Origin of the sequence: Phocaeicola acetigenes, assembly GCF_027529745.1 — a bacterium.
GTDB lineage: Bacteria > Bacteroidota > Bacteroidia > Bacteroidales > Bacteroidaceae > Phocaeicola > Phocaeicola acetigenes.
Genome location: NZ_JAPZVM010000002.1, coordinates 57,672 through 115,342, shown reverse-complemented (window position 1 = coordinate 115,342; position 57,671 = coordinate 57,672). Strand labels below are relative to the sequence as shown.

Below are 57,671 nucleotides of genomic sequence, written 5' to 3'. Positions count from 1 at the left end.
CGGCTACATACGATATGTAGTAGTGGGAGATGCCCCAATTTAGGTGAATGCTGGGGAAAAGGAACTGCCACCTTTATGATTGGAGGAGCAATATGTACCCGTGCATGCAAATTCTGCAATACTCAAAGCGGAAAGCCGCTTCCACTCGACGCAGAAGAGCCTATGCGAGTCGCCGAATCCATCCGCTTGATGAAACTCAATCATGCAGTAATCACTTCTGTAGACCGGGACGACCTGGAAGATCTGGGTGCTTCACACTGGGCTGCTACTATACGGGCAATCCGTGAGTTAAACCCTCAAACAACACTGGAAACACTGATTCCTGATTTCCAAGGAAGAGGAGAACTTATCCAGATGGTTACTGATACTCATCCGGACATCATTTCACACAATATGGAAACTGTCAGACGAATTACTCCACTGGTACGTAGCGCAGCTACTTACGACAGAAGTCTGTCTGTGATCCGACAGATAGCGGATAGTGGTATCACGGCCAAATCGGGTATTATGGTGGGATTGGGAGAGACACCCGAAGAAGTGGAACAGACAATGGATGATTTACTGCAGCATGGATGTAGTATACTGACCATCGGACAGTATCTTCAACCTACCCGCAAACACTTTCCGGTAGCAGCATACATTACACCGGAACAATTTACATACTATAAAATTATTGGAGAAAAAAAGGGATTTACAACGGTGGAAAGCGGACCATTGGTACGTTCTTCTTATCATGCCGAAAAGCATCTGCCTAACCATTGAACAAATTGGGTTTTTCCGTTGTTGAAAAAATAAAACCCCTATAAGATGAAGCTATTGTTGAAATATAAAGATCAAATTGTATCGCTCGGATTATTACCTCTCATTGCAACACTGATTGCACTTCATTTTCTGCCTTCTGTTGCTGTATTAGGAGGAGGATTATTGCTAAGCCTCATCGTCTTGTTCTATTACATCATCCGACTGAAAGAATTGAACTTCTTTCTTTTGCTCGGAACCATCGGCATAAGTACGTGCTATATAGTACGCCAATTTACCGATTATCAACTTCTTCCCAAAGGAGGAATTACTCCTACGCTTGAATTTATTTTACTTATTTTCGCCTTTATCCACATTACGGCTCCTGAAATTTACAAAAGTTTCCAACGGTGGCTGAAATTGAAAGGTTGTTTTTCCTACCTGCTTGAAGCCAAAACAATTGTCATTCTATCCAGCCTCCATCTGCTGATTTTAGGCATTACTGTTTATTATAACAAATCTTTATCGGATGAAACCTATTTCTTCCTTGTCAATATCATACCGGTATCCATTTATATCATTTGCCTGATTATTAATATCGTAGGGATATGTATTGCATTACAGGACAATTTCCGTTATACAATTATACGAATTGCTCCTCTCTGTCACAATAAAATTTACCTGACCAAGCGAAAATATACGGGTTGCTGTTCTTCTACTTCTACAGTTCTCTGGGATTTACCGGTAGAAAATAATTTCGAAGGATCAACTAACCGAAACGACAAATATGCCCGTAAGATAGCAAAGAAATATTGGAACATAAAAGAAACTCCTCGGGCTATTTTACATTATAAATCCAGTTTAAACTGTTCGTGTGAACAATATATTCATCTTTATATTCTTCCGATTGACAACGAGACCAAGATACATTCTTCGGAAGGCAGATTCTTTTCCTTTGAAGAAATTGAGGCGAACAAAGATAAGTTCAGTCCAACCCTTCTGCATGAGTTTTCCCATTTGCAATTGGCAGCACATATGTGGAATGAATATTTTGACGATTAAATAAAAGAAACAACACAATATGATACGAAAAGTACAGACAGAAGATGCTGAAGCTATTGCAGCAATTTATAATCATTACATCGCACAAACTACTATTACATTTGAAACGGAACCGGTTTCTACAGAAGAAATGAAAAGGCGTATTCTATCTATCAATCGTAATTATCCGTATTGGATATACGAAGAGAAAGGAGAAATAGCCGGATATTGTTATGCTCACCAATGGAAAGAAAAAGAAGCTTACCAATGTACTGCAGAAACTACGATATATATTAAACCGGAATATACTGGTAAAGGAATAGGAAAAAAAATGATGCTACATCTGATAAACTCTTGCCGGGAACGAAACCTGCATACGCTTATAGCTTGTATTACTTATCCTAATGAAGCCAGTATGCACTTGCATGAGCAATTAGGTTTCCAACTGGTTTCACATTTTCACGAAGTAGGTAGAAAATTTGACCAATGGCTGGATGTATGCGATTATGAACTGCATCTATAACACCTCTTTTATATTATAAAGAGCTAAAATAAAAATTAAGGCTTTCAGACAACACTGTTATCGTCTGAAAGCCTTAATCAATTTCAATTCTATATAGTATTATTACTTATAAATCAGAAAAATACAAGGTATTTTAGCCAAATCGGGTAATTTTCCCTTCCACTCTTTAATAGTCTTTGTGTGAATATATTCCCCTTCACAAGTGATATTTGCAGCAATACACATCTTTGTCTGCGGGCGGCAGGCTTTTAAAATATCCTCCATCATTTTATTGTTACGATAAGGAGTTTCTATAAAGAGCTGTGTCTGGTTTTCAGTATAAATACGTTGCTCCAATTCTTTGATACGCTTCATCCGTTCGGAAGGCTCAATCGGCAAATAACCATGAAAAGCAAAACTTTGTCCATTAAAACCAGATCCCATCACCGAAAGAATAATAGAAGAAGGACCTACCAAAGGTACGACTTTCATATTGCGACGCTGGGCAATCGCCACCACGTCGGCTCCCGGATCGGCTACAGCCGGACATCCGGCCTCTGATATAACTCCCATAGCCTGTCCTTCTGCCAACGGTTTAAGATATCCGGAAATATCTTCCGGAGAAGTATGTTTATTCAATGGATAGAATGTCAATTCATCAATATTGATACCGGAATCTACTTTCTTCAGGAAACGACGGGCAGAACGTACATCTTCCACAATAAAATGCTTGATTCCTAAAATTATTTCTTTGTTATATGATGGCAAAACCTTTTCGATAGCCGTATCACCTAATGTGACAGGCAATAAATATAAAGCAATATCCATGATTTGAACACTCGTTATAATCAGAATTTCACATTTCTAATATCTCTGAAATCAATGCGTGACAATAACTCTTCGATTGTCAAGTTGGGATGCTGTTGCATATACAAATCCGTCAACTCCATTCCCATCCAAACTCCTATAAGAGGAGGAATCTTCTCTCCTTTAAACACCATACTGGGATCCGGATGTGTATAAGCTCGAATAATCATAGGATCTTTACTCCATAAATGTCCCTGATTGACCATCCAATCCCACAGTATTTTTTTATTTTTCCTGCACCAAAGTATTTCCTCTTTAGTATATCCCAAGAAGGACTCGTACGACTTACTTTTCTTAAGTAAACGACTTACAACCCAATGAATTTTTCCTCTATACATAATCACATCAAACAGGGTGCGATATTCCGTAAGCCATGGAAAAGGATACAAACTATACAGATAAGAAGTAAGACAATCAGGAAGAATACGGTCGGGATTCATTGTACGACGCTGGTAAGAATAATAGTAACGTTCATACAGCGGATAATCTTCACCAAGATACTTATCGATACTAAACCCCAACAAGCTATCCCCGACTACAACCGACTGATTTAACGCAGAAACCTGTGAATAAACAACCGGAATAGGGAAAGAAGGTATTTCCTTTTTCAATGTTTTAAATGCCTCGGTTAACCCCTGTTCTATAGGCTCCATATCCTTGAATTTACTCTCTGCATCTGCCATCAACTGCAATAAAATTGTATCAGAATAATAGGCACACAAACGTTCATTGATATCCGGCTCGGATACATTACCTATCATCAATACATCTTCTATCAGCAGTCTGGTAGCCTGCGGATACTCTAAATTCATTTTCTGTAAAGCCGAAAAGCTGTTCAAAGCCGAAGCTTCGTATTGTAAACGGTCGTAACGGACTACTTTAATATCCTTATCAAACAAAGTATCGCCCTTCTGCTTGTCGGACTGACAAGCAGAAAAGGCGATTATACTTAACAATAATATGGATACTATTCTTATCATCCGCAAAAGGGGATGGGATTATCCGTAAATAATATGACCGTTTTCGTCTTTGTATTCGTCAAGACCTTTTTCATATGTAGCCATTGCACGCAAACTCATACCGACGCTTGAGAAACCTCCATCGTGGAATAAGTTCTGCATAGTTACTTTACGAGTCAAGTCTGAGAACATTACGATACAATAGTCAGCACATTCGTCTGCAGAAGCATTTCCCAGAGGAGACATACGGTTGGCAAAATCGAAAAGTTTATCCATACCTTTCACGCCAGAACCGGCAGTAGTCATTGTAGGCGACTGAGAAATAGTGTTGATACGAACATTGTGTTCACGTCCATAAATATAACCAAAGCTACGTGCAATAGATTCCAACAATGCTTTAGCATCCGCCATGTCATTGTAACCATAGAATGTACGCTGTGCTGCTACATAGCTCAAAGCCAAAATTGAACCGTATTCATTGATAGCATCCAACTTCTTGGCAGACTGAATCATTTTATGGAAAGAAACAGCTGAAATATCCAATGTTTTATTCAACATATCATAATCCAAGTCATCATAAGTACGTTTCTTACGTACGTTTGGTGACATACCGATAGAATGCAATACAAAGTCGATCTTACCGCCCAATACTTCCATAGAACGTTTGAATACATTTTCCAAATCTTCTACGCTTGTAGCATCTGCTGGGATTATTTCACAGTTCAATTTTTCAGCCAATGCTGAAACTTCTCCCATACGTACAGCTACCGGAGTATTGGATAAAGTGATTATCGCTCCTTCTTCTACAGCCTTTTCTGCAACTTTCCATGCGATAGACTGTTCATTCAGAGCACCGAAAATAATACCTCTTTTTCCTTTCAGTAAATTATAACTCATACCTTTTTTATTATAAATTCAGTGCAAAGGTACAAATTAATCTGTAACTAATTGAAAAAGTAACATTTATTTTTGTTTGCATACACTATAGTGAGGTTATATTCTTACTGTTTACAAGGTGTTTATTTATTTTTATTCAATAAAAAAGGTTCCGCAAGTCTTCGCTTCAAAGACTGCGGAACCTTTCACTTATCTGATATTATTCTACTGTTTTTCTCTTACTTTTCCGTACGAATATAGGCCTATTTGAAAAGTTTCTCCAAATCGTCTTCCTTCAGTACTGACAGAACAGTCTTGCCGTCCGGGGTATAGTTTGGAGTGGATACAGCAAACAATCCGTCTACCAAACTATTCATTTCTTCATTTGTCAGTACCTGACCTGCCACTATAGCTGCAGCCTTAGCCAACGATAAAGCCAACATACTCTGCACTTCTTCTTTTACTTTACAGCCTTTCTCTATAGCAGTCTGCACCATATTGGTAACAAGTGTTTCCGGATTTAACCCTTCAATTCCTGCAGGTACTCCATTAATAGCATACGAACCACCGCCCAAGCTACTCAAATCGAATCCTAAAGCATGAAGATCGTCCATTATTTCTTCGAGCACTGGTACTTCTGCCGGTGAAAAATGAACCATATCGGGGAATAACATTCGCTGTGAAGCATGTTGACATTTCTCCATCTGTTCCATATATTGATCGTATAAAATACGTACATGAGCCCGATGCTGATCAATAATCATCAGCCCCGATTTTACAGAGGTCAAAATATAACTTCCTTTATACTGATAATGTTGAGCTGCTTTTTCTGTAATTGCTTCTTCTGGCTGTTCATCATACAAAGATGGAGCCTGAGGTTCTTCGACTGGTACTGCCGGCATTTCTTCTTCTGGGAAAGCAGAATATTGCCAGTCAGCTGAACCCGAACTCTTTTTATCAAGTCCCTGATAGAACGGCTCCCACCCTCCCTGCTGCTTAGGAGTATACGAAGCCGAAGAATAGGATGAAGGAGATACCGGTGAAGGGGTATTAAAGGGATTGTATGAAGGGTCATACGATGTTCTCGGAGGCTCTACCCCACTATACGGCAATGAATCGAACGCTGGAATATCTGGCTTTCCTTCCGTATCGAAATCAATAGAAGGAACTGCATTAAAACGTCCTAATGTTTCTTTCACTGCAGCCGAAAGTATCTGCCAAATCGCTTGTTCATTCTCGAACTTAATTTCAGTCTTTGTAGGATGAATATTCACATCGATATTGGCAGGATCTACCTCGAAGTAAATAAAATAAGAAATTTGCTCTCCTGTAGGTATAAGGTTTTCATATGCCTCGGCTACTGCTTTGTGGAAATAAGGGTGACGCATGTAACGACCGTTTACAAAAAAGAACTGACGTGCCCCTTTCTTACGTGCAGTTTCGGGTTTTCCAACAAAACCATGTATCTTCACCATCGTCGTATTGATATCAAGAGAGAGTAAATCTTGATTCAACTTTTTCCCAAAAACACCCATTATACGCTGACGGAGTTGAATAGCCGGAAGATTCAGAATTTCCGTATCATTATGGTGTAAAGTAAACGATACATCAGGATTTACCAATGCAATACGTTCGAACTCGGTAAGAATATTACTAAGTTCTGTTTGATTCGACTTCAGGAATTTACGGCGTGCAGGTATATTGAAAAAGAGATTCTTCACACTGAAGTTACTGCCTTTAGCACATGCCACAGCTTCCTGACTCTCTACTTTAGAACCGGAAATAATGATAGAAGTCCCCAATTGTTCTCCCTCTTGACAAGTACGTAATTCAACTTGTGCAACAGCTGCAATTGAAGCCAAGGCTTCACCTCGGAACCCCATAGTACGCAAAGAAAACAAATCGGCAGCCTCCCGAATCTTGGATGTAGCATGACGTTCAAATGCCAATCGGGCATCTGTTTCAGACATACCTTTTCCATCGTCTATCACCTGAATGCATGTCTTGCCGGCATCTGTCACTAACACATCAATGTGGTGTGCACCGGCATCTATCGCATTTTCGACTAACTCCTTTACAACAGAAGCCGGACGCTGTATCACCTCGCCCGCCGCAATCTGATTAGCTACGGAGTCGGGCAGTAAACGAATCACATCGCTCATAACAATCTTTTTAGAAAGAAAATTCTCCCGTCACCAAATAATGCAAAATATACAATAACACCGCAATAGCGATGAACAAAGCTCCATAAGTCAGCGGTTTTCGTCCACTTTCCTTACGGCGTTTCAGATACGTAGTACCTTCTATAAACTTACCCCGGATGTCTTCTGGAGAAAATTCTTTCGGAGGCACCATACCTAAATCGCGCTTGGCATTCTCTTCTATTTTCTGCAATTTTTCTTTTCGCTCATCCACGTATATATATTCATGATGATATGCACGTGGTTTTCTCATCGTAAACATTCCCATAGCTACTGTTTCTTTTTGGAGTCAAACAAATGCTGATTTGGTAATTCAACCGGTTCTCTCGTATTCTTCTTCAACTGATCGCTAACTTTTTTAGCCCTCCAGTTGAATATATCCTCCTTATTCAACGGACGAATATAATCAAACCATACGAAATTCTCCAAACGGTCCGTACCTGGAGGTATCTGATTCATTGGATAAAGCGTACCATTTGATTTCGGACTCATCACCATTTTATCCAACTGCTGATTTACCAAATATATATCCAGTTTACTAGTCTCTGATACATTCATTCCAATCAATGTACTGTCTGAATCCATCGGATAATAAACAACACGCACAGAGCCTATCACTTCTGTTTTGTACATCTGACGATTCTTGAAATATGCCTTCATTTCTTTTCCAGTCACTTGATTGTAACGGGCAGAATCAAGTGCTTCTACCGAAAGTGCCTGATTGACGATATGAGCCCAGTCTATTGTACTATCGTTCATATACATCAACACCTTTTCCCCCAACAACTGCTGATTATTATTCCAAAGGATTGGGTCCTTATACATAGTCAAGCAACTGTCTTTCGAAGAAAAGACCAAAGAATCGGCTACACCTTGCAAATCAACACGATAAAAACGGACTTTATGAAAAGCTCTCATTTCCCGATACATCGAATCTGTATCGAGTGCAAAAGTTTCCATCAATAAAGTATCAGCATGCAAGAATAAGCTATCACGCTGTGAATAATCAATTGCTACAGCACGTTTCGTAGCAAAAGCATATTTGGTCTTCTCATTGTAATAACCATAGTCACCCGTCATCATGTTTTTATTGATCGTATCCTTCAACTCCATGTTCCAGAAAGCCTCTCCCAATCCGTTATTACGGTCATAATATAAGGTATCTCCTGTCAACTGCTTTCCATCATTCATCAAAATAGAACGATCGAGCAATAACGCTTTTCCGGTAAAAGTATTATAAGTTCCTTTTTCCGAATAAATATGATTATTATCACTCCAAATATCCGAAGGTCCTACAATATTGGCCACTTTGGTAGCTGTATTATATTGCAATGTATCCGAAGTCAAGGTAAACTGTGCATTTACCAATTCCACATCATAATTAAACACCGACTGTTTTGTCGAAGGGTTATATTGTCCCCAGTCAGAAGTCAGTACATTCTGCTCATCCATCAATGTACCTCCATTGAAATAATAGCCTAAATTAAATACCCTGTCATAATTCAAGCTATCTGTAAGCAACGTTGTGGTACGGTTCTCCATACGCACATTCATACGCATCTCTGCAATCTGAGAGTTTCCATCATAATACAGATGATCTCCGTAAAGGAACAAAGTATCTCCCTGTTCCATACGCACATTGCTGAAAGCTTCAAATGAACTTATTTTATCATAATAATAAGCACTGTCGCAATACATATACACACTATCGTGGCGGAAAACTACATTTCCCACCACAACCTGTGCATCCGGATGTCGGGCATCCTTACGCAACAAATCCGAATGTATCAAATAAACCTTACTCTTAGGCTGTTTCTTTTTCTGAGTCGCAACTTGAGGTTCTTCTTTTTGCTGCACCGGTTGCTGTGCCAAAAGACAAAAGCCGAACAGGCACAGGATACTTAATAAAAGTACCCTATGCCCGCTCCAAATATATTTTCTATTTTTCTTTTCAAGCATATGGTATTATAAACATGCTGATTTATCACTTCTTAATCCATCCCGGATATTTAAAATCACAATTTCTCCAATTAGGATTAATGCGTACATATGTACTCTTCTGTTTATCTACAATCCACTTTTGGAGTTTTTCTTCGCTTCTTTTTGCAGTCACAATGCTCTTCAGACGCTGATAGTCTTCTGTAATAGTCGCTTTATGACCATCAATACGATTCTTCAGTTTCACAATAGCACAGACCTGCTTTCCGTTTTTTGCATTAATCATAGTAAAAGGTTTTGAGATTTCACCAATCTGCATACCTTCTACCACCTTTGCCAAATCTTGTGAAACCAAGCCTGCCAATTGCTGCATTTCAAAACGAGATGTACTGGTCTGAGGATTTGCCAACAAACCATGGTTGTTTCTTGTATCTTTATCTTGAGAAATCCAAGTAGCAGCATCATCAAAAGAGAACTTCTCTTTACGAATATCATCTGCAATCGAATCCAAACGGCTCAAAGCAGCATTAATATCTTTCTCGTCTACTTTTGGTTTTATCAGAATATGACGGAAACTTACACGGTCACCACGCTTCTCTATCAACTGAGCAATGTGGTAGCCATATTCAGATTCGAACACCTTCGAAATCTTCTTATTATCTGTCATATTAAAAATCACATTCGCAAATGCAGGATCCAACTCTCCACGTCCGGTAAATCCAAATTCACCTCCACGACGTGCCGAGCCCGGATCTTCTGAATAGAAACGTGCCAAAGTAGAGAAAGTTGTTTCTCCTTTATTTATACGTTCAGTAAATTCACGCAACTGGGCTTTCACTCGTTCTATTTCTTCTTCCGGTATTTTAGGCTCCTGCGTGATGATCTGCACTTCTACCTGAGTGGGGACAAAAGGGATACTATCTTGTGGCAACTTACTAAAATAGTTTCTCACTTCAGCCGGAGTCAGTTTAATATCACCAACAATTTTCTGCTGCATTTGCTGCACGGTAAGTCCATCGCGGATATTCTCACGAAGCATTTCACGAATCTGGGTAGAAGTCTTGTTATAGTACTCCTCCATTTTTTCTTTCGATCCAATCTGATCAATCAGCCACGCTGTACGTGCTTCCACCTGCTGAAGGACTTCCTGATCTGAAACGACCACACTGTCAATTTCAGCCTGGTGCAAAAACAATTTCTGCACAGCCAACTCTTCAGGTATCACACAATAAGGATCTCCTTCGAAACGACGATTTTCATATTGGGCATTCAAACGTTCGTTTTCTACATCCGATTTCAGGATAGCCTCATCTCCTACCACCCACACTACTTCGTCTATCACATTATCCTGTCCGTAAGCAGAAACACCTACACACAACAGGAGCAGACACACACAGGTTCTGACAAACTTACATTTATTCATTTTGGATTCTAATAATAAATTACATCGTTATTTTCCAAAGCGTCCTGATACAAATCGTTTTTCATCCGATTAATAAAGGCAACTCGCTTCAAATTAATTAATATCTCTTTTATTTCACCTTTGGCATACTCCAACGGCAATTGCTGACCTTGCGGTAAGAATTTTTCCACATGCAAGAAATAACAAAAAGCAGAATCTTTCAATTCTATGTTTCGGTTACGATCCAAATACTCCAAGTCTGTATCCAACTGCTTCAAAGGCAATTTTACAGACAGTTCAGCTACAGGTTTCCAGGCATCATAAAAGTAATCATAACTAACAGCATGCCCAATACTGAATTTTTCCAGTTTATCTATCGCATCTGCCGAACTACTTTTATACCATAAACGTACCCTATTTAACTGAGGGGTATTAACCGGGACTTTCAAGAATAGGCCCTGAACATAAGGCTGATCTGCACGAAACATACCCACATTCTGCTGGTAATACTTTTCGATTTCCTCTTCTGTAATTTCTGTACCAAGCTGCTGATTCACCAATTCCTCCTGGTAAGTATGCATAATCAAAGCTTTCCGATAGGAAGCAACCTGTTCATCAATTTTCCGGCTATTAGGTATATTCCCTTCTGCTTTTTGGAAAAGAAGAGTTTCTTCTACCCAATTATGTATATATTTCTTAGCAAAAGAAGTACTGTCTTCCCCTCTTAACCCCACAGGTATTACTGCCTCCAAGTCCTCCTTATAAAGGAAGTCCTTCCCGATACCCACCAATGGAGTTTTTCCATTGTGGTCTACCGCCTGGCTACACCCTGCCAATGTGATTAATCCGGCTACGACTATACTTAATTTTGTCATTTATTTCAATTACCTATAAATTAGTGAACGAAGATACATTATTCTTCATTATTTCTGTCACAATTAACTGTTTTTAAAACGTCTTGCTTTATTTCTACATGAAAACGCTGCATCAGATTTTCCAAAAAGACTGTTTCTTTTTCTTTCCGAAAATCTTTAACAACCTCATCGTATACATCCCGATAACTGTCCGGCCCCTTCTTCAACCGTTTTCCCATAACAAATGAATAAGCATAACGAGGATGTACAGGATACTCTCCACACTTAAAAGAGAGTTTATCGACATATGCATTCGTTCCTATCTGAAATAATCCCACTTCTATCTCCGAGCGGAAAATAGAGTCAGACTTTCCCCAACGTGACAGTTCATCCGCCCATTGCTCCATAGGAAGTTTCTTTAAACGCTTCTTTATCTTCGAAGCAACCTTTTTATTGGAACAATGTACAACAGCTCCCTTAAAATGAGGAAATTCCCATTCATACTTTTTGCGGTTCCGGTAAAAGTAATCCTCCAATTCCTGCTGAGGAAGTTCATCGGGCAAAACCTTTACTCGCCTGTCCCAATACGAAGCCAATAAACCATCGTATATTTCTTTCCAATATAGAGTTTCTTCCTCTTCTGTCTGAGGATATTTTACCGGAGTAACAACATTTCCTTCCTTACGTCCCAAGAAGCGAATAATATGAAGCCCCATCGGAGAGAAAAAAGGAGAAGAAAAATTTCCTACCTGAAGTACAGACAACTGCTCTTTAAACTCATTCAGCAAACAGACCTCAGACTCCCATACCTCTTTCCTGTAATCTATCCGCTCTGCCCATCGAGCAGCAATATCATCGAAAGAACCTCCCTGACGTAAAAAAGCATATACAGAATCCATACATGCACAAGCTTTTGCCTCTTCCTGTTTACTCCCCCGTTGTGGTAGCGGTAAAGTCAGACACGAAAAGCCTATTTTTTCTTCCAGTTCCACACTCTTCTGATACTTGCTATTCTGTTTCAACAAGTCCTCCCGAAGAGCCATATACTGGCGTTTAAAGTCAGGCAATGTATCCCATCGATGCATTAATGCATCTGTTACTTTCAATTTGAAAAGGACAAAATCACTCAGATAATCCTGTGGTTTCACACGATGATGATAAGCCGCATATTTTTTCAAGTAACGGCCAAACTCATTTGTTGTCACATTTTCTCCGTTGACACGTAACAAGACCTCATTGTTTTCTCCATAAGCCAAACATGCCATGAACAATAACAATATTCCACATGATAAAGTCCGTTTCCACATAATCAGTCTAATATTCCTCTATGAACAAGCCATCCTGAACAAAACGGACGCCTTTATTCAAACAATAAAGGTCACGCTTTATTCAGGATGACAAATATATAAAACTATAATATAATTCTATCCTTATTGCGGACGGCTATAGTTAGGAGCCTCGCTAGTAATAGCTACATCGTGAGGATGGCTTTCCAATACACCTGCATTAGTGATACGAGTAAACTTCGCATTATGAAGTTCTGTAATATTATGAGCACCACAATATCCCATACCGGCACGCAAACCACCCACCAACTGGTAGATTACTTCGTACAAACTTCCCTTATAAGGAACACGAGCAGCAATACCTTCCGGAACCAATTTCTTCACATCAGTAGTACCCCCCTGGAAGTAACGGTCTTTTGAACCATTTTCCATTGCTTCCAGCGATCCCATACCACGATAAGACTTAAACTTACGTCCGTTGAAGATAATTGTATCACCCGGTGATTCTTCTGTTCCAGCTACCAGTGAACCAATCATAACAGAGTAACCTCCGGCAGCCAATGCTTTCACCACATCACCAGAATAACGCAATCCACCATCAGCAATCAAAGGAACACCTGTACCTTCCAAAGCCTTAGCAACATCGTATACAGCAGTCAACTGAGGAACACCTACACCTGCTACCACACGAGTTGTACAGATAGATCCCGGGCCGATACCCACTTTCACTGCATCTGCACCAGCCTCAACCAAGGCTTTAGCAGCTTCTCCAGTAGCAATGTTACCTACTACAATATCAATATCCGGGAAACGTTTCTTTGCTTCTTTCAATTTTTCAATTACAGACAAAGAATGACCATGTGCTGTATCAATTACAATAGCATCTGCTCCGGCATTTACCAAAGCTTCCATACGTTGCAATGTATCGGCAGTTACACCTACACCGGCAGCTACACGCAAACGTCCTTTATCGTCCTTGCAGGCCATCGGTTTATCTTTTGCCTTTGTAATATCTTTATAAGTAATCAAACCTACCAATTTACCATCTTTATCTACAACCGGCAGTTTTTCAATCTTATTTTCCTGCAGAATCTTTGAGGCAGTCTCCATATCGGTAGCCTGATCGGTAGTTACAATGTTTTCTTTTGTCATTACCTCATCGATACGCTTTGTCATATCCTGCTCAAAACGAAGGTCACGATTAGTTACGATACCAACCAAATAGTTTTCATCATCTACTACCGGAATACCTCCAATCTTATATTCAGCCATGATATCCAATGCGTCCTTTACAGTAGAGCCTCTCTTTATGGTAACCGGATCGTAAATCATACCGTTTTCGGCACGTTTTACAATTGCTACCTGACGAGCCTGTTCTTCTATAGACATGTTCTTGTGGATTACACCGATACCTCCTTCACGAGCAATGGCAATAGCCATCTGTGCCTCGGTAACAGTATCCATGGCAGCGGTTACAAACGGAATTTTCAAATCAATGTTGCGTGAAAACTTTGTCGAGAGTTCGACAGCTTTAGGTAATACTTCAGAATAGGCAGGGATTAACAATACGTCATCGTAAGTCAATCCATCCATTACAACTTTATCTGCAATAAATGACATAGGGCTTTATGCTTTAGATTTTATTGCGTGCAAATATACATATTTTCTCCGATTTATAAAAATGCAGAAAAACTTTTTTATGTTATTTAAACTACAGGTTTGCATCGTAAATTATAGAATAATGACTGACATTTCTATATCCAAGCAATACTATTTCTTTATTAAACAACAAAATATCTTGTGTCAGCGTACGAGGAGCAAAAACACGTTTTATCCATGCTGCACAACTGCTAACAGATTCCCGAAAAACATTCTTTCTATATCTATTGGTAAAAATAAAGACTGCTGTGTGGATATATAATATTTCCACACAGCAGTCTTCTTTAAAAAGACAAGCACTTATCGCACTGTGAAACTCATTAACGCATCCTTATCAGGCCGCTCTTCCATCACAAAATACAATTCACCTCCATCCATAATTTCCTTGTACGTAATAAAAGGCCTATCCAACAATTTATCATTCAAATAAATCTCTTTCACAAATATACAATCGGAAGATGTCTTTTTTACCTTTACTGTAAAGTACCGCTCCCCCCTTACACGGATAGAAGCTCCATCAAGTTGTGGTGCTCCTAAAATAAATTGCCCACTTACAGGATCGAGCGGATAAAAGCCTAAAGAAGCAAACATATACCATGCCGACATCTGCCCACAATCATCATTTCCTTTTAATCCATCGGGAGCATTTTTATAAAACTCCGTCGTCAGATAATTTAATATGGCATCAGCTTTATATCCCTCATCCGTAAATTTATATAAATAAGGAATATGATGGCAAGGTTCATTTCCATGCCAATACTGTCCCAAAGTACCCAAGATCTTCCACTGCAACGTTTTCACTTCCGGACTCTGCGCTGCGTAAAACATGGAATCCAATTTTTCTGCAAAATGTACCTCTCCTCCCATCAGATTAATCATACCTGGAACATCATGCAATACATGAAACAAATAATGCCAAGAATTTCCCTCAGTATAAGATGATTGAGACAACCATTCTCCCACCACTTCTGTTGGGTCTTCCGTTTTAAACTCTCCTTCCGCATTTCGACCACACATAAAACCCGTTTTCGGATTATATACATTCTTATAATAATCCGCTCTTTGAGCCATATGACGCACTACAGTATCTTCTTTCAAGTCCTGAGCCATTATCCCAACACAATAATCATCATAAATACCTTCTAATAATCGTGATACCGTTTCACGTCCATCATCAAACGACGAAAGTTGTACATCGTAAGGTATATAACCATACTTATCTATTAACTTCGTATGATTTCGGTAATGTGGTTTTGATACAGAAGTATAAATTGCCTGAAAAATATCATACAATGAATATGTGTCAGGAAGCAATCCTTTGCAATAAGCTTCCACAAGAACAGGTACCGCATGATTGGCTATCATTGTATTTGTTTCTCTACCCCATAATCCCCATCGAGGAAGATATTTGTTAACTTCTGTCTCACAGGAAGAATCTACCGGCTTATGACTATAAGCTTCCATAAGTGAATTGACAAATCCTTTCACAGAATCGGGTATCAAGATAGTATACATTGGATGGACAGCCCTGAATGTATCCCAAAGCGAAAACGTAGAATAGAATTTTTTATCACGAGAACAATATATCGAATCATTTTCCGCCCGATAAGTACCATCCACATCCGCAATATTATTAGGCTGGATATACAGATGATACAATGAAGTATAAAACGAAACCATTTGCTCTTCGGTGCCCTGTATATCTACTCCAGCCAACAGCGTATTCCATTTCTCCTTTGCTGCATTTCTAACTTCTGTGAAGCAATCCCAATTGGGAACTTCTGTGTCCATATTTTTCTTAGCACCTTCGATTCCGGTAGTAGATAAAGCTACTTTAGCCTGCAAAATCGAATCAGTCCCCATATCAAACGATAGAACAAAACGCTTTGCTTTCTCTCCGTTTTTTGCTTCTAGCAATTTCTTATTTACAATTCGTTTATCAAATTTAATTGTATAATAAATTTTTCGGGTTGTCCAGTCATTCACTTGTCGGTATCCGGACAAAGTAAAATCATCATCAAACTGTTCTGAGGATTCTAACACTAACCGATTTAATTCATTTACGTTCCAGTTTACTCCATATTGTAAATCCACCAATACATGCGCAACAGGCGTCCCAAAACAATATTGATGATAAGCTACATGCGGAGAAGCTGTCAATTCAACCTTTACATCATTCTTCCACAAATGAACTGCATAATAACCAGGAGCTGCCACTTCGGAATTTTTATCATAATCCGAATAATAAGCTTCCGGTGAATCACTGCCATTCACATTACGTGAAAAAGGCATCAATAATATATCTGACATTGCCGGGCAGCCGACTCCATTCAAATGAGTTTGGGTAAACCCTTTCAAAAGTGAATCAGTATACTGATACCCGACAACATGATCCATCTCATAACCGTTATAATATGTTGTATGTGATTCTGGACCAGGTTGCACCATCCCCATCGGCACCGTAGCTCCAGGAGAGCAATGCCCCTCATGCAATGTACCGATAAAAGGATTTACCCAAATTGTATAATCCCTTTTTTCCTCATCAGACCGACAAGAATAAACACTCAGATTCAACAGCAGGATAGAACATCCCACCAGAATTGTCCTGTTCTTTTTAAATACCATATTTGTCCTCTTTTTAGTTTCCATACTGGTCTTTTGGCTCACTACCCATCTCTACCCTTAAAGTGCCTCCTTCGGTTACTTTACGGAAAGGTATGTATAAAGAAGAAAGCGGTTCACCATTCCACATATACTTTTGAGCATATTTGTTAGTCTGGCTGTTATTCACCGTTTCAATGACAAACTCTTTTCCCTTATAATAAGTAGAATCAAGTTGAATAGTAACCTTATCGAACTTCGGGCTACCCAAAGCAAACTGAGGATTGATATTACCCAAACCGGCCACATCAAAGATTCCCAGCGAAGAAATTACATACCAGGCTCCCAACTGTCCTTGGTCTTCATCCTGTCCATATCCATAACCATGAATACCGTCGGTTCCATAAAATTCATCCAAGATAGCACGTACCCACTTCTGAGTCAAAGACGGACGTCCAGCCTCATTGAACAGCCATGAGATATGCAAACAAGGCTCATTTCCCTGATTGTAATACGTCTGCAAACCAGAGAAAGCATCAACAGTCGTACCTCCACTGAACAGTTTATCCTGAGACCATGTAAAAATACTGTCCAAACGGGCTGTAAACTCCTCTGCACCCATCTTGGCAATCAAACCTTTTGGATTGTGAGGTACATAGAATGTATACTGATATGCATTTCCCTCCTGAAATCCTCTCCAGACCTGCATCGGGTCGAAATCACCGATAAACTCTCCATTTTCCCAACGCGGACGGATCAGATTCAATTCCGAATCATATATTTTCTCCCAACCTTTGGACAATTCCATTAAACGTTCATAATCTTTCTGCTTACCCATATCTTTAGCCATTTGTGCCACAGCATAGGCACCAAACGAATACTCCAATGTATGAGAAGCAGAGAACATCCACGATTCATCGGGCCATGGACCTTTATCCAAATGAGGTACATATCCGTATTTCAAGAATTTATCGGTATCCAGTTTTCCGGCTCCCATCGGACGGTTTGTTCCATCCAGTTCATTCTTTCGCGCTGCCTGATAAGCTGCCTCTACATCAAAATCACGAATACCGCACAAATAAGCAGCCGCAATCACATTACCCAACTGATTGGTTCCCACTCCCGATACATAACGGCTATTGGCAATACCATCGCCCATCCAGCCTGCATCCTTATACACCTGCACATGCGTACTCACATAATCCGAAAGATAGTCAGGATAAGCCAAAGCCCATACCTGTACCAGTCCCCACTGGCCGCCCCATATACCATCGGTATTGTAGAACGAGAACGCAGGTTTCCCATCTTTCATCGGAAGTTGTCCTATCGTACCGTCATTCTTCGGATAAGCTCCATTTACATCACTGGCCAATCCTCGTCCCAAAATTGCATGATACAAGCCTGTGTAAAATTTCACTTTATCTTCTTTCGAGCTGGTTTCTACACGAATACGTCCTAAATAGTCCTCCCAAGTCCGATTAGACAATTCTTTCACATCATCGAAAGATAATTTTCCCCGTTCGGTTTCCACCTCTCTGTTCATTCTTGCATTCTCCACAGAAGTATACGAAAGGCCCACTTTGGCAGTCACCTCTTCTCCCTGTCCGGTTTCATATGTCAGATAAGCCCCGGCTCCCACTCCTTTTATGCTTTTCTGATTTTTAAAAATCTTCTCTTTCAGGAAGGTTCCCGAAGCCACAGGCTTCTTGTCCATTTCAGCAGAGAAATACATTTTGATACTGGCCCCCTTTTGATATTTGTCGCAATATAAGGGCAAAGTCTCTACCCATCCTTCAACCAATCCATTCTCTACGACATTCACTTCGGCATCCAATACCGGTCCGCTTTCTCCCTGACGATTACCTATATCAAACAAAACATTACTTTGCTTTCCTTCCGGGAAAGTAAATCGCATACAAGCCACACGCTGGGTAGCAGTCAGTTCCGCTTTTATATTATAATCCTTCAGCAAGACAGAGTAATAACCCGGACGTGCGATTTCATCAGCATGATCGAAAGAAGACCGATACCCTTCTCCTTTAGAGTTGACAGGCCCCGGTACAGTTACCAAATTCCCTGTGGTAGGCATCAGCACGATACCTCCAACCTGAAATTCATGCAAACAGGGAAAGCCCTCTATCGAAGTATCTCTGTAATCATAGCCAGTTGCCTCCCAACCTCCTTTATTACCTACACTTGCATTAGTTGCTGATGCCGGCTTGGCCAAACCAAAAGGCAGTGCACCTGGAGCAAAATGAAACCACCGGCAATGCGCTGTACCAATCAGCGGATTAACATATTGCGTCAACGATTCGGCTGGAGTTTCTGTCAGTTGCTTCTGCCCTTGACACGAAGCCAACAAACAAGCCATCCCCAACAAGGCTAAAACTTTCTTCGGCTGTATTTTCATCTTTTTCATTTTTTCATTTTCAGTTTATAAGTTTCAATCGCATATTTACCCAGTACAATTTCATTTTCCGGCTGGATTTCCTCTTCAATCAGATTAGTCTTAATCAAATCGAAAGCCTGTCCCATGCATTCGAGTTTCACCTTTTGTTCTTCTGCAGAAGTGTTGTACAGACGAACAATAAAAGAATTATCGTCTTCACATTTTTTGAATGCAGTTACCTTTACAAGAGAATTATTCGTAGTCAAGAATGAAGTCTGTTCTGCCAGCGCGGCATTTTTCTGTTGAACAGGCTGATATACAGCCACTAAAGATTCATTGGCAGATACACCCTGTTCCTCGCGTGCAATGCTTCCACTCTCGTGAGAAGTCAATGAAAAACGGAAAGAATGGTCTCCCGGCTGGAAATAAGAATTACCCTGATAGTGGCAACTCTGGCGGGAAGCCATCAGTATCGGTTGCAAGATGGTATAACCGACCGGATTTTCGGTTGGATCAATATAATCGGCTACTGCCACAGAAGACGACAAGGTGACCGCAACTTTTCCAGAAGAAGCACTAATCCAATTGCCGATGCCTCGTGGGTGCTGTTTACTGTTCTCTACATAATAACGTTCGCCTGCTGCTCCCGGCATTTCATCCTTACCTACTGTAAGTGCGCCATAAGGTACTTCGTACGACACTTCAGCCTGGTTCAAGGCCAGTGGTATCATCATACGGAACTCACGGTACATCACTCCTTCCCAGTTCAACAAATCAACATCGAAGTCAATCCGCTTGACATCATGGTATACCCGTATTACCTGTTCTACTACTGCATGACGAATTGGAGTACGCATTTTATAAGAAGTATAAACAGGACCGTTCTCTACCATCTCCCAGTCGGCCGCATGAAGAGTGGTCTTGTCAAAGCCTTCCATATCCGGCTGCTGCACTGCATCAAACTCACCGGCTCCATTGCCAAAAGAGCGCATGGTTATAATCTCTCCTCCCATAAACTTATCGGTTTGAAGCAACGGTTGGTTCAACTCCTTATCCCAAATCTGACGAATACCTCCCTTCACTAATTCAATCTTATAGAAACGGTTTTCCAACTGATTATCTTCTGCCTGATGCGATACCTGCACAGCCTCATCCGAAGGATTAACATAATAAGTATTCAACCCCATAGAAGGCGTTTCCGCCACAAAATGCAATACAGCCGATTCGATACTGCCATCGGCATAATGCGTAACTTCTGACAATTGAACCGGTATCTTTCCCCCATCGGAAGAAGTCAAGACAAGCCCACGGGCATATCCTTCTTCAAAACGTACAGGCACCTCAGCCGGTACATTACGGGCAAACGACAGGGTATTGAACAACACCACCGGACGTCCTTTTTCCTGCTGTGTTTTGACAGATGCAGCAAGGAAACCGGCCTGATCGGAAATCATATCCTTGGCTTCTGCATATGCAAATTCAAACTTACGGCGAAATTCATTGTCGGTCATTACTCCGCCATTACCTCCCCAGCCATGGTCGGGGTAAATTTTAGCTTTCCATGCCTCATTGAGCCGCTCTACCGGATAAGCATTAAATGTTCCTTCTACCAATGCCCGCGAAGCCGACAAAGCCTCTGCAGCCGGTAACATCCGGTCTGCTTCTCTGCTCTTGGTAATAGCCTGTTCGTGCGAAGGCCCGTGGATATAGAGCCATACATTAGGACGCTCACCGTAAATTTCGGGCAGGTTCTGTGTAGACAAGTCTAAAGCATTGAAAAAGTTATCAGCAGTAGCATATTCAAATTTCGGAAGGTTTACTTTTTCCCACTTTCTCTCTCCATACTGGCGGATATATTCTACCTGATTCCACTTATCAATAAACACCGGTGTATTTTTTACAGGCTTCTGGTCCCACTTCAATTCGTAATTCAGCATGGCCGGCATCACGGTATGTGCTTTCTTCACATCATTGTATTTAGTATACCACAGTACAGCCTCTTTTCCAATTTCTTTTACTGCAGCTGTATCTTCCTTGGCCATTACGTTATAGAAATAAATATAATGGCCCGGGGTATAAGTCCGGACTTTCGACCCATCGGGGGCCTTCCAGTAAAACAACCCTCTTTCATGACGACTGATGACGAGATTATCGACTCCTGCTTTTTTCATAATCTGTGGCATTTGCAGCGTGCGCCCCGGCACATCCACATTGAAGTACGACAAAGTCTGATATCCGTCGAAGTTTTTTTTCAGCCAACGTGCTCCCAAATAAAATTGTCGTGCCAACGACTCTCCGGCATACATTTCTTCGTAAGGCTGAATAAAAGTACCGCCAATACAGATACGTCCTTCCTTTATATATTTATCGAACAGAGGCTTCGATTCGGGATGCCGGTGCAAATACTCCATCACAATAGAAGTTTGTTCGATATCCATCTTAAAGGTAGGGTCTTCCTGCAGACGTTCCAAGAAAGGAGTCAGCCACAATGTATCACGGTCTGCAATACACGCATCAATATGATCCAACCAGGCCAAATCCTGATGTGTGGTCGTAAACAGATAAATACTCCCCTTTCCAAGTTGTGACTCGGACAGATTTTTCAACAGCGAATATGTTTCCTTATCGCAAGTATACAACTTATTCTCGAACTGTGCATGTGCAGCAGTCAACGAGCATAGCCCCAATACAGCTAAATACAGTTTTTTCATAGTGCTAAAAGTGTGATTCTATATGATTTATTTGCATCCAATATTCCATTAATTATCAGTATATAATTTCTTTGGTGTATACACTATATCCCCCCCTTTTCTTAATTGTTCCCAATCCAACCATACAGATGTATGCTCTACTCCATTAAGAATTATAGAGCCAATGCATTCACCATCAACCCCTCCTTTTATTTGCAAAACTCCTTCTGGAAGAGTAACCCGAATATCTGAAAATTGCGGCATGTTCAAGCTAAATCCTCCAACACCCGGTATCATAGGATACATTCCGATTGAGGCAAAGACATACCAGGCTCCCATGGCACCACAATCATCATTACCAGGTAAACCCGATGCTGTTGAGTTATAAGCTTCTTTCAATATACGCGAAACAATAGCAGATGTCTTATCAGGTTTTACCCAATTATAAATCCAAGGAACCTGAAAATCAGGTTCATTACCTGCAGCAAAGAAATGATCGTCATAACTAGCATCTATCCTAACAAACAGAGAGTCTAGACGTTTTTCTGCTTTTTGTTTTCCTCCTATGGTATCAATCAATGTTTGCAAATCAAATGGAACCATCCAAAAATAATTTTCTTTAGTCGCTTCACGCCAATCAGCATCCGGATGTTTCCAGCTTAAATCATGGGAATCACGAGAACGTAGCCATCTAGTAGAAGGATCATATAAATTCTTCCAGTTTTTAGCACGTGCCATAAAAAAGGTAGCATCTTCTTCATTCTTCATTGCCTGTAAAGCAAATTGACCTATTGCGTAATCTGCAGACGTATATTCCAAACAGAGAGAAGCATCCTCTATACCCTTCTCAATATAAGTTTTTAGCCCCGGACGTACCTCCACATTTTGTGAATAAGTTCCTGGAATTAATGCCCCTTTACGCATATATTGGTAAGCTTTAGCAACATCAAAATTGCGTGCTCCAAAAGCATATGAGTTGGATATAATAATTGATGTAGGATCACCATGCATAACTCCCGTTTCTATGTTAGCTAATATCCATCGTCCATATCCTCCACTCTGTTCAGCAAACTCAACCAAAGATTGCATCATATCAGAACTTTCATCAGGATACAGCATTGCCAACAATTGACATTGCGTACGATATGTATCCCAAGCGCTAAATATAGAATAATAATCGTGGCCTTCAGAAACCTTATGTACATTCCAATCAGCCCCCATATATTCTCCATTCACATCACTAAATACACTGGGATGAATCATTGCATGATAAAAATGTGTATAAAATTGTTTCATGCGATCTGCATCACCACTTACTTCTATTCTACCTAAACGTTTATTCCATTCTAAACGTGTATCAGATAATACCTGATCAAAACTACGTCCATTATTATCTTGTCTTAAATTTTCACGGGCATTTTCTATCGAAACATAAGAGATTGCTACCTTATATTCCACTGAGTGATTTTCAGAAGTATCAAAAGTAAAGAAGGCTCCAGTATTTACCCCTCCAATACATAAACGATCTTGTTTAACATCATTTTGTTTCCAAGTTCCCATCTCTTTAGCCGGCACATTAAACTCGGCTGCAAAAAAGATACGATAATCGGTTGGATATCCACAAAACTCCCCTCCTTCAGCATATCCTTCACATGTCGTTGATGAAGTAATTTTCACCAACGCATTCGTTAAAGAAGTAGAACTAATACCACTTCCTATAATAACCGTTCCTTCTTTTGCTGATTCCAAGAAAGTAACCCGATAAACACCACTACGCTTAGATACGGTTATTTCACAGACTACATTATCAGGATATTCCAAAGAAAGATAACCTGCCTCAGAAGATAATATCTCTTTATAAAAAGGAAAACCTTTCATATCATTTGGAGAAACTTTCAATGGACCATTAAATGCAATTAAAGGAAAATTTCCCATTTCAGGACAACCACCTCCTGAAATTTGATTTACCACAATACCATCCTGAGGAGCAAAATGGGTCGGCGTTAATTGCATCATACCGAAAGGATAAGTTGCTCCTAGATAGGTAAACCCAGAAGCTAACCCATCAATTCCAAGTCTACCAACAGTTCCTATACGTGTATCAACCAACGATGAATAATTCATTTGATTTGTCGTATTCTGATTTAAAGTACAAGACACACTGAATAAAACAATAAGCATTAACAAGTATATTCTCACCTTCATGATTGTTTGCTCTTTTAATTATTTAATCAATTATTCTATTTGCAGACAAAGGAGCTAGATCTATATTGTTTCCCCAATTCTTATTCGGAGAATCCCCCATCTTCAAAATCAATTTGCCTCCATTTTTTATATCATCGTGACTGAACCATGGTTTATCCCATTTTTGATTATTCAGAACTGCTGATTGTACATATTTATTTTTCTCTGAAGCACCTTTTGCTATAATTTCAAAAACTTTTCCATTGGAAAGCGTAATTTTGATTTCTTCGAACATAGAACTTCCTATATTATATAAGTAACAGGATAAAAACCTAAACTCGAAAAAACGACAAAAGCAGACATACCTCCTCCATCTTCATCCCCAGGTATACCCATCAAATCATTACGAAACCATGTTTTTAATAACTGACGAATTCTTTTTTGCGTCTTCCACGGCTGTCCTGCATAGTTATAAAGATAAGGAATATGAAGACAAGGCTCGTTAGCCATTGAAAACTGACCAACATTCCCCGCATGATCTGGAAATTGAGCATAAAATTCAAACTTACTTTTTCCAAGAGGCTCTCGAAACATTCTATCCAAATTTAATATAAAATTCCGACGTCCCCCCATTAATTCTATTAAATCTGCTATATTATGAGGCACATCCCATCTATATATCCACCCATTATTCTCCCCATAATATTCTCTCGCTCCTTGTCCTCCAGAATAACGATAATCAAAAGGTTCTATCCATCTTCCATTTTTATCTTTAGGATGAAAAAAGCCTGTACTTGGATTATAAATGTTACGATAATTATATGAACATTTAAGATAATATTCAGCATCAGCAGTTTTTCCTAATTTATCGGCAATAACAGACAAACACCATTGGTCATAAGATGTTCCCAATGTAACAGCTACAGGCTGTCTCTTTTCAAATGAATGAACATTAGAGTCTATCTCTTTTTCATTCTTTTGAAGCGCTGGTATATATCCATATTCTTTATAAAAATTATCAATCCAACCTGATGGATTTCCAGACCATGGAGCTAAAGTCTTTTCCTCAATGGCTCTTTTACATGCATCGTATGCTTTTGAAAAGTTTATATCCAAACCCTTTACTGCAGCATCCGCAATAATAGCAACAGCATGATTTGAATTCATACGACGAGAATCACCAGTTATTTCAGGAAAGGTAGGCATCCACATATTACCCATCTGTTCAGCCATTAATAAATAAGAATTTATTATATCTGTTTCTTGTTTCTCATTAATCATTAATCGCAAAGGGTGTGCAGCACGATATGTATCCCAAATCCAATCATCTGTATAGAAGAGAACACCATTATCTTTATGCACCTCACCATCAAAAGCACTAAAATAATAACCATCTTCACTGATACATACCGGACGTTCAAATGTACGATACAAAGAAGTATACAGTACTTGTTTATAATCTTCCTCTCCCCCTGTTATTTTAATACAAGAAAGAACCTTATTCCAAACTTCACGTCCTTTCTTTTTTATCAATTGAAGATCATAAACAGGTATTTCACGCATCACATTTTTTTTAGCCTGTTCTTCACTAATAAAAGAAATACCATATCGTATATTGACAACAGATATTTTATTAGTAAACTTAAACACAGCAGCATTAGAGCCTACAGCCTCTTTTTTACCTACATTCAATTTCCCTTTTTCTAGTATTCCTACAGCTTCAGGTATACATTCACTTTCTAAATAAATAAAAACTTTTGTATTATTATTCAAACACTGATATCCACTTATACTATTCTCCTTTATTTTTATCTCACCATTTATAGAATTAATAATAAGATATGATGTTTTTTCTGAATTTAAAAACTTAATCCTATACATCGCTGACTGATGTGAAGGTGCATATTGGACTTGAATATTCTGTTCATCATCTAAAGTGACTTCATAATAATAAGGTTTCAAAATCTCTTTATCATAACTATAATCAACTACAGGCTTAAATTCTTCACCCTGATACGGACTAAAATTAAAAGCAGAACTTCCTCTATGGCTTGTAACAACAAGCGGAAGTCCATGAAGTAAGTCCGACGTATAATCAGAACGTTCTGGATAAACCCTCAACATACTATTAGGTAGATGTATAGTTGGATATGTAGGAACCAACAAATGACTAATACTCCCAATATACGGATTAACATAATCAACTGGAGCTAAATCCTTTTCATCTACTTTGGCATTCATGTGTACATTAAATAAAAATAGAACTATAAGCACACTAAATAATCTCAAAATTCCCACAATCTATTTCTTTTATAAATTATAAATTTTATGAATAACCCTAGCCTTTCATTTAAGATATTTAATTACCAAGCCTTTTCCTCAAAATATTTTTTGGGACAGAATCAAATAAATTATACCTTTATTCAAACTACACATCTGTGACATCAGACTTCTTATAAAATCATACAAAATAATAATTTGAAACCGATGACACCATTTGTCAGCTAGTGCCATCGGCTTTATTTTAAGATCTTTTTTTAACTTATCCGCATATAGTCTCAAAAAACGATATTATTTCAAGACCAACTTAAACGTTTCGATAGCATGATGTCCCATCTTAAACCGTAAAGTCTTTCCAGACAAGTTCAGCCGTTCTTCCTCTTCTTCAATCAAATTGGTACGTACTACTTCTTTTATTTCTTGAGGAAGCGTCACTTCTACTTCTTTGTCTTTGCCTTCCATCTCTACCAGACGAATAATCAGATTGTTTCCATCATCTGTCTTTTTAATCACAGATACCCCTACAAACGGATCGGATACTTGCAGGAAACTTTGGGCAGCAGGTAGGCTGCCGGCACCATTCTCTTTCCGGCAGCTGAACAGAGGATGATTTGCCTCCACCCCAAACTGATACCCCTTCTTCCACCCTTCCTGGTGAGAAGTCAGAGAGAAATGGAAGTGATGCGTTCCTTTCTGGTGATACCAGTTGCCTTCACCATGACAGCTCTTATGAGAAGAAAGAAGTACTCCCTGCAATACAGGATACGATGCTATCTCACGAGAAGGATCCACCCAATCGGCTACAGCTACGCAAGATGACATTGTCACTCCCAAGCCACTGCCACTGGCAGAAATAAAATTCTGGATTTCACGCGGATGACTGTCTTTAGGATGATGTACATAAGTTCCTCCCCAGGCCCATCCACCGGGCTGAATGTTCAACTCATCTTTGCCGACTTGCGCCACTCCCATCGGGACCTCATAATGCACATCGGCCCCACTCATGATATTTACAGGGAATGCAATACGGTACTGACGGTTGTGCTCTCCATCAAAATCCTTCAAGGTAACATCAAAATCTATTTTCTTCTCGGTATGGTGGAAAGTAATAGTCTGTACTATTACTGCATGTTTGGTAGGCTGTTCATTCACAAAGCGGGTAAACAGTTCCCCCGAATCGCTGACCTTCCATCGGGCCGGCATCGAACTCAGTGGAGTAATATCTCCAGGAGTCACATCGGTGATACGGGTAAATTCTCCCGCTCCATTTCCTGTATATCCTAACTCAATCACATCACCACAAGCAAATTTCGAAGTATGCATCACTTCTTTTCCCAACTCTTTATCGTATAGAGAAAGAATTCCTCCATTGCCCAAAACGGCCTTGTAATACCGGTTTTCCAATGTGTTCGAATTATAACTTACTCCTTGATTTTCCATTTTGACACTCTTTCCTTCTTTCACGGTGTAAGTACGATACCCCATAGAAGGAACATTTTCTGCCATGAAAATCAGACGATATCCACCCTTTCCGTCCGAAAGAACCTGAGAAGCAAGCTTATTTCCCTGCTCGTCTCTTACAAAGGCACGAGCCGAAGAAACAGGCACTTCTACCCACTTGCTCCGGTTCCAGGAAAGGTCATTAAATACCACATAATTCCCTTTACGGGTATTGACTTCCGAAACAATCTGCTCCAAAGCATCATTCAACATAGACTGGCCCAAATCGCGTCCCACCTTCAGACTATCCTCAAAAATCGCATCTGTGATTTCTCCATTCTTGCCTCCCAAACCATGATCCGGATAGATAGAAGCCATCCAGGCACGATCGAATTCCCCACGGGGATACGTATCCAACTTCCCTTTCTTCCATAAACAGAAAGAAGTAAACGCTTCTGCTGCCGGAAGGAGTACCGCTGCCTCCCGCTTATAAGTGGTAGCCCGATAATGGGCAGGTCCATGAATATAAAGCCACAAATCGGGGCGCTCGCCTTCTATCTTTCTGAAAGATGTATTTTCTCCCCGGACTGCCTCGAAATATTCTTCAGAGGTAGAGGCTTTAAGACGAGGCAATTCAACGCCAGCGGTTTCAGCAATCCGATTCCATTCATCAATAACAGGCTGGAAATCGACTGGTTTCGTTGCATCACAGCTCATCAGAATAGCATAATGAGGAGGAATGGCATGCTTCTTGAAATAGTCTCCCCACAACTGAGTGCGATGATGCAGCTTATGTAACGCAGTAGGAGCATCCTGATCGAAGAATTTCCACATCAGAGAAGCCCAACCATAGTTGCCGGGAGTAAAAGTGAGCACCTTAGAACCATCCGGAGCATACCAGTCGTACAAACCTTCTGCCATGCGGCTGACAAACAGATTAGGTATTCCACTCTTAGCAAGAATCTGAGGCATCTGCCAGGTACGTCCCGGCACATCAATGTTATTGGCTACCAAGTCATCACATCCGGGGAAATTCTCTTTTACCCATTTCCTTCCATAGTACGCCTGACGAACCAACTGTTCTCCACTAGAGAGCCCTTCGTAAGGTTGGTTGTAAGTAGCTCCCCATGTAAAACGTCCTTCTTTGTACAATTGGGCAACTTCTTCTTTTCTTTCCGGGTGAGCTTCCAGAAATTCCATCAGATTCAATGTCTGCTCCATTTCAAACTTAAATGAAGGATTTTTCTTCATCATCTCTAAAGCCGGAAGAATAATATTGTCGATACGGTCTTTCCGACAATAATCCGGTGTATTCATCCATGCTATATCCTGATGTGAAGATTGAATAATATGGATAGTACCGTTTTTAAAGTATCCCCAATCCGACGGAATATAGGGAACAATGGTCTGTTCGAGTATCTTCTGTTTCCCCTCCTTAATACTCAGCACTGCACGGTCTCCAATCATGGGCAGCCACACCAAAAAACTGTCCGGCCGTTCCGTAGAGATCACTTCACACGGCTTCCCGTCTAAAAAACCTTTCAGCTTACCTTCTGCCGGTTTATCTAATTTTACAAAAGAAAGTATCTTATATTCGTTTTCCTGCTTAAACTTCACCGGTGATACCGGATCAATCTGAGCTGCATTACCATTGGTTAAGAAACTCAGTAATAACAGTCCACTTACAAATTGTTTTTTCATATTTTCAATGTACTAAATTTAATATTCTGAATTAATTATATCCATAGTTTGTTGGGGACGATATCTCATACGAATACGCCACAATAATTCATTTAATGATACGGTTTTTATTTTATTAATCAACAGATCTTGTGCTGTCTGAACCGGATTAACACCAATAGATGGAGTATCTACAATCTTACTTGATTGAGCAAAGTCAGACCAAGCATGTACAATCGTCCAAGTTAGCATATTATCTCCTTTATTAATATTATACATCACGTCGCGATTGATCAAAGAAGCAACATATTCAGGAGTACCAGCTCTTGGTCTTTGCAGGTTAACTTCATCCCATATGCTATATCGAGATGTTACTATTGGTATTTCAACCCCTTTCTTGTTTTGCTTCCAATAAATACTTCCATCCAATTCATAAGGAAAATACTGCACTGCAATCATACCTGTAATTCCCTCTATTTCTTCTGCATAGATTTGAAATGCTTCTTGAGCTGCAGGACTTGCCACATCTCGACAAATAAATCCAAAAATTTTTATGCCAAGTTCTTTTAAATGTACATTTACCCGTTTTGCAAAATCTCTCAGAAGTTCTTGTCTATTAGGTCTGTTAACAGCAAACAAATCAGGATACTGATACCCTCCTCCATACTCCAAATAACTATAATCATTAGTTTTTACCCTTACTAAAGAATTCCATGTATAAGGAGAAACTACAGACAATTCAATTGGACACAAAGTCCAACTTAAATTCACATTTTTATCTTTCATTCCCCCTAGATAAGCAGTATTATCTAAAAAACTCCCCATAGTCCATTGCATATTATCCCCATCGCTCATAACAAAAGAATGACAAGATAATGTATCCCTAAAATTTATATCTTTAGGAGATATTTCATTATTTTTCTCTAACTGAACTTTAGAACTCATAGAAGAAATCAACGGAAGATTCCAGCACCAATTAGTAGCAGTATTTACATGTCCCCATTGTGAAATCAAACTTGTAAAATCATACTCATCTCCACATCCCCATCCTAAAATTGGGGATAAAGGTTTTACCCACTCCAAAACCTTATCTATTAATTCTTTCTTGTCTGCATATAGCATTAGTTTATGAGAAATAGCATAATCCCTTAAGTTTGTAACAGTAGGAGGAATACTTAAAGCCGAAGAATTATTTAACTTATCTTTATTCCGTAAAAAGCATTCATCAAGAGATTCCTTACGAACATCACGCAAGCATTTTAGTCCCAAACTTATAGCTTTATCCTCAAGACTTTCTTCTATCAATATACCTTTCAATAAACCCGAATAAACAGTAGCAACATTAGATGAGTAATCGGTATCTGTATATGAAGCATATGCATTCTCTCTAAGCTTATCAGCCTTATATAGAATATATCCTTTTATGACATTCTTACGTTTAAGATAAGCGACCAAGTCCCATAAGTTCATTGTAATAGGAGATGAAATCCCTAAGTCTTTCAAGAGATGATTATAAATCTTATTATAAGAGCTATTCGAATTGACATCAATCCAAATCATCTTATCAAACTTTTCATTATTTACAGCTTGAGCAGCCAAACCAGACAAAGATTCTACTAACATTGATTCTGCCAAATTTTCTCCTTGCCCACATAATATAATATCTTTAGGAGTTTTCTGTATCGGCCAACCATATCTACCATTATATTGTGAAGCAATAACATAGTTAACGGTAAACATCAATAGACATAAAAAGTAACGCTTTATCATAGTATATTTATTTACAAAATTAAACCTTTCCTTAAAAAAATACTAATAATACAACTCTAAATATTTTTTCGTTTGCTCAGGTCTATAATGCATACGTACTCTCCATATCAATTCTTGAATATTAACAACCTCATAATCATCATTTAAACGGCGAGCGCACATTTCGGCGGCTGAAGCACCACGAATTTCACCACCTTCTTCATTCTCTGCTATTTCATCTGAACTTTCACCTATATCTTTAAAAGTACTCCATGCGTGAACTATCACTGCCGAGAATTTTGCATCTTCAGATTCTGCATTTAATTTATTAGCAATATATGCAGGAGTACCATCACGTTCTGTATTATAAGAGCCCATATTCCAAATAGAGTATCTAACCGTTATAACTGGAATATCAAAACCATCTTTATTAGTAACCCAAAGAATGTCTCCATTTCCTTCAGCATAAGAAGGAGCATATTGAATTGCAATAATTCCTTCAAGTTGATTATTTGCATTAACAAAAGCTTGATAAGCCTCTTTAGCTTCTTCTGATTTAGGATCATGGGCTATCTGCTCAAGAACTTTTATACGATGTTGCCTCATATGTGCTGCAACTTTTTGAGCTAAACTATTTAATAATATTTTTCTATCTCCATCAATACCAAAATCATCCGAATAATAATATCCGCCCCCAAAGCTTTCTATCAACGTTGTATTACGCTTTTGTAAATTCATTATTTTTTCAAACTGTAAAGGAGCAATCTGAGATATATTAGAAGCTGTTATACCAAAACTCATTTTAACCTTATCTATATTGGGGTCAGTATAATAGTTTTCAACAAATCCATTCATCATCCAACCTGCATGAGGGCCATCAGACAAATAATAAGATACAAATTTTTTATCTGTTTTAGAATAATCTATATCGTGAGGATTTATCACTTTTGCCAATATGGATTTCTGCCTTGACTTATAATCATAAGCGAAATATGGTAAGTTATACTCTGCAATTGCTACAACCATATTTCCACTTTTAGATACTAAATTAACAAATTCATCCTCACCAACTCCAGGTTCCCAACCATAGACTAAAGAATTTGGAGACAACCAAGCAAGAACTTCTTTTAGCAATTCAACATTCTGTCCACCAGTGGAGGTGTTAAATTCTTTATTTAGATTAACTGCAAATAGCTTATTTGATATAACAAAATCAGCTAATTCTCCTGTTTGAGCAGGCATAATAACCAATGCATTATTATTACAATATTGTTTAAATTCTTTCCAAGAATCTAAAGTAGTTTTTTGACTTGCATCATATACTTTTTTATAACCATTATCTATAAAAAACTTCTCATCACGAACATCAACAATGATAGACTTATATACATGAGAGGCCACAACTGCAACTACACTACTCTCAGGATTATTTTTCACATCAGTCAATACATAGTTTTTTCCCAAGACATTCATTACGCCACCATCTAGAGACGCAAAATCTGGATTTGTCAGCATATTGCCAGCCCATACAACCCAATCAGCAGAAGCCATATTCACATAAGATCTAGCGTCTTTATAAGAAGATAAGCTATTAGCAGCATCCATCCACATTCCTGTTGACACCTTATTATCAGCTATAGCTAAATTATTAATACCAGTCAATGACTGACATAATAAGTGGTATTGCAATCCAGCTCCTCCAATAGCAGTAATATCTCCTCCTGGAACATCTACCTCATTTTTATTAGGTAAAGACGTAGCATATAACTCATAGTGTTTATCAGGAAGATTTTTTATCATATCCGGATGCCAATATTGCCCTTCATCCGAAATTGGATCATATAAATCCATATAAAAGTTCGGAGATTCTTCGTTGACTCCAGCATTCACTTTTCCGTTATCTAAAGGTGAATCATAATTACGATCACAAGCAATAGATACGAAAGTTAATAAAAATATTATATATATATATAATTTAGCCATAATCTCTTTTTTTATATTATTAATAAAGTTCTTTATAACAATACTAATTATTATATCCTGGATTTTGCGTCAAACCCTGCAATTTTATTCTCTCATTATACGGTATTGGACGTACCATATGCATATCTGATATATTATTATATTTTGATACTAAAGGATTCAATTTTGCTCTTTCTACCAATTTCCCGGTTCGTTTTAAATCAAACCATCTATCATGTTCCCCAAATAATTCACATCCACGCTCTTCCAATAAACGATCAAGCGTTAATTCCGAAGGTTCTTTAAGCCTCATTGTCTCAAAATCCTCTTCTGTAGCAGCAGCTCTTTCCAAAATCTGATTCACTTTACACATAGCCATGTCTGACTCACCTTTCTTTAAATAAGCTTCTGCACACAAAAGATATGTATCAGCCATACGAATAATTATATCTTCTCGTGTACCCTTTCCTCCCCAATCGATTTTTGTTTCCTTAAATTTATTACACATTGGCATACAATCAGTTTTCCAATTCATCATACCCAATGCAGGATACCAATTATAATTTCCTTCCTCATCTTTAAACGGATAATAATAAATAGCTCCTTTACTATCCTCAGAGGTATCATTCCAACGAGGCATATAGATACCTAACTTACCATAATTTTCGTTAGTTTTATCATTGATATAAAATTCCCTCTTAAATGTAGCATCATATCGAGTATCTATGTCAGGATAACGAAACCACTCATGTACAATCGGGTTTACCCAAATATCACGCTGCATTGCTGAATAATCCTGCTGATTTAATGTAAACATTCCAGGATATAATGCTGTAATATTAAATCCAAACATTGTATGCTGAGGATTTCCAGAACCATTATAATTCTTATCAGAGCCATATTGAACAGCCCAAATAATTTCTATATTATTCTGATTATCTTCATCAAAAACATCAGCAAAATTGGGTAATAGCTGATAATGCTCCGATGCAATAACAGATTCAAAAAGTTCTATCGATTTATCAAGGTCATCAGGCAAAGCAAAACCTTTATAGGATCTACTTAAATACAATTTTCCCAAAAAATGTTTTAATGCTGTATTATTTATTCTTCCTACTTCAGAAGAAACTTCTGGCAATTGATTTTTTATATCCTCTAATTCACTAATCATAAAAGAATAAATATTCTTTTCACTTTCCCGAGTAACACTTACAATTATATTTGCTTCATCAGTATTTTCATCTAACAAAAGAGGAACAGGACCAAATGTTTCTACTAAATAATAATAAGCCAAGACTCTAAAGAATCGTCCTTGAGCAGAAAGCTCATTATACATTTCTCCTGCAGTATCAGGAGTACATCGATTAAGAAGAATATTGGATTCCTGAATCATTTTATACAATAATTGCCAATAACTATCAATAACAGGAGACAATCCTGATAAATCTGTAGTATAACCATTAAATTGTACTGATATAGGACTTTCATCACAAGACATATACATATCTGTCCCTAAAAACTGTAATGTATTAACTGTAAATAAGGATCTACATTTCTCATATAAGTCTATCACCAATTTCTCTTGTCCTTCCAATGTGTCATAATAATCCGTAGTAACAGCAGATGGATTATCAATATCTAGAAATCCAGAACAATTGCAAGTAAATAAAGAACTTACTCCTAAAACTCCTATTCCAATTATTTTATTCAAAATTTTCATAATTTTCAAAAGTTAAAAGTTAACATTCAAGCCAAAAGAAACTGTCAAAGGATACAATGATAATTGTGTTTCCAAAGACTCTCCTATCGTTTCTGGATCTGAACCTAAATAAGAACTAAACGTAAAAGGATTTTGAACGCTTAAATAAGCCCTTAAACCTTTCATTCTAAACTTATTAAGTAATTTTTCTTTTACAGTATAACCAAGTGTTATATTTTGAATCTTTAAGAATGTACCGGGCACTTGAGATAAAACTTGTGTCCAAGTACAATCAAGACCTATTCCCGGATATTTATTATTTCTATTTTCAGGTGTCCAATAAGGAACATCAAGTTTATTCCAATCCTGATTATTTATCCCTGTAAAAAAATACGTGAAAGGATCATTATAAAGTCCTCCTACTCTTGCATACATATATACAGATAAGTCCCAATTTCTATAGTTGAATGTATTAGTCATACCAGCTGTCCAATCAGGAGTTGGTGCCCCTAAAATTTTATAATCATTGGCATCAATAACTCCATTTTTATCTTGATCTACAATTTTAGGCCAACCTGGTGCTGCATTATATTTTGCAGCTTCATCTTTTTCTTCTATCTGCCATATACCAGCTTGTTCTACATCATAATATACATTTATAGGATATCCAATAAATCTTCTGTTAGCCAAATCATCTTTCTTTGTTCCATCAAGATCTATTATTTTATTTCTATTCAAAGAAAAAATAAAATTAGTTTTCCATGTAAAGTTCTTAGTGGAAACATTAACTGTATTTAAAGAAATTTCAACACCCTCATTTGAAGTTGCACCAATATTTTGCATTACACTAGAAAAACCATTAACATGAGCTACTTGTCTCTGAAAGATCAAATCAGATGTTTTACGATAATACAAATCTACACTACCCGATACTCTATTATTAAATAATCCAAAATCAACACCGTAATTATACTCCGATGTCATTTCCCATTTCAGATTTTTATTACCAATACTTCCTCCTAATCCAAAACCTTTTACACCACCTCCATTCAGATAATAAGAACTTAAGTTCAATTTTGTCAGAGTAATATCATAGCCTATACTATTATTTCCCGTTTTTCCCCAACTAAATCTCAACTTCAAATTATCCAACCAATCTACATCCTTTAAAAAGTTTTCATTCTTGATTTTCCATCCAATAGCAGCTGAAGGTAATAACCCCCATCTATTCTCTTTAGATAAACGAGAGGTTCCATCATATCTTCCTGTTACAGTAAATAAATATTTATCCAATAAAACATAATTTATTCTTCCCATAAATGAAAGCATAGAAGACTCCCAATAATTACTATTTACATTTGTAATCTGCTCTGCCGTTTGAATAGCATGCCAATCTGACTCATAAGGTAATCCATCTCCTGTCATTCCTGAAGATTTATGAGTATCTTTTTGAGCACTAAACAATCCTATTACATTAAAATCGTGTATACCCATTTTATGATTAAAAGTGATTGTATTATCCCAAACTAAATTTGTATTAATTCCTTCACTTCGAGTTGCAATAGGTTTCTTAACTCCTTGCCCATATTGAGTATCAGTTCCTGTCCAAGAACCATTTACTGCTCCATCATACTGTAAGGCTAACGATGTTTTCAAAGACAAAAACTTTAATGGTTTAAATTCCAAAAAAGCAGAGGAATTAACGGACCATCCTTCTGATTCATTTTTTGTATTCTGATCTTGTAGAAAAGGATTTACTCGTCCATCAGGCCTGTGAGAAAAGGTTGGAGTACCATCTGTATTAAACCGTCCTACAATTGGTGTTATTAAATAAGCACTAAACAATGCATCAGTACTACCATGATTTATCGTATTAAAAGAAATATAACTACTAAGGCCAGCCTTCAATCTATCTCCTAATCTTTGTTCTATACCTATATTGGTAGTAAACCTTTCAAATTTTTCAGAACCAGCAATTCCATCATCTATCATATAACCGACTCCAAAAGTATATGATGTATTCTGAGTTCCACCAGAAAGAAGAAGGCTATTATTGGTAGTCAAAGCCTCATGAGAAAACTCTCTAAGCCAGTCATAATACTCACCATATTTAACATGTCTTCTTTCATCGTCAGTCAAAAAAGAAGGTGAAGACAATGATGATTCTCCAAATTTATTTGTCCATTGAGCAATACGAAAATTTACATATTCCATTCCATTTCCTTTACTTCCTAACATATCAGGCATACGAGTTGGAGTCTTTACACCAACATAACCATTATATTCTATAGAAAAGCCTTCTTTTTTATGAGCACCTTTAGTTGTTACAATAACAACTCCATTTGCTCCTCTTGAACCATATATAGCACATGAAGAAGCATCCTTTAATATATCAATTGATTCTATATCATTTGAATTTATGTGTCTCATACCAGATTGAGAAGGCACACCATCAATTACATACAACGGTTCATTTGAAAAATTAATAGAATTAACACCACGAATCTGTATATTCATATCAGCACCTGGTCTGTTAGAAGCTTTGGTTACCAAAACACCACTCACACGACCATTCAATGCCTCTGTTACATTAGGCGTCATTGCTTTTACAAGTTCTTTGTTAGACAATGATTCTATAGAGCCTGTCAAATCCTTTTTTTGAACTTTACCATATCCTATGACAACTACATCATTTAATACATTGGTATTTTCTGTCAAGATTATTTCTAAAGCTGCAGATGATGATATTTTCTTCTTTTGTGTATTATAACCCACATAAGAAAATAACAATGTTTGTCCTTCCTGTACTTTCACCTCAAAAAATCCATCTAAATCGGTTATTGTACCTGTTTTATTCTCATCTACAATTACATTCACTCCAGGTAAAGGTATTTTATTAATGTCATAAACATAGCCTTTAACAAGCAACGAAGTATTTTGCCCCAATAGTTTTATTGAACAAATAAATAAAACTAATAACATCCAATATTTTCTATGAGTAAGTATATATCGCATAGTAAAACCTCCCTATTAATTAATCTAAGTTCATTCTTTTACTTCTTTCCATTTATAGACACCAACTAATTTTGCCGTATGTCTACCTGTTTTATCTATCATTTCTTCAGAATTTTCAGGAGTTTCTACAAAATCCCAGGCACAAACTAACCCTGGCTCATCTCCTACAACATCTGATACCATTAATGTATTAATTTCTTCCACAGTCTTTGATGTACTCCAAATTCTAAACTTCTTAATGTAACCACTCATACATCTAGAATTGTCTTTCGGTTCAACAAAAGCCCACATTCTCATATCATCTGGAGAATTAACAACCATATTATCAGAGATATCAGCTGTTGATTTTAACTCCCCATTAATATAAAGCATTTGCTTCTTCAAATTTGAATCAAAAACAGCTGCTACATGAAACCATTTTCCATATTCAGATGGTGCAGACGTATAAATTGTCGGTAATGTTAAATCTGGATTCGAGTTATCAGTACCAATACTAAAACGTAATAAACTATTTGAAGCTCCCCAATAATGAAGTGTCCAGCCTTTATAAGGTAATGGACTAATAAAAGTAGAAAGGAATGAGCCAAAAGCAGTTTCAATAAATCCTTCATCATATTTAGTCCAAGCCTCAACCGTAAACTTAGGACCTCCACAATAATCTGGAGAAGAACCAAAATCAATATACCCTTTATGATCAACCCCATTAACAAACAACTCAGCAGGAGTACCTGGAGGTAATAATACATTCACAGATTGATCAAACAAACGAATTGCTTTTTTAGCTTCCAAAACATAACTATCTACTTCAAACTGTAAAACAAAAACTTCAGCCCTTGCTTTTGAAATACCTTCATTTAATTCATATAAAGCATTTTCCAAATCATTATAACTAGACTGAGGATATGTTCCATCAGTTTCGCCAACAACAGCTGTATTTAATCGAAGCTCTATACTATCTTTTAAAGAAAATAATTCATCATAATTCAAAGCTTGCTCAGATTCTGTTGTATTATTCTTACAAGAGAATAAAACAATTAAAGAAAAAATGAATAATACAGTCCTCATAATCAAATCTATTAATAAGTGTAAAATAACAATTAATAAGACATTTAAACTTTATGGTCAGTACTTCCTACTTCTCTTCTCGAACAACACCAGAAAGAACTTTTTCTATTTCTTCTATCAACTTCTGACATTGTATCTCCGTTAAATAATGATATTCAAAATCAGACAAGTGAGTATTACTGTTTTCTATAATGAAAACTTCTGTATCAGGAGCCAAAGCTATATTATGCCACATTCCTTTAGGTATATTATACAAGAGGCCTTCTTGCATTCTTACAACTTCGAACTTTATCTTATCTGTTGCTACTTCTGCAGCTATAAGTACAGCAATACCCTTCTTTAAAATAAAAGCCTCATCTGTCTTCAAATGCTTATCTATTTTCTTTAAATCATGAAATCCTTGCCCATCTTCAAAATTAAGCTGAGCTACTTGCCAATTTTTGTCTATCAGATAAGGATTATATCCTTTACCCTCGTGTACATAAGTTAATATCATTCCCATACATTAGATTATTTAATCGGTTAAACACTTTAATAAAAAAATTATTTTCTACGTTTATAACAATTCTTATTCTTACAAATAGCGCATCCATATGCTTTCTTTTGGATTTTCATTCCTGCTCCTATCAATGAACTAACCGATTTTATCGGAAGCATCAAACAAGAGTCAGTCAACTGAATATCACAAAATGCAGATGGTAACAATGAAAAAAACATTTTTTGCTCTGAAACATTCCAATCACAATACCCGGGACTATATGCATTACTTGCATTCAAGCCCCATTGTTGTAACAATTTTTCGATTTTCTTTTGCCCATAAGCAACAATTTCTTCAGCTAATGCCGATCCTATACCATCTGCAATAAAAGCTTCTACTACATCACCCGATTCTTTTTTGGCTTCTATCCAAGAATCCAGTTCTTTGCCTACCGTTGACACCATTAAGATATAAAAATCTGCATTCTGTAATGTCTTGGTTATAATATAAGAAGGTTGAAAAGATATTCCTCCGACCTTAAGATGAGATTTATCTATCTTATTTCCAGTTACAAACCGAACTCCCAATCTTGGATTACATACAGCTAAAGCTTCTCTTTTCAAACGATATAGAATATCAGTCAAATCCGGAGTCAGCATTGATAAATCAAAATTTAAGAATTCACATAAACTTTCATTCTTCAATTCCAACTCTGTAACACTACAAGACAACTCCTGTGCATTAAGAAAAAAACTCAACCAACTATCAGGGCTATGTTTTACACTCGAATTCCACCAAATAGACAGAAAATTTTTTCCATCTGTATGAACATTTGGAAACTCCTTACTTTCCATACATCCATCTGCAAAATCATATTTCCTACTTACTCCTTGAGAGTCGGTCAAAATTCCTTTAGCTCGTATAATATCTCCTCCAAACAAGTTATTCAAACGAACAAAGTCATTCTCCCAAAAATCCCAATCTACTGGAGTTTTCAAATAAAAAGTATGAGTTTCAAACTGAGGTATACGTTGATTCCTAATAGCTGGTAAAAACAACATCTGCTGTTCCTTCCAGATTTTTTCAAAAGTTTGCCAATCTATATGCCGTAACTCTTCATAATCTCGTACAATATACAACGACGGCTGAAAAGACCATAAATCTTTAACGATATCTTCTACAAGTTCTACATCTATATTATCTGTTTTGGTAAGAAAAACGATGGAGGAAAAATAAAACTGCCGTCTGTAAAATACAGGATTCAATTTCATCAGAAACCGATACTGCATAACATCAAGTACAGAAATAACCCCATCCAAAGCCAAACCGGGTATACTTTTCAGGTCTTCCAATGAAGCAAGTCCTGAAGCCTCCATCCACACCATATCGGGATGATATTCTTGCTCTATCTTCTGTAACGTTTCAACAAGTGTCAAACGTAAAGTGCAACATACACAGCCTCCTTTTATATCTACCACCGTATACTGATAGGATTGCAGCATTGTACCATCTACAGATTCACTTCCAGATTCATTTTCCAATATAACTACTTTCTTCTGTTGGAAAAAACCGGTCGATAACAGATAATTAATCAGTGTAGTTTTTCCAGCTCCCAAGAATCCCCAGACTAAATATACCTTCATGACTCTATCTTATTTAAACAGAATACATCATTTTTATTTATCTCATTTTGTATTATAGTCCTGCAAAGCCTTATAAAACATATCTATATTTTCAAAAGGTACTCCCGGAGGAGTATCGCACCCTGAAGATAATATAAAGTTACGGTATCCTGTAGTAGCTTGCAATAAGTCTGCAACCTTATTATACAAATCTTCTGAAGTATCCATTTTAAAGACTCCTACCGGATCAATATTTCCCATTACCAATACATCAGACGGGCAACGTTGCAATGTTTCCACCATATCAATCGTATTACCAAAATGCAAACCTGCTGCTCCTGTTTCAAGCATAGCTCCAGTACACTGTCCCATATTTCCGCAATTATGTAAAATTACAAAGAACGATTCGTCTTGTACTTTCTCCACAATCCGTCGAACATATGCAGAAGAGAACTCGCTGCAAGCCTCATCTGATAATAAACCTGCTGCAGGTTCAGCAATAAGTACACCATTTACTCCAGTTTCTTTCAAAGCTAAACAATACTCCTCAATGAACTGAGTACATTTATCCAACAGTTTCTTTATATTATCCGGTTCAATATAAATAGCCATCATGATTTCCGACATATCAAAAAGTCTTCCCGCCAACGAATATGGCCCAATGCAACCAGAGAAAACAGGTCTATCTGAATGTGCTGCTACCAATTTGTTTGCTTTCAAGTACTCAGGAATTCTTCCAGACAATAAAGAAGGGACCTTAAGTGCCTCAATTTCCTCCGCGTTAGAAACCAGTCTACCCACTACAGTAGGAACCTCATGATCAGTAAAAACGATATCTGCTCCAAACGCTTCAGCTTCTACCGTCAAATCCATAATTACAGATGAAGCAGAAGAAGGATATTTCTCTGCCAAAGCCATAATAGCCTGATAATGTATTTCCCCATTTGTAACAGCCTCTTTTACTGTATGTCCTATCAATTCAATACCTGAATGTGTCATGATAGGAATTGCTATTCTCTTTTCTGAAGAAAGAACAGTATCTTTCCATTCATTCATATTGATCTTCATAACAGTTTCCTATTTAAGCAACCGACAACAATTCTTTAGCTTTCAAAACAGCAGCATTTGCGTTACTTGTATAAGCATCAGCCCCTATCTGGTCAGCAAACATTTGATTGACTGGAGCACCTCCTACCATCACCTTTACTTGATCCCTTAAACCAGCTTGTTCCAATGCAACAATTACATCTTTCATATTATTCATTGTTGTAGTCAATAAAGCAGATAAACAAAGAATATCAGGTTTTTCTGTCTTCACAACCTCTACAAATTTAGAAGGCGGTACATTCACTCCTAAATTCACCACTTCAAATCCACACCCTTCAAACATTGAAGCAACCAAATTTTTTCCTATATCATGTAAATCTCCAAATACTGTTCCTATCACAATCTTCCCCACCGTAACTGTATTATTTCCTGTCATACAAGGCTTCAACAGTTCCAACGACCCTTTCATTGCTCTTGCAGCCATCAACAATTCAGGAACAAATGCCTTTTGATGCTGAAACCGATCTCCAATTTCTTCCATAGCCTTTATCATATATCCATTGATAATCTCTTGGATATTCAATTTTTCATCTATAATCTGATGAGTAACTTCTACAGCCGGTTCTAATTTTCCATTCAATATTGACTCATATAATCTATCCAAATCTGCCATAATTCACCTATTTATCTTATTTGCTTTGTAAACGAACAATCTCATCATACGCTCCATATTTACGAGCTGCCTTTATAAACGCTTTAAAGTTTTCTGGAGGAGTATTTCTACCCATGGCACATCCTGAACTTATAATATGACGATATCCATTGGTAGCCTCTATCAGCTTTTTAACAGCTTCATCTATCTGTTCCGGAGTACCTAAAACTAAAGGGAAGCTCGGGTCTATATTTCCCATTAATACCGTGTCTTTTGGAACTACATTACGAGCTTCCCTCATATCCAACATCCAATCAACTTCTAAAATCTTAGCACCTGTCGTACCCATATCACGGATAATACCATTGGTATTTCCACAAATGTGAATAGAGAAAGGTATTCCATACCCCTGTACTTCTTCTGCCATCAACTTCTCCGGTTCCCATGCAAACTCACGATACATATCTGGTGAAATTAAATTAGGACCGGCAAATGCATCCCCAATTGAAGTTGCATGAGCACCTGCATCTTTCTGCGCTTTTGCAAAAATGACACTTGCGTGTCTGCAATAATCTAACACATCTCGAATCAGGGCCGGATCTTCTGTCATTAAATCCATCATAAACTGTGTGGTTCCTCTCAATAAGCATGCAATACTAAAGGGACCTTGATCTGCACGCCCCATGATAAACACACGGTCGCCTATTTTTTCACGTAACCGGCTCGTTGCCTCTAACCATTCACAGATACGTCCCGATTTCATCGGATCAGGTAAAGGCAAGTCATACACATCTCTTAAATCTTTCAGCACAGGCTGTTCTTCATCCACTGTTGCCGGTTCATCTTCACGGAAAATTACTTTAGCTCCTACGGCTTCGGCAATTGTTGCATCATCAAAATCTACAACACAGCCATCATAACCATATTTTTCCTGCGATACAAGGTGAGCTTCTGCCATCTTCCTTCCACACTTATTCACATCACTGATTTTCATTCCAGCAGTTTCTACTGCAAACATAAAACTTTGAGGCACAACCGGAAGAAAATCAGGAATTTCTCCATTCAATACAGCCATGCATCGTTCCAAAGAAGTCATTGTTTTCATTATAATATCCTATATGATTAAATTTTATATAAAGCAATCCAAATATATACCAACACAGCAAGAGGAAGCAACAAACTGAAACACTGGTTACTTGCATCAGCCATCATCCCCATAAAAACCGGAAGTATAGCTCCACCAGCGACTCCCATAATCATCAGGGCAGAAGCCTCATTTGCCTTCTCACGATTAGTTTGTAACCCTTGAGAAAAAACAAATGGGAAAATATTGGCACAAGTCAATCCAATAAAGAAAAGAAGTACCATCATTCCTATCAAATTACTTAAAATGAGAAATAATCCCATAAATATAATTCCTCCCAATACACTCCAGGTCATCATCCTTTTAGCATTGAACCGAGTAAATAAAAAGCTACCTAAAAAAGTCCCCAGTGTACGTCCCACAAAATAAACACTACATCCAATACTTGCTTCTGCAATAGGAGAAGAACATCTTTCTACTAAATATTTTGGAACTGTTGTCATCAGACCTATCTCAAATCCAACGCTCAACAATATCACAGAAAAAATAAGCAACATTTTACTCGATTTGAGTAATCCCCAAATGCTAGATATTCCTTTTTGAATTTCTACAAACTTTGTTTCTTCTGTCCGAACAGGTAGTAAGCATAAAAAAGAAAACAAAGAAAGTATTGCATAAACCGAAAATATCAAATGCCAGTTCTGGAATTTACCAACGGCCATACTTACAATTAACGGTCCCAACGTTGACGAAATTGCTTTCACAAAATTTCCTAACGTAATCATACTTGTAACTCTTTCTGGCCGTATCATATCCATTAACAATGGATTTAATGATACTTGCAACATAGTATTACTAATACCCAGTAGCATAAATGCTACAAGTACTACAGGAAAAGAATAACCTAATAAAGGAAGAATCATCGACAGAGAAGTCAACGCCAAACTATAAAGAACCATCTTTTTACGGCCAATCCTTCCCATAAGTACTCCTGTAGGTATTGAGCAAATTGCAAACCAAACAAACACCATCATTGGCAATAAATTTGCCAATGTATCATTTAAGGCAAAATCACTTTTTACATAGCTTGTAGATACTCCTACAATATCTACAAAACCCATTACAAAAAAAGCAATAAAAACAGGCAGTAGATATGCCATTTTAAATTTCTCAGAAATATTCATTGTATTTTTCAGTATTATAATATTAACAAAGCTTAATTACCTCATATATATTTTATCATTACCAAAGACAAACCTATTTAAACGGTTAAATAATATAAGAAAAAAATTACTCGTCCCCTATACTAGGCAAAAAAGTATTCTGCAATACCTTAGCTTGTAAAACGAAATCCTTTCCTTCACGAATATTAGCCAATAAAATATCAACAGCCTCTGCACCTAATTCTTCTATAGGAAACACCGTAGCAGCCATTTCCGGAGCTAATACATCAAGCCCTGCCATCGTATGAAAAACTCCCATTTTAAAACGATGATAATCAACACCACGCTTCACCATATAACGGATTGCAGCCATCGCTAAATAATGTGTTGTAAAGAAAAAGCCATCCACATCTGGTACTTCCCGAAAAAGACAATCTAATTTTTCATCTATATCAACCCTATAGTTTTGTCTATCTACAAAGACTTTTAATGCGAAATCCTCTTTCACTCCCGCCTCACGCAATGCTGCACTATAACCTTCTACACGCTGTTTCATTACAAAAAGATGAGCATCTGTTACCAAAGTAGCTATTTTTTTAGCCCCCTTATTTACTAAAGCCTCAACTAGTTCATAAGCACTTCCAAAGTTATCCACAATCACATAATTAGTCTCCATATTCTGATAATATCGATCAACTAACACAAAAGGAATATCCAATTTTTGTAAATACTTAATCCCTTTTACTTCAGTCTTAGTAGGAGCAATAATCAGCCCATCTACTCTTTTTGCTATTAACGTATAAATTAACTCATATTCTTTATTTCCATCCCCTTCAGAACTACATACAATTAAAGAATAACCATTCTTTGCAGCTTCTTTTTCTATATAATAAGCCATTTGGGCATAATAAGAGTCTCGTAAAAAAGGAATCACAAGCCCCAATGTTTTCGAAAAACCTAAAGACAGGCTACGTGCAACAAGATTTGGACGATAATTAACCGATTTCGCATATTCCTTTACCCGCTTAATCGTCTTTTCACTAAAGCCCTTACTCTCTCCTTGACCTGACAAGATCCAGGAAACAGTAGCTTTTGACAGATTCAGCGCATTGGCAATATCCTTAATAGAAACGCTCATATCGGTTGTTATCAGTTACTTCAAAATACCAAGGTTAATGTTTGATACAAATATAGAGATATTTTATTTTAACCGGATAAATAGTATTACTTTATTTTTCATTTTAACATTATTTATCACATATTTTCAATAAGCTCAAAGATATTCTCACATCAAATATAAAAACTGCGTAGCAATCTTGCCTGTTGTCTACACAACCCAAGACTACTACGCAGTTTATATTATCACCCGAAAACAAGAGTGTTTTCGAAGCTATTTTATTAATTAGCCATCTCTGAGATAAACTTGATACGCACTAGACGAATTTCCTCTTCAGTATAATCTGCGCCTAATTCATCCATCGCATCATCTATCTTATCAGTAGTTGATTCCTTGAAGTAATCATAGATGTCCAACATATGATCTTCATCCATCACTTCGTTCAAGAAATAGTCGATATTCAGCTTAGTACCCGAATAAACAATTGCTTCTATCTCATCCAGCAATTCCCCAAATTCAATACCTTTTGCCACTGCAATATCATCGAGAGCCACTTTCCTGTCAATACTTTGAATAATCGAAACCTTTAATTTCGACTTATTGGCAACAGTACGTACTCTTAAGTCTTCCGGACGGTCAATTTCATTTTCTTCACAGTGCTTCTTAATCAGCTCACAGAATTCCTGTCCATAGCGTTTTGCCTTTCCAGCACCTACACCCGGTATATTCTGCAACTCTTCTAAAGTAACAGGGTAAATCGTTGCCATTGCTTCCAAAGACGGATCTTGGAAAATGACATAAGGAGGAACATCCAAACGCTTCGACATTTTTTTACGCAAATCCTTCAGCATTGAGAACAATGCTGGGTCTACCGCACACGAAGCACCACTTCGCATAGGAACTTCTTCTGCTTCCTCCTCATCGAAATCCGCATCTTCTACAATCTTGAACGATTTCGGTTTCTTCAAGAACTTATGTCCTTCAGGAGTTACTTTCAGCAGCCCGTAGTTCTCTACATCTTTTGTCAAATACCCAGCAATCAGTGCCTGTCGGATTACCGCATTCCACAATCGGTCTTCCTCTCCCATACCGGAGCCAAACACTTCCAGCTCTTCATGTTTGTGTGCCAGAACCTCAGAAGTTTCTTTTCCGAGCAGCACATCCACTATATAGTCTTGCTTAAAGTTTTCTTTTACAGCAATGATTGTTTCAATCACTGCACACAACGAATCTTGCGCCTCCACTTGTTTTTTCGGATTTAAACAATTATCACAATTTCCACAATTATCTTCAGTATATTCTTCCCCGAAATAATGTAGCAATATCTTTCTTCTACAAACAGATGATTCTGCATAAGCTGCAGTCTCCAGTAAAAGCTGTCGCCCTATCTCCTGTTCCGAAATCGGTTTTCCCTGCATAAACTTCTCCAGTTTCTGCAAATCCTTATTCGAATAGAATGCAAGGCAAATACCTTCACCTCCATCTCGTCCAGCCCGTCCGGTTTCCTGATAATACCCTTCCAGGCTCTTTGGGATATCGTAATGAATCACAAAACGTACATCCGGCTTATCGATACCCATACCAAAAGCAATGGTAGCTACAATCACATCAATGTCTTCTTTCAAAAAGGCATCCTGATTGGCATTTCGTGTAGCTGCATCCATTCCGGCATGATAAGGACGAGCCTTGATACCATTTGCCAGCAGCACTTCCGACAATTCTTCTACTTTCTTGCGACTCAAACAATAGATAATTCCCGACTTCTCACTATTTTGCTTAATGAACTTGATAATCTCCTTATCTACGCTGTTTGTTTTCGGACGAACCTCATAATACAAATTCGGCCGGTTAAACGATGATCTGAACTCTACCGCATCCGTCATCCCTAAGTTTTTCTGGATATCCATCTTCACTTTCGGGGTAGCCGTTGCAGTCAAAGCAATCACCGGAGCTTTACCTATTTCATTGATGATAGGACGTATACGCCGATATTCCGGACGGAAGTCATGTCCCCATTCCGAAATACAATGTGCCTCATCAATGGCATAGAAAGAGATTTTTACCTGTTTCAGAAAATCCACATTTTCCTCTTTCGTCAACGATTCGGGAGCCACATACAGCAACTTGGTCTTACCGTTTACTATATCCGACTTCACCTGATCGATTGCCGATTTTGTCAACGACGAATTAATGAAATGTGCCACACCATCTTCTTCACTGAAGTTTCGCATGGCATCCACCTGATTCTTCATCAGGGCAATTAGCGGAGATATAACAATTGCCGTTCCCTCCATTAACAAAGAGGGCAATTGATAACACAACGACTTGCCGCCACCGGTAGGCATCAGAACAAAAGTATCCTTTCCGGCGAGCAAATTACGAATGATAGCTTCCTGATTTCCTTTGAAAGTATCGAAGCCGAAATACCGCTTCAGTTGCTCCGTTAAATTGATAGATTCCGTCATTGTCCTTAATATTTTGTGAATTTTAGTTGCAAATAGCTCATGTCTACTTTAACAAAGTTATAAACAACTTTCGATATTACACAAATATTCGGGATAATATTTTACTGAAAAAATATATTTTTCTCTACAAATCTCTCTTCTCAGCTCATTTGCAAACGAGACAAATTGGCCTTATTCATCTGTTCTTTGGCATACTCCAGCGTCACGGTGAATGTATCAACTTTCCGAGAAGGAATTTCAAACATTGTATCCATCATAATGGTTTCTACAATTGAGCGCAGTCCACGTGCTCCCAATTTATATTCCACAGCCTTGTCTACAATATATTCAAATACTTCAGGTTCGAACTCCAGTTTCACTCCATCCATTTCGAACAGTTTGATATACTGTTTTATGATTGAGTTCTTCGGTTCTGTCAGAATATTCCGTAAAGCTGTACGGTCCAAAGGATTCAGATAAGTAAGGATAGGCAAACGGCCGATAATTTCCGGAATCAGACCGAACGATTTCAAGTCCTGCGGTGCAATATACTGCATCAGATTATTACGGTCGACTTTTACCGTTTCCTTTGCAGCACTATACCCTACCACATTCGTATTCAGTCGTTGCGCAATCTTACGCTCAATACCGTCGAATGCTCCTCCACAAATAAAGAGAATATTCTTCGTATTTACCGGAATCAATTTCTGCTCCGGATGCTTACGGCCTCCCTGAGGAGGAACATTTACAATCGAGCCTTCCAGCAACTTCAGCAAGCCCTGCTGAACACCCTCTCCACTCACGTCGCGAGTAATGGAAGGATTGTCTCCCTTGCGGGCTATTTTATCTATCTCGTCGATAAACACAATTCCCCGTTCCGCTTCTTCCACATTATAATCAGCAGCCTGCAACAGTCGAGTCAAGATACTTTCAATGTCTTCCCCCACATAACCAGCCTCTGTCAGCACAGTAGCATCTACAATAGTAAACGGCACATGCAGCAGTTTTGCAATGGTACGCGCCAATAAAGTCTTTCCGGTACCCGTACTTCCCACCATGATGATATTCGACTTTTCAATCTCCACATCATTCTGGTCTTTAGGCTGGAGCAAACGCTTGTAGTGATTATATACCGCTACCGAAAGATAGCGTTTTGCGTCATCCTGTCCAATCACATACTGGTCGAGAAACTCCTTGATGTCCTTAGGTTTCGGAAGTTCCTTCAGATTCAAGTCTCCGGCAGCCGACGATGCATTCTGATGCATTGCTTCTTTCACAATCTCATAAGCCTGTTCCGAGCAACTGTCACAAATACATCCGTTTACTCCGGTAATCAGAAATCCAACTTCGTTTTCCGAACGCCCGCAGAAGCTACAACGTCTCTTTCCTTTCGATGATTTATTATTATCTTCCAACGTTATTTCTGTTTTAAGCGATTCTTTTATTCACTTCTTATAGACCCGGTTTACGTGAAAGCACTTCGTCTATCATTCCGTATGCTTTCGCTTCCTCGGCAGTCATCCAGTAGTCGCGGTCAGAGTCAGCCCAAACCTTGTCGAACTCTGTATGCGAATGATCTGCAATAATGGTATAAAGTTCTTTTTTCAACTTCTGTATTTCGCGGGCAGTAATTTCGATGTCCGAAGCCTGTCCCTGTGCGCCTCCCATCGGCTGGTGAATCATCACACGAGAGTGAGTCAGCGCCGAACGCTTGCCTTCCTTACCAGCTACCAGCAACACCGCAGCCATTGATGCAGCCATACCGGTACAGATAGTTGCCACATCACTGCTGATAAACTGCATAGTATCATAAATACCCAGTCCGGCATATACAGAACCGCCCGGAGAGTTGATATAAATAGAAATATCCTTGCCTGAATCTACAGAATCAAGATACAGCAACTGTGCCTGCAAGGTATTTGCCGTATAGTCGTCTATCTGCGTACCAAGAAAGATGATACGGTCCATCATCAGTCGGGAGAATACGTCCAGCTGTGTTACATTCAACTGGCGTTCTTCAAGAATATAGGGATTCTGATAACCAGCCTGCGACTTGATCACGTCATCAAGTACCATGCTGCTCATACCCAAATGCTTGGTCGCATACTTTCTGAAATCGTCCATAGTTTTCATGTGTGATTAATTAAAAAAAGACAGAGACACAAAGACGCAGAGTTCGTTTTTCTTCGAAGAATAACTCTGGGCCTCCGTGTCTCTGCGTATGTTTTGTTTTAGTTTTTAAGTTCTTGAGTTTCCAAGTATTCAAGTCTGGCACTCTTACGTGTTTGCCAAATTCAATCACCTAAGAACTCAAGATACTCATCAACCCATTCTTAGTCCTGGAACATTTTGTTGAATTCTTCAGCAGAAACCTCTTTACGGTTCAAAGTAACCTGAGCTTTCAAAGCCTCAGCCAGTTTTGCTTCGATAGTACGGTTTACCAAAGCTTCTACGCTTTCGCGTTTCTTCAACATTTCTTTTGCATAGTTGTCCAGCAATTCATCAGGTACGTTGATCATACCATACTGAGCAAACTGAGCACGAGTAGCTTCTTTTGCCATTTCGTTGATGTCAGCCTGTTCAACTTTGATTTCGTTTGCTGCAACCAATTTTTCTTTAATCAAGTGCCATGTCAGTTCTTCCAGGCTCTTTTCGTAGTGTTCTGCTACGAATTCTTCGCCTTTTTCCTTGTTGTTTTCCAACATGATACGCTTCATCAGTTCGTCAGCGAATTCCAACTTACCAACTTTGTTAGTCAAATAAGTACGAACATCGATCAGGAACTTATAGTCGCTGTCAGCTTCAAACTGTTTTGCGATAGCTTCCTTCACCTGTGCACGGAATTCTTCTTCGCTGTGAGCCTTTCCTTCGCCCAATACAGAGTCGAACAGCTCCTGGTTCAAGTCACCCGGAATCATACGAGTGATTTCTTCTACCTGGAAGCTGAAGTTACCCTTGTGGTTTTCAACGTCTTCTTTCTGAACTTTCAACAAAGAAGCCAATTCTGCTTCGTTGTTATCGAATGCAGTAGCAGGGTTGAATACCAATACAGTGTTAGTCTTCACACCGTTGAAGATAGCCTTCTGGTCGTCGTTCTTCATGTATTTTGGCATCATCACAGCGCCTTCTACCTGTACGCCACCTTCTTTTGTGTTGCCGTTTTCATCCAATTCAGCCAACAGACCTTTCAGCATGTCACCATCCTGATATTCGTCTACCTTGTCGTATTTTGCGTTACGCTGAGCGTACATCTTCACCTGCTGTTCTACCATTTCGTCAGCTACAGTGATATCAAAGTAGTCTACTGTATCGTTTGCAGAAAGTTCTACATTGAATTCAGGAGCCAATGCAATATCGAAAGAGAATTCAAAGTTTTCTTCTGTAGCAAAATCTACTGCGTTTTCTTTCGGCAGCGGAGTACCCAGCATGTTCACTTTGTTTTCACGGATGTATTCGTTTACTTTTTCCTGCATCAGTTTATCTACTTCTTCTACCAATACAGAAGTTCCGAACTGTTTTTTCACCAAGCTCATAGGAACCATACCTTTACGGAATCCCGGCATATTTACTCTCTGACGGAGAGTTTTCAGTGCTTTTTCTACTTTTTCCTGATAATCAGCTTTTTCAATCTGAACAGTAAGTACAGCACTTACTTTGTCTACGTTTTGCAATGAAATATTCATTTCCTGACTTATTTATTTAATTATTACTATATTTCTCTCTATAGAAACAGGCTGCAAAAATAATGTTTAATCTTTCAATAACCAAAATGTCTGATTAAAAAAAACATTTATTCAAAGTTTGCCTTATCACTATCTGTTTCAAGAATTGTCATCGGAATTGTTTTTCCATTTTCTGAAGAAAGACAGCAGACTATACATCTTTTTTTCTTTGACATCTTCCCCAAAATTCATTTTTATAAGTATAAACCGATATTAAAATATCAGGCTTATGTCATACTGAAAAGATGCAGTTCCGCAATCTTTTGACTTCCATAATCGACGACGGTGTTTATGAAAACAACGGTGCTGAATACAGATACAACAACGTCGGATACAGAGCCGACGACGCCGGATAAAGAATAAAACAAATAGCGAAAGACTTTACAGCCGGTATCAAGCCCTATAAATTCAGGCATTCCAAAGGCAAATACACAATACGATATAGCCTGATATCCCCTTCGGCGATAAAAAGAGACAAAGAGACCTGCATATTTTTATATTTGTCTATTTCATCCAAACAAACACAGGGCTCTTTATCTCTTTCTACTGTTATTCTCTGATTTCTCTTGCTTCGAAATCTTTTCTGCGCAAGACGAAACTGTTACTCAAATACTTTTCACGCACAATCTGGTTTTCGGCAAGTTCTTCGGGGGTACCTTGAAACAGAATCTTTCCTTCGAACAGCAGATAGGCACGGTCGGTAATACTCAAGGTTTCCTGCACGTTGTGGTCGGTAATCAGAATACCGATGTTCTTATCTTTCAACTTCCAGACAATGTGCTGAATGTCTTCTACGGCAATCGGGTCGACACCGGCAAAGGGTTCGTCGAGCATGATGAACTTCGGGTCGATGGCCAGACAGCGGGCAATCTCCGTACGACGACGTTCACCTCCGGACAACTGGTCGCCCAGGTTCTTGCGCACCTTCTGCAAGCGGAACTCGGCAATCAGACTCTCCAACTTTTCTTTCTGATACTCTTTCGAGGTATTGGTCAGCTCGAGTACAGAAGCAATATTATCCTCCACACTCATCTTACGGAACACAGACGCCTCTTGCGCCAGATAGCCGATGCCACTCTGCGCACGCTTGTATACCGGATAAGATGTAATATCCAAGTCGTTGAGATAAATATGTCCCTCATTCGGCACAATCAGACCAGTGGTCATATAAAAGGAAGTAGTCTTTCCGGCACCGTTCGGTCCCAACAGCCCTACAATCTCTCCCTGTTTCACATTGATGGAAACGTGGTTTACCACCGTACGCTTACCGTACTTCTTCACCAAATTTTCTGTACGGAGCACCATTCGTCCGTCCGAAGGAAGCTGAAATACTTCGTTTGCTTGTTCTGCCATAAGTTTGCTTGTAGAAATAAACATTCTGTATTTACGGCAAAAGTAGTAAAAATCTTGGGTTATGTGGTCATTCGTCCGAAATTCATCCGGCCTTTTAGGATAATATTGCTAAAAAACGTACTTTTGCAGTAAAATATTCTGTAACAATATGGTTAAACCAATCACTACATTAGGAAAGTATCTAATGTTAATGGGCAGAGTTTTCGCCCGCCCGGAACGGTTTCGGGTCTATTTCAAACAATATGTCAACGAGATGGCACAGCTGGGAATCAACTCCATCGGCATTGTGTTGCTGATTTCTTTCTTTATCGGTGCCGTAATCTGTATTCAAATCAAGCTGAACATCGAGAGCCCGTGGATGCCTCGCTTCGTAGTAGGATATACTACCCGCGAAATCCTGCTGCTGGAATTTTCATCGTCTATCATGTGTTTGATTCTGGCAGGAAAAGTCGGCTCGAACATAGCTTCAGAAATAGGTACCATGCGGGTTACCCAGCAGATTGACGCACTCGACATCATGGGTATCAACTCGGCTTCGTATCTTATCCTGCCCAAGATTCTGGGTCTGATGACTATGATTCCGATACTGGTAATTTTCAGCATTTTTGCCGGAGTAATAGGAGCGTTCTGTACTGCATGGATTGCAGGGATTACGAATGCAACCGATTTGGAATTCGGTTTCCAATATAGTTTCGTGGAGTGGTATGTATGGTGCAGCTTTATCAAATCGCTGTTCTTTGCGTTTATCATTGCCAGCGTATCGGCTTACTTCGGCTATACAGTGGAGGGAGGCTCCATTGCCGTAGGAAAGGCAAGTACAGACTCGGTGGTATCGAGCAGTGTACTGATTTTATTTTCCGACTTAATACTTACTCAATTACTCAGTTAAAAGAATGATACAACTCGAATCAGTTTACAAGTCGTTCGGAGAACGTACCGTACTGAACGACATCAATTATACTTTCGAAAACGGAAAGACCAATCTGATTATCGGACAAAGTGGTTCCGGAAAGACGGTACTGATGAAATGTATCGTGGGACTGCTTACTCCCGAACAGGGTAAGGTGCTGTACGATGGACGTAACTTGCTCGATATGGGAAAGAAGGAAAAGAAAACATTGAGAAGGGAAATGGGAATGATTTTCCAGAGTGCCGCGTTGTTCGACTCGCTTACGGTACTGGAAAATGTGATGTTTCCGCTGGATATGTTTTCGAATGACACCTACCGCGACCGTATAAAACGGGCACAGTTCTGTCTGGACCGTGTCAATTTGCTGGATGCACAGAATAAATACCCTGGCGAAATCAGTGGAGGTATGCAGAAACGTGTGGCAATTGCACGTGCCATTGTGCTGCAGCCGCAATATCTGTTCTGCGACGAGCCTAACTCCGGACTCGACCCGAAGACTTCGCTGGTTATCGACGAACTGATACATGATATCACTACAGAATATAACATGACTACGGTAATCAATACACACGACATGAACTCGGTATTGGGAATCGGCGACAGTATTTTGTATATCTATCAGGGAAAAAAAGAGTGGGAAGGCACAAAGCACGAGGTTTTCTCTGCTACAAACGAACGCCTGAACAACTTTATCTTTGCATCGGATTTGCTGAGAAAGGTAAAAGACGAAGGAATAAAAGAAGAACAATTGGCATCGATGAGAAACGCACTTAAATAGTATAGTGCTACGACATAAAAAAAGGAGATACAAACTGCTGCATCGTTTCTTTGCATAAGCTGTTTGTATCTCCTTTGCTTTTTATTATCTGCCGGTTCTTCTTTTAAAGGTATTCCGGAAGACGGCTGAGTTTCATGCTGTTCGACCCTTTTATCAAAATATAATATCCTTCGGGCTTGTTCTGGCTGAATGCGGCTATCACCTCATCGACCGACGCATAACAGCAGCCTTCGTGACAGGTATTGGCAAATTCATTTCCTACCAATATAATACGTTCTATACCGCACTGCATCAGATAATCTGCTATTTTCTGATGCTCTTCGTGACTGCCTTCTCCCAATTCTTTCATATCGCCCAGCACAACCATCTTGTGTGGTACTTCCATACGTCGGAAATTCTCCAAAGCGGCCATCATACTGGTAGGATTGGCATTGTAGGCATCTACAATAAGTTTGTTGGCAGAGGTTTCTACCAGTTGGGAACGATTGTTCTGTGGAACATACTCTTCGATAGCCCGACATGCCGATTCAGCGTCTACTCCGAAATAGCGCCCAATGGCAATGGCTGCCAAGGCATTGTCCAGATTATAAGTACCAATCAGATGAGTTTGTACTTCGTGTGTTTGGCCATCGGTTGTGCAACAGAAAGCAAGGAAAGGAGAGCAACCGCTTACTTCTCCACTTACATATAGCCCCGGCTCTTGTCCGTAATACACACACTGCAATCCTTCTGTCAGTTTGTTCAGGTAAGGATTTTCATGTTGCACAAACACAGTAGTTCCACCCTTTTCACGCAGGAAATCATAGAGTTCACCTTTAGTACGTATTACCCCTTCGAAAGAGCCGAATCCTTCCAGATGAGCTTTTCCTACATTGGTAATAATTCCATAATCAGGTTCTGCAATATGTACGAGGGTACGGATTTCTCCGGGATGATTGGCTCCCATTTCAACCACTGCAATATCATCTTTCTCTGTCAACTGCAACAGGGTAAGAGGCACACCGATGTGATTGTTCAGATTGCCTTGTGTATAATGCACGGTAAACTTCTGCTTCAAGACTGCAGCAATCAGTTCTTTTGTTGTAGTTTTTCCGTTAGTTCCTGTAATACCTATAATACGTGTTCCTAAACGGCGGCGATGATAGTTGGCCAACTGCTGTAAAGTATGCAGACAGTCGTCTACTAAGATAATATTCGGTTCTGTGGCATATTCAGCCTCATCTACCAAGGCATAACGGCATCCCTGACGCAACGCTTGGGCAGCAAACGCATTACCGTTGAAGGTAGCACCTTTCAATGCTACGAATAAAGAGCCTTCGGTGCAACGGCGTGTATCGGTAGTTACTCCATTACAAGCCTGAAAGCGTGTATATAATTCTGACAGTTCCATATCACTTTTTTTAAGCGTTATTTTCGGGACAAAGATAGTTGAAAAATCGTTCGTAGAACAGTAATAAATAAATAATTGTGTGTACATTTGCATCACTGTTAATGACACATTGTAACATGAAACACCGTATTGCCCGATATATTAATGTAAACGGCAGGCTGATGGACTTATCGTGCCCGCAAGTGATGGGAATTTTAAATGTAACTCCCGATTCATTCTATGCCGGTAGCCGGAAGCAGACCGAAGAAGAAATTGCCGCACGTGCACAGCAGATTCTTGCAGAAGGAGGCAGCATTATCGATATAGGTGCATATTCTTCGCGCCCCAATGCCGAACACATCAGTGCAGAAGAAGAAATGAAGCGGCTTCGGAACGGACTGGAGATTATCGGACGGGAGCATCCCGATGCTGTTCTGTCGGTCGACACATTCCGTGCCGATGTAGCACGCATGTGTGTAGAAGAATACGGAGTAGCCATCGTAAACGACATTGCTGCAGGAAATATGGACAGTGAAATGTTTTCTACCATTGCACGTCTGGGAGTGCCTTATATTATGATGCACATGCAGGGAACTCCCCAAAACATGCAGCAGCATCCGCATTACGAAGATGTATTGCGTGAAGTGTTGTACTATTTTTCTGAAAAGGTACAGCGTCTGCGCGATATGGGAGTGAAAGATATTATCCTCGACCCGGGATTCGGATTTGGTAAAACCATTGAGCATAATTACGAACTCTTGAACAAGATGGAAGAGTTTGCGATATTTGAGCTGCCTCTGCTTGTTGGAGTATCCCGCAAATCGATGATATATAAGCTGTTGGGCATTACTCCCG

General features: G+C 38.7%; 38 protein-coding genes and 2 pseudogenes (2 of these 40 cut by a window edge). 6 read left to right on the top strand and 34 right to left on the bottom strand.

What is annotated here, in order from left to right; translation table 11 throughout:
* The 3 genes in view from lipA to O6P32_RS03085 are tightly spaced (at most 45 nt apart) and all read left to right on the top strand, a layout consistent with a single transcriptional unit that may run on beyond the window.
* Positions 1 to 762, top strand: partial view of a lipoyl synthase gene (lipA, locus tag O6P32_RS03095; protein WP_269876752.1) — the 3' portion only. 90 nt of this gene lie to the left of the window's left edge; 762 of the gene's 852 nt are visible here — the last part of the coding sequence; the start codon falls outside the window, past its left edge; it ends in the stop codon at positions 760 to 762.
* A 45-nt stretch (positions 763 to 807) separates the two neighbouring features.
* On the top strand, positions 808 to 1,800 hold the full coding sequence (locus O6P32_RS03090) for a hypothetical protein (RefSeq protein WP_269876751.1): 993 nt from the start codon (positions 808 to 810) through the stop codon (positions 1,798 to 1,800).
* Positions 1,801 to 1,819: 19 nt separating this feature from the next.
* Entirely contained in the window at positions 1,820 to 2,302 is a 483-nt protein-coding gene (locus tag O6P32_RS03085) for a GNAT family N-acetyltransferase (RefSeq protein ID WP_269876750.1), read from the top strand.
* 102 nt (positions 2,303 to 2,404) lie between these two features.
* On the opposite strand, the gene O6P32_RS03080 is transcribed toward O6P32_RS03085, so the two are convergent.
* The 33 genes and pseudogenes from O6P32_RS03080 to lptB form a co-directional block, all read right to left on the bottom strand.
* Positions 2,405 to 3,109 carry an SAM-dependent methyltransferase gene (locus tag O6P32_RS03080; protein ID WP_269876749.1) on the bottom strand — a complete coding sequence of 235 codons (705 nt, stop codon included), beginning with the start codon at positions 3,107 to 3,109 and terminating at the stop codon, positions 2,405 to 2,407.
* A 20-nt stretch (positions 3,110 to 3,129) separates the two neighbouring features.
* On the bottom strand, positions 3,130 to 4,128 hold the full coding sequence (locus tag O6P32_RS03075) for a gliding motility protein GldB-related protein (RefSeq protein WP_269876748.1): 999 nt from the start codon (positions 4,126 to 4,128) through the stop codon (positions 3,130 to 3,132).
* Between the two features lie 18 nt (positions 4,129 to 4,146).
* Positions 4,147 to 5,004 (bottom strand): enoyl-ACP reductase FabI, encoded by an 858-nt coding sequence (locus O6P32_RS03070; protein WP_269876747.1) that lies wholly within the window; start codon positions 5,002 to 5,004, stop codon positions 4,147 to 4,149.
* Positions 5,005 to 5,246: 242 nt separating this feature from the next.
* Positions 5,247 to 7,145, bottom strand: a complete 1,899-nt coding sequence (gene mutL, locus O6P32_RS03065; RefSeq protein ID WP_269876746.1) for a DNA mismatch repair endonuclease MutL — start codon at positions 7,143 to 7,145, stop codon at positions 5,247 to 5,249.
* 10 nt (positions 7,146 to 7,155) lie between these two features.
* Complete coding sequence (locus O6P32_RS03060; protein ID WP_269876745.1) at positions 7,156 to 7,452, bottom strand: hypothetical protein; 297 nt, start codon at positions 7,450 to 7,452, stop codon at positions 7,156 to 7,158.
* A 2-nt stretch (positions 7,453 to 7,454) separates the two neighbouring features.
* Entirely contained in the window at positions 7,455 to 9,143 is a 1,689-nt protein-coding gene (locus O6P32_RS03055) for an OstA-like protein (RefSeq protein WP_269876743.1), read from the bottom strand.
* A 25-nt stretch (positions 9,144 to 9,168) separates the two neighbouring features.
* Positions 9,169 to 10,545: a peptidylprolyl isomerase gene (locus O6P32_RS03050; RefSeq protein ID WP_269876742.1), complete on the bottom strand. Its 1,377-nt coding sequence runs from the start codon at positions 10,543 to 10,545 to the stop codon at positions 9,169 to 9,171.
* 8 nt (positions 10,546 to 10,553) lie between these two features.
* Positions 10,554 to 11,399, bottom strand: a complete 846-nt coding sequence (locus O6P32_RS03045; RefSeq protein WP_269876740.1) for a peptidylprolyl isomerase — start codon at positions 11,397 to 11,399, stop codon at positions 10,554 to 10,556.
* A 38-nt stretch (positions 11,400 to 11,437) separates the two neighbouring features.
* Complete coding sequence (locus tag O6P32_RS03040; protein ID WP_269876738.1) at positions 11,438 to 12,643, bottom strand: peptidylprolyl isomerase; 1,206 nt, start codon at positions 12,641 to 12,643, stop codon at positions 11,438 to 11,440.
* A 165-nt stretch (positions 12,644 to 12,808) separates the two neighbouring features.
* Positions 12,809 to 14,284, bottom strand: coding sequence for an IMP dehydrogenase (gene guaB / locus O6P32_RS03035; RefSeq protein ID WP_269876736.1), 1,476 nt, complete (start codon positions 14,282 to 14,284; stop codon positions 12,809 to 12,811).
* Positions 14,285 to 14,623: 339 nt separating this feature from the next.
* Positions 14,624 to 16,948, bottom strand: coding sequence for a GH92 family glycosyl hydrolase (locus tag O6P32_RS03030; RefSeq protein ID WP_269876733.1), 2,325 nt, complete (start codon positions 16,946 to 16,948; stop codon positions 14,624 to 14,626).
* 13 nt (positions 16,949 to 16,961) lie between these two features.
* Positions 16,962 to 19,343 (bottom strand): GH92 family glycosyl hydrolase, encoded by a 2,382-nt coding sequence (locus O6P32_RS03025; RefSeq protein WP_269876731.1) that lies wholly within the window; start codon positions 19,341 to 19,343, stop codon positions 16,962 to 16,964.
* Positions 19,340 to 22,024, bottom strand: a complete 2,685-nt coding sequence (locus tag O6P32_RS03020; protein WP_269876730.1) for a glycoside hydrolase family 38 N-terminal domain-containing protein — start codon at positions 22,022 to 22,024, stop codon at positions 19,340 to 19,342. The genes O6P32_RS03025 and O6P32_RS03020 overlap by 4 nt, the downstream gene beginning before the upstream one ends.
* A gap of 48 nt (positions 22,025 to 22,072) precedes the next feature.
* Complete coding sequence (locus O6P32_RS03015) at positions 22,073 to 24,208, bottom strand: GH92 family glycosyl hydrolase (RefSeq protein WP_269876729.1); 2,136 nt, start codon at positions 24,206 to 24,208, stop codon at positions 22,073 to 22,075.
* A gap of 22 nt (positions 24,209 to 24,230) precedes the next feature.
* Positions 24,231 to 26,428 (bottom strand): annotated as a pseudogene (locus tag O6P32_RS03010) (GH92 family glycosyl hydrolase).
* Between the two features lie 330 nt (positions 26,429 to 26,758).
* Positions 26,759 to 29,608 carry a glycoside hydrolase family 38 N-terminal domain-containing protein gene (locus tag O6P32_RS03005; RefSeq protein ID WP_269876728.1) on the bottom strand — a complete coding sequence of 950 codons (2,850 nt, stop codon included), beginning with the start codon at positions 29,606 to 29,608 and terminating at the stop codon, positions 26,759 to 26,761.
* Between the two features lie 18 nt (positions 29,609 to 29,626).
* Entirely contained in the window at positions 29,627 to 31,357 is a 1,731-nt protein-coding gene (locus O6P32_RS03000) for a GxGYxYP domain-containing protein (RefSeq protein ID WP_269876726.1), read from the bottom strand.
* A gap of 42 nt (positions 31,358 to 31,399) precedes the next feature.
* On the bottom strand, positions 31,400 to 33,319 hold the full coding sequence (locus O6P32_RS02995; protein ID WP_269876725.1) for a GxGYxYP domain-containing protein: 1,920 nt from the start codon (positions 33,317 to 33,319) through the stop codon (positions 31,400 to 31,402).
* Positions 33,320 to 33,362: 43 nt separating this feature from the next.
* Positions 33,363 to 35,018 carry a RagB/SusD family nutrient uptake outer membrane protein gene (locus tag O6P32_RS02990; protein ID WP_269876724.1) on the bottom strand — a complete coding sequence of 552 codons (1,656 nt, stop codon included), beginning with the start codon at positions 35,016 to 35,018 and terminating at the stop codon, positions 33,363 to 33,365.
* A gap of 12 nt (positions 35,019 to 35,030) precedes the next feature.
* Complete coding sequence (locus O6P32_RS02985; RefSeq protein ID WP_269876723.1) at positions 35,031 to 37,979, bottom strand: SusC/RagA family TonB-linked outer membrane protein; 2,949 nt, start codon at positions 37,977 to 37,979, stop codon at positions 35,031 to 35,033.
* Positions 37,980 to 38,042: 63 nt separating this feature from the next.
* Complete coding sequence (locus O6P32_RS02980) at positions 38,043 to 39,077, bottom strand: LamG domain-containing protein (RefSeq protein WP_269876722.1); 1,035 nt, start codon at positions 39,075 to 39,077, stop codon at positions 38,043 to 38,045.
* Between the two features lie 67 nt (positions 39,078 to 39,144).
* On the bottom strand, positions 39,145 to 39,579 hold the full coding sequence (locus O6P32_RS02975) for a hypothetical protein (RefSeq protein ID WP_269876720.1): 435 nt from the start codon (positions 39,577 to 39,579) through the stop codon (positions 39,145 to 39,147).
* 41 nt (positions 39,580 to 39,620) lie between these two features.
* On the bottom strand, positions 39,621 to 41,198 hold the full coding sequence (locus O6P32_RS02970; protein WP_269876719.1) for a GTP-binding protein: 1,578 nt from the start codon (positions 41,196 to 41,198) through the stop codon (positions 39,621 to 39,623).
* Between the two features lie 42 nt (positions 41,199 to 41,240).
* Positions 41,241 to 42,245, bottom strand: a complete 1,005-nt coding sequence (locus tag O6P32_RS02965) for a uroporphyrinogen decarboxylase family protein (RefSeq protein WP_269876718.1) — start codon at positions 42,243 to 42,245, stop codon at positions 41,241 to 41,243.
* Positions 42,246 to 42,258: 13 nt separating this feature from the next.
* Positions 42,259 to 42,879: pseudogene (locus tag O6P32_RS02960) on the bottom strand (corrinoid protein); the annotation flags it as partial.
* A gap of 34 nt (positions 42,880 to 42,913) precedes the next feature.
* Positions 42,914 to 43,981: a uroporphyrinogen decarboxylase family protein gene (locus O6P32_RS02955; RefSeq protein ID WP_269876716.1), complete on the bottom strand. Its 1,068-nt coding sequence runs from the start codon at positions 43,979 to 43,981 to the stop codon at positions 42,914 to 42,916.
* A gap of 17 nt (positions 43,982 to 43,998) precedes the next feature.
* On the bottom strand, positions 43,999 to 45,144 hold the full coding sequence (locus tag O6P32_RS02950; protein ID WP_269876714.1) for an MFS transporter: 1,146 nt from the start codon (positions 45,142 to 45,144) through the stop codon (positions 43,999 to 44,001).
* Positions 45,145 to 45,250: 106 nt separating this feature from the next.
* Positions 45,251 to 46,261, bottom strand: coding sequence for a LacI family DNA-binding transcriptional regulator (locus O6P32_RS02945; RefSeq protein ID WP_269876713.1), 1,011 nt, complete (start codon positions 46,259 to 46,261; stop codon positions 45,251 to 45,253).
* Positions 46,262 to 46,521: 260 nt separating this feature from the next.
* Positions 46,522 to 48,705, bottom strand: a complete 2,184-nt coding sequence (gene recQ, locus O6P32_RS02940) for a DNA helicase RecQ (RefSeq protein ID WP_269876712.1) — start codon at positions 48,703 to 48,705, stop codon at positions 46,522 to 46,524.
* 140 nt (positions 48,706 to 48,845) lie between these two features.
* Positions 48,846 to 50,099 (bottom strand): ATP-dependent Clp protease ATP-binding subunit ClpX, encoded by a 1,254-nt coding sequence (clpX, locus tag O6P32_RS02935; protein WP_269876711.1) that lies wholly within the window; start codon positions 50,097 to 50,099, stop codon positions 48,846 to 48,848.
* Positions 50,100 to 50,136: 37 nt separating this feature from the next.
* Positions 50,137 to 50,808, bottom strand: coding sequence for an ATP-dependent Clp endopeptidase proteolytic subunit ClpP (clpP, locus tag O6P32_RS02930; RefSeq protein WP_269877032.1), 672 nt, complete (start codon positions 50,806 to 50,808; stop codon positions 50,137 to 50,139).
* Between the two features lie 209 nt (positions 50,809 to 51,017).
* Entirely contained in the window at positions 51,018 to 52,367 is a 1,350-nt protein-coding gene (tig, locus tag O6P32_RS02925) for a trigger factor (RefSeq protein WP_269876709.1), read from the bottom strand.
* 588 nt (positions 52,368 to 52,955) lie between these two features.
* Positions 52,956 to 53,759, bottom strand: coding sequence for an LPS export ABC transporter ATP-binding protein (gene lptB / locus O6P32_RS02920; RefSeq protein ID WP_269876708.1), 804 nt, complete (start codon positions 53,757 to 53,759; stop codon positions 52,956 to 52,958).
* A 148-nt stretch (positions 53,760 to 53,907) separates the two neighbouring features.
* On the opposite strand from lptB, the gene O6P32_RS02915 reads away from it, so the two are divergent.
* Positions 53,908 to 54,648 (top strand): MlaE family ABC transporter permease, encoded by a 741-nt coding sequence (locus tag O6P32_RS02915; protein WP_269876707.1) that lies wholly within the window; start codon positions 53,908 to 53,910, stop codon positions 54,646 to 54,648.
* A 4-nt stretch (positions 54,649 to 54,652) separates the two neighbouring features.
* Positions 54,653 to 55,447: an ABC transporter ATP-binding protein gene (locus O6P32_RS02910; protein ID WP_269876706.1), complete on the top strand. Its 795-nt coding sequence runs from the start codon at positions 54,653 to 54,655 to the stop codon at positions 55,445 to 55,447.
* A 103-nt stretch (positions 55,448 to 55,550) separates the two neighbouring features.
* Here the strand turns inward: O6P32_RS02910 and O6P32_RS02905 are convergent, their stop codons facing one another.
* Positions 55,551 to 56,837 carry a UDP-N-acetylmuramoyl-tripeptide--D-alanyl-D-alanine ligase gene (locus O6P32_RS02905; protein WP_269876705.1) on the bottom strand — a complete coding sequence of 429 codons (1,287 nt, stop codon included), beginning with the start codon at positions 56,835 to 56,837 and terminating at the stop codon, positions 55,551 to 55,553.
* A 116-nt stretch (positions 56,838 to 56,953) separates the two neighbouring features.
* Here O6P32_RS02905 and folP point away from each other — a divergent pair, with 116 nt between their 5' ends.
* Positions 56,954 to 57,671, top strand: partial view of a dihydropteroate synthase gene (gene folP / locus O6P32_RS02900; protein ID WP_269876704.1) — the 5' portion only. 146 nt of this gene lie beyond the right edge of the window; the window shows 718 of its 864 coding nt (coding positions 1-718); it begins with the start codon at positions 56,954 to 56,956; the stop codon falls past the right edge of the window.

Coding starts and splice junctions, on each gene's coding strand:
- O6P32_RS03090 (WP_269876751.1), top strand. CDS start 808: ATGAAGCTATTGTTGAAATATAAAGATCAAATTGTATCGCTCGGATTA.
- O6P32_RS03085 (WP_269876750.1), top strand. CDS start 1,820: ATGATACGAAAAGTACAGACAGAAGATGCTGAAGCTATTGCAGCAATT.
- O6P32_RS03080 (WP_269876749.1), bottom strand. CDS start 3,109: ATGGATATTGCTTTATATTTATTGCCTGTCACATTAGGTGATACGGCT.
- O6P32_RS03075 (WP_269876748.1), bottom strand. CDS start 4,128: ATGATAAGAATAGTATCCATATTATTGTTAAGTATAATCGCCTTTTCT.
- O6P32_RS03070 (WP_269876747.1), bottom strand. CDS start 5,004: ATGAGTTATAATTTACTGAAAGGAAAAAGAGGTATTATTTTCGGTGCT.
- mutL (WP_269876746.1), bottom strand. CDS start 7,145: ATGAGCGATGTGATTCGTTTACTGCCCGACTCCGTAGCTAATCAGATT.
- O6P32_RS03060 (WP_269876745.1), bottom strand. CDS start 7,452: ATGGGAATGTTTACGATGAGAAAACCACGTGCATATCATCATGAATAT.
- O6P32_RS03055 (WP_269876743.1), bottom strand. CDS start 9,143: ATGCTTGAAAAGAAAAATAGAAAATATATTTGGAGCGGGCATAGGGTA.
- O6P32_RS03050 (WP_269876742.1), bottom strand. CDS start 10,545: ATGAATAAATGTAAGTTTGTCAGAACCTGTGTGTGTCTGCTCCTGTTG.
- O6P32_RS03045 (WP_269876740.1), bottom strand. CDS start 11,399: ATGACAAAATTAAGTATAGTCGTAGCCGGATTAATCACATTGGCAGGG.
- O6P32_RS03040 (WP_269876738.1), bottom strand. CDS start 12,643: ATGGCATGTTTGGCTTATGGAGAAAACAATGAGGTCTTGTTACGTGTC.
- guaB (WP_269876736.1), bottom strand. CDS start 14,284: ATGTCATTTATTGCAGATAAAGTTGTAATGGATGGATTGACTTACGAT.
- O6P32_RS03030 (WP_269876733.1), bottom strand. CDS start 16,948: ATGGTATTTAAAAAGAACAGGACAATTCTGGTGGGATGTTCTATCCTG.
- O6P32_RS03025 (WP_269876731.1), bottom strand. CDS start 19,343: ATGAAAAAGATGAAAATACAGCCGAAGAAAGTTTTAGCCTTGTTGGGG.
- O6P32_RS03020 (WP_269876730.1), bottom strand. CDS start 22,024: ATGAAAAAACTGTATTTAGCTGTATTGGGGCTATGCTCGTTGACTGCT.
- O6P32_RS03015 (WP_269876729.1), bottom strand. CDS start 24,208: ATGAAGGTGAGAATATACTTGTTAATGCTTATTGTTTTATTCAGTGTG.
- O6P32_RS03005 (WP_269876728.1), bottom strand. CDS start 29,608: ATGAAAAAACAATTTGTAAGTGGACTGTTATTACTGAGTTTCTTAACC.
- O6P32_RS03000 (WP_269876726.1), bottom strand. CDS start 31,357: ATGATAAAGCGTTACTTTTTATGTCTATTGATGTTTACCGTTAACTAT.
- O6P32_RS02995 (WP_269876725.1), bottom strand. CDS start 33,319: ATGGCTAAATTATATATATATATAATATTTTTATTAACTTTCGTATCT.
- O6P32_RS02990 (WP_269876724.1), bottom strand. CDS start 35,018: ATGAAAATTTTGAATAAAATAATTGGAATAGGAGTTTTAGGAGTAAGT.
- O6P32_RS02985 (WP_269876723.1), bottom strand. CDS start 37,979: ATGTTATTAGTTTTATTTATTTGTTCAATAAAACTATTGGGGCAAAAT.
- O6P32_RS02980 (WP_269876722.1), bottom strand. CDS start 39,077: ATGAGGACTGTATTATTCATTTTTTCTTTAATTGTTTTATTCTCTTGT.
- O6P32_RS02975 (WP_269876720.1), bottom strand. CDS start 39,579: ATGGGAATGATATTAACTTATGTACACGAGGGTAAAGGATATAATCCT.
- O6P32_RS02970 (WP_269876719.1), bottom strand. CDS start 41,198: ATGAAGGTATATTTAGTCTGGGGATTCTTGGGAGCTGGAAAAACTACA.
- O6P32_RS02965 (WP_269876718.1), bottom strand. CDS start 42,245: ATGAAGATCAATATGAATGAATGGAAAGATACTGTTCTTTCTTCAGAA.
- O6P32_RS02955 (WP_269876716.1), bottom strand. CDS start 43,981: ATGAAAACAATGACTTCTTTGGAACGATGCATGGCTGTATTGAATGGA.
- O6P32_RS02950 (WP_269876714.1), bottom strand. CDS start 45,144: ATGAATATTTCTGAGAAATTTAAAATGGCATATCTACTGCCTGTTTTT.
- O6P32_RS02945 (WP_269876713.1), bottom strand. CDS start 46,261: ATGAGCGTTTCTATTAAGGATATTGCCAATGCGCTGAATCTGTCAAAA.
- recQ (WP_269876712.1), bottom strand. CDS start 48,705: ATGACGGAATCTATCAATTTAACGGAGCAACTGAAGCGGTATTTCGGC.
- clpP (WP_269877032.1), bottom strand. CDS start 50,808: ATGGACGATTTCAGAAAGTATGCGACCAAGCATTTGGGTATGAGCAGC.
- tig (WP_269876709.1), bottom strand. CDS start 52,367: ATGAATATTTCATTGCAAAACGTAGACAAAGTAAGTGCTGTACTTACT.
- lptB (WP_269876708.1), bottom strand. CDS start 53,759: ATGGCAGAACAAGCAAACGAAGTATTTCAGCTTCCTTCGGACGGACGA.
- O6P32_RS02915 (WP_269876707.1), top strand. CDS start 53,908: ATGGTTAAACCAATCACTACATTAGGAAAGTATCTAATGTTAATGGGC.
- O6P32_RS02910 (WP_269876706.1), top strand. CDS start 54,653: ATGATACAACTCGAATCAGTTTACAAGTCGTTCGGAGAACGTACCGTA.
- O6P32_RS02905 (WP_269876705.1), bottom strand. CDS start 56,837: ATGGAACTGTCAGAATTATATACACGCTTTCAGGCTTGTAATGGAGTA.